Origin of the sequence: Psychrobacter sp. JCM 18903 (assembly GCF_000586475.1) — a bacterium.
Classification (GTDB): Bacteria; Pseudomonadota; Gammaproteobacteria; order Pseudomonadales; family Moraxellaceae; genus Psychrobacter.
In genome coordinates, this window is the sequence record NZ_BAWJ01000010.1 from 1 (window position 1) to 57,671 (window position 57,671).

General features: G+C 42.8%; 43 protein-coding genes, 1 tRNA gene and 10 pseudogenes (1 of these 54 running past the window's edge). 33 read left to right on the forward strand and 21 right to left on the reverse strand.

Annotation, left to right across the window (positions count from 1 at the left end; all coding sequences use genetic code 11):
* Window positions 1-653 precede the first annotated feature (653 nt).
* The 4 genes and pseudogenes from thrS (at window position 654) to rnr (ending at window position 7,120) form a co-directional block, all read left to right on the forward strand.
* Window positions 654-2,584: pseudogene (gene thrS, locus TT12_RS08300) on the forward strand (threonine--tRNA ligase).
* A gap of 23 nt (window positions 2,585-2,607) precedes the next feature.
* Window positions 2,608-3,111 carry a translation initiation factor IF-3 gene (infC, locus tag TT12_RS08305; protein ID WP_045447656.1) on the forward strand — a complete coding sequence of 168 codons (504 nt, stop codon included), beginning with the start codon at window positions 2,608-2,610 and terminating at the stop codon, window positions 3,109-3,111.
* Window positions 3,112-3,440: 329 nt separating this feature from the next.
* The gene (locus TT12_RS08310; RefSeq protein WP_045453830.1) at window positions 3,441-4,685 is read left to right on the forward strand and encodes a toxic anion resistance protein; all 1,245 of its coding nucleotides are present in this window, start codon (window positions 3,441-3,443) and stop codon (window positions 4,683-4,685) included.
* 142 nt (window positions 4,686-4,827) lie between these two features.
* A pseudogene (gene rnr / locus TT12_RS08315) lies at window positions 4,828-7,120 on the forward strand (ribonuclease R).
* 87 nt (window positions 7,121-7,207) lie between these two features.
* Here the strand turns inward: rnr and TT12_RS08320 are convergent.
* The 3 genes from TT12_RS08320 to hisA all read right to left on the reverse strand — a co-directional run bounded on the left by TT12_RS08320 (window position 7,208) and on the right by hisA (window position 10,032).
* Window positions 7,208-7,510, reverse strand: coding sequence for a hypothetical protein (locus TT12_RS08320; RefSeq protein WP_045453832.1), 303 nt, complete (start codon window positions 7,508-7,510; stop codon window positions 7,208-7,210).
* Between the two features lie 83 nt (window positions 7,511-7,593).
* Window positions 7,594-9,231, reverse strand: coding sequence for a mechanosensitive ion channel family protein (locus TT12_RS08325; RefSeq protein ID WP_045453835.1), 1,638 nt, complete (start codon window positions 9,229-9,231; stop codon window positions 7,594-7,596).
* A 63-nt stretch (window positions 9,232-9,294) separates the two neighbouring features.
* On the reverse strand, window positions 9,295-10,032 hold the full coding sequence (gene hisA, locus TT12_RS08330; RefSeq protein WP_045447648.1) for a 1-(5-phosphoribosyl)-5-[(5-phosphoribosylamino)methylideneamino]imidazole-4-carboxamide isomerase: 738 nt from the start codon (window positions 10,030-10,032) through the stop codon (window positions 9,295-9,297).
* A 1,112-nt stretch (window positions 10,033-11,144) separates the two neighbouring features.
* Between hisA and TT12_RS08335 the strand changes: the two are divergent.
* From TT12_RS08335 to TT12_RS19105, 16 genes and pseudogenes are all read left to right on the forward strand, one after another.
* Window positions 11,145-12,490: pseudogene (locus tag TT12_RS08335) on the forward strand (Na(+)-translocating NADH-quinone reductase subunit A); the annotation flags it as partial.
* Between the two features lie 10 nt (window positions 12,491-12,500).
* A pseudogene (locus tag TT12_RS08340) lies at window positions 12,501-13,735 on the forward strand (NADH:ubiquinone reductase (Na(+)-transporting) subunit B).
* A complete protein-coding gene (locus TT12_RS08345; protein ID WP_045453837.1) occupies window positions 13,716-14,621 on the forward strand; it encodes a Na(+)-translocating NADH-quinone reductase subunit C in 906 nt (301 codons plus the stop codon). The pseudogene TT12_RS08340 and the gene TT12_RS08345 overlap by 20 nt, the downstream one beginning before the upstream one ends.
* An 18-nt stretch (window positions 14,622-14,639) precedes the next feature.
* Window positions 14,640-15,292: pseudogene (locus TT12_RS08350) on the forward strand (NADH:ubiquinone reductase (Na(+)-transporting) subunit D).
* The gene (gene nqrE / locus TT12_RS08355; RefSeq protein WP_011281361.1) at window positions 15,292-15,900 is read left to right on the forward strand and encodes an NADH:ubiquinone reductase (Na(+)-transporting) subunit E; all 609 of its coding nucleotides are present in this window, start codon (window positions 15,292-15,294) and stop codon (window positions 15,898-15,900) included. The pseudogene TT12_RS08350 and the gene nqrE overlap by 1 nt, the downstream one beginning before the upstream one ends.
* A gap of 123 nt (window positions 15,901-16,023) precedes the next feature.
* On the forward strand, window positions 16,024-17,259 hold the full coding sequence (gene nqrF, locus TT12_RS08360; protein WP_045447641.1) for an NADH:ubiquinone reductase (Na(+)-transporting) subunit F: 1,236 nt from the start codon (window positions 16,024-16,026) through the stop codon (window positions 17,257-17,259).
* Between the two features lie 175 nt (window positions 17,260-17,434).
* Window positions 17,435-17,701 carry a hypothetical protein gene (locus TT12_RS08365; protein ID WP_201606029.1) on the forward strand — a complete coding sequence of 89 codons (267 nt, stop codon included), beginning with the start codon at window positions 17,435-17,437 and terminating at the stop codon, window positions 17,699-17,701.
* 194 nt (window positions 17,702-17,895) lie between these two features.
* Window positions 17,896-18,695, forward strand: a pseudogene (locus tag TT12_RS08370) (SDR family NAD(P)-dependent oxidoreductase).
* A 142-nt stretch (window positions 18,696-18,837) separates the two neighbouring features.
* Window positions 18,838-19,968, forward strand: coding sequence for an FAD:protein FMN transferase (locus tag TT12_RS08375; protein ID WP_227679016.1), 1,131 nt, complete (start codon window positions 18,838-18,840; stop codon window positions 19,966-19,968).
* Window positions 19,969-20,121: 153 nt separating this feature from the next.
* On the forward strand, window positions 20,122-20,367 hold the full coding sequence (gene nqrM, locus TT12_RS08380; protein ID WP_045453840.1) for a (Na+)-NQR maturation NqrM: 246 nt from the start codon (window positions 20,122-20,124) through the stop codon (window positions 20,365-20,367).
* Between the two features lie 394 nt (window positions 20,368-20,761).
* Complete coding sequence (locus TT12_RS08385) at window positions 20,762-22,057, forward strand: MFS transporter (RefSeq protein ID WP_045453843.1); 1,296 nt, start codon at window positions 20,762-20,764, stop codon at window positions 22,055-22,057.
* 87 nt (window positions 22,058-22,144) lie between these two features.
* On the forward strand, window positions 22,145-22,969 hold the full coding sequence (locus tag TT12_RS08390) for an arylesterase (protein ID WP_045453846.1): 825 nt from the start codon (window positions 22,145-22,147) through the stop codon (window positions 22,967-22,969).
* Window positions 22,970-22,981: 12 nt separating this feature from the next.
* Window positions 22,982-23,701 (forward strand): ABC transporter ATP-binding protein, encoded by a 720-nt coding sequence (locus tag TT12_RS08395; RefSeq protein ID WP_045453849.1) that lies wholly within the window; start codon window positions 22,982-22,984, stop codon window positions 23,699-23,701.
* 19 nt (window positions 23,702-23,720) lie between these two features.
* On the forward strand, window positions 23,721-25,979 hold the full coding sequence (locus TT12_RS08400; protein WP_306304335.1) for an ABC transporter permease: 2,259 nt from the start codon (window positions 23,721-23,723) through the stop codon (window positions 25,977-25,979).
* On the forward strand, window positions 25,976-26,365 hold the full coding sequence (locus tag TT12_RS18865; protein ID WP_306304336.1) for an FtsX-like permease family protein: 390 nt from the start codon (window positions 25,976-25,978) through the stop codon (window positions 26,363-26,365). The genes TT12_RS08400 and TT12_RS18865 overlap by 4 nt, the downstream gene beginning before the upstream one ends.
* An 85-nt stretch (window positions 26,366-26,450) precedes the next feature.
* The gene (locus TT12_RS19105; RefSeq protein ID WP_227679023.1) at window positions 26,451-26,699 is read left to right on the forward strand and encodes a hypothetical protein; all 249 of its coding nucleotides are present in this window, start codon (window positions 26,451-26,453) and stop codon (window positions 26,697-26,699) included.
* Window positions 26,700-26,747: 48 nt separating this feature from the next.
* Here TT12_RS19105 and TT12_RS08410 read toward each other — a convergent pair whose 3' ends face one another.
* Window positions 26,748-27,605 carry a DUF4760 domain-containing protein gene (locus TT12_RS08410; protein ID WP_045453854.1) on the reverse strand — a complete coding sequence of 286 codons (858 nt, stop codon included), beginning with the start codon at window positions 27,603-27,605 and terminating at the stop codon, window positions 26,748-26,750.
* A 490-nt stretch (window positions 27,606-28,095) separates the two neighbouring features.
* Between TT12_RS08410 and TT12_RS08415 the strand changes: the two genes are divergently transcribed.
* Together TT12_RS08415 and TT12_RS15515 are read left to right on the forward strand one after the other, a co-directional pair.
* Window positions 28,096-29,412 carry a valine--pyruvate transaminase gene (locus tag TT12_RS08415; protein ID WP_045453857.1) on the forward strand — a complete coding sequence of 439 codons (1,317 nt, stop codon included), beginning with the start codon at window positions 28,096-28,098 and terminating at the stop codon, window positions 29,410-29,412.
* Between the two features lie 100 nt (window positions 29,413-29,512).
* On the forward strand, window positions 29,513-29,944 hold the full coding sequence (locus TT12_RS15515) for a hypothetical protein (RefSeq protein ID WP_201606030.1): 432 nt from the start codon (window positions 29,513-29,515) through the stop codon (window positions 29,942-29,944).
* A 3-nt stretch (window positions 29,945-29,947) separates the two neighbouring features.
* Here the strand turns inward: TT12_RS15515 and TT12_RS08425 are convergent, their stop codons facing one another.
* From TT12_RS08425 to hisB, 4 genes are all read right to left on the reverse strand, one after another.
* Window positions 29,948-31,081, reverse strand: coding sequence for a hypothetical protein (locus TT12_RS08425; protein ID WP_045453860.1), 1,134 nt, complete (start codon window positions 31,079-31,081; stop codon window positions 29,948-29,950).
* A 98-nt stretch (window positions 31,082-31,179) separates the two neighbouring features.
* Window positions 31,180-31,554, reverse strand: coding sequence for a hypothetical protein (locus tag TT12_RS08430; RefSeq protein ID WP_045453863.1), 375 nt, complete (start codon window positions 31,552-31,554; stop codon window positions 31,180-31,182).
* 183 nt (window positions 31,555-31,737) lie between these two features.
* Entirely contained in the window at window positions 31,738-32,382 is a 645-nt protein-coding gene (gene hisH, locus TT12_RS08435; protein ID WP_201606031.1) for an imidazole glycerol phosphate synthase subunit HisH, read from the reverse strand.
* Window positions 32,382-33,047 carry an imidazoleglycerol-phosphate dehydratase HisB gene (gene hisB, locus TT12_RS08440; protein ID WP_045453866.1) on the reverse strand — a complete coding sequence of 222 codons (666 nt, stop codon included), beginning with the start codon at window positions 33,045-33,047 and terminating at the stop codon, window positions 32,382-32,384. The genes hisH and hisB overlap by 1 nt, the downstream gene beginning before the upstream one ends.
* 400 nt (window positions 33,048-33,447) lie before the next feature.
* On the opposite strand from hisB, the gene TT12_RS08445 reads away from it, so the two are divergent.
* The gene (locus TT12_RS08445; protein WP_045453868.1) at window positions 33,448-33,870 is read left to right on the forward strand and encodes a hypothetical protein; all 423 of its coding nucleotides are present in this window, start codon (window positions 33,448-33,450) and stop codon (window positions 33,868-33,870) included.
* A gap of 122 nt (window positions 33,871-33,992) precedes the next feature.
* A tRNA-Phe gene (locus tag TT12_RS08450) sits at window positions 33,993-34,068 on the forward strand.
* An 87-nt stretch (window positions 34,069-34,155) separates the two neighbouring features.
* Here TT12_RS08450 and TT12_RS08455 read toward each other — a convergent pair.
* Window positions 34,156-34,524 carry a hypothetical protein gene (locus tag TT12_RS08455; RefSeq protein WP_045453870.1) on the reverse strand — a complete coding sequence of 123 codons (369 nt, stop codon included), beginning with the start codon at window positions 34,522-34,524 and terminating at the stop codon, window positions 34,156-34,158.
* A 182-nt stretch (window positions 34,525-34,706) separates the two neighbouring features.
* Here TT12_RS08455 and TT12_RS08460 point away from each other — a divergent pair, with 182 nt between their 5' ends.
* Both TT12_RS08460 and TT12_RS08465 read left to right on the forward strand, forming a co-directional pair.
* The gene (locus TT12_RS08460; RefSeq protein WP_045453872.1) at window positions 34,707-35,207 is read left to right on the forward strand and encodes a DUF4385 domain-containing protein; all 501 of its coding nucleotides are present in this window, start codon (window positions 34,707-34,709) and stop codon (window positions 35,205-35,207) included.
* Between the two features lie 165 nt (window positions 35,208-35,372).
* Complete coding sequence (locus TT12_RS08465) at window positions 35,373-36,074, forward strand: phosphoglycolate phosphatase (RefSeq protein WP_045453874.1); 702 nt, start codon at window positions 35,373-35,375, stop codon at window positions 36,072-36,074.
* A 45-nt stretch (window positions 36,075-36,119) separates the two neighbouring features.
* On the opposite strand, the gene TT12_RS08470 is transcribed toward TT12_RS08465, so the two are convergent.
* Window positions 36,120-37,697, reverse strand: a complete 1,578-nt coding sequence (locus tag TT12_RS08470) for a YifB family Mg chelatase-like AAA ATPase (RefSeq protein WP_045453875.1) — start codon at window positions 37,695-37,697, stop codon at window positions 36,120-36,122.
* Between the two features lie 359 nt (window positions 37,698-38,056).
* On the opposite strand from TT12_RS08470, the gene TT12_RS17120 reads away from it, so the two are divergent.
* The 3 genes and pseudogenes from TT12_RS17120 (at window position 38,057) to hemN (ending at window position 42,518) form a co-directional block, all read left to right on the forward strand.
* Entirely contained in the window at window positions 38,057-38,575 is a 519-nt protein-coding gene (locus TT12_RS17120; RefSeq protein WP_243443513.1) for a penicillin acylase family protein, read from the forward strand.
* On the forward strand, window positions 38,506-40,539 hold the full coding sequence (locus TT12_RS08475; RefSeq protein WP_243443514.1) for a penicillin acylase family protein: 2,034 nt from the start codon (window positions 38,506-38,508) through the stop codon (window positions 40,537-40,539). The genes TT12_RS17120 and TT12_RS08475 overlap by 70 nt, the downstream gene beginning before the upstream one ends.
* Window positions 40,540-40,977: 438 nt before the next feature.
* Window positions 40,978-42,518: pseudogene (hemN, locus tag TT12_RS08480) on the forward strand (oxygen-independent coproporphyrinogen III oxidase).
* A gap of 277 nt (window positions 42,519-42,795) precedes the next feature.
* On the opposite strand, the gene TT12_RS08485 reads toward hemN, so the two are convergent.
* The 6 genes and pseudogenes from TT12_RS08485 to TT12_RS08510 all read right to left on the reverse strand — a co-directional run bounded on the left by TT12_RS08485 (window position 42,796) and on the right by TT12_RS08510 (window position 47,866).
* Window positions 42,796-44,187: an esterase-like activity of phytase family protein gene (locus TT12_RS08485; RefSeq protein ID WP_045453876.1), complete on the reverse strand. Its 1,392-nt coding sequence runs from the start codon at window positions 44,185-44,187 to the stop codon at window positions 42,796-42,798.
* Window positions 44,188-44,351: 164 nt separating this feature from the next.
* Window positions 44,352-45,211 (reverse strand): annotated as a pseudogene (locus tag TT12_RS08490) (SPFH domain-containing protein).
* A gap of 15 nt (window positions 45,212-45,226) precedes the next feature.
* On the reverse strand, window positions 45,227-45,724 hold the full coding sequence (locus tag TT12_RS08495) for an NfeD family protein (RefSeq protein ID WP_201606033.1): 498 nt from the start codon (window positions 45,722-45,724) through the stop codon (window positions 45,227-45,229).
* 185 nt (window positions 45,725-45,909) lie between these two features.
* Window positions 45,910-46,458, reverse strand: coding sequence for a porin family protein (locus TT12_RS08500; RefSeq protein ID WP_045453878.1), 549 nt, complete (start codon window positions 46,456-46,458; stop codon window positions 45,910-45,912).
* Between the two features lie 209 nt (window positions 46,459-46,667).
* Window positions 46,668-47,209 (reverse strand): annotated as a pseudogene (locus tag TT12_RS08505) (porin family protein).
* Window positions 47,210-47,320: 111 nt separating this feature from the next.
* Complete coding sequence (locus tag TT12_RS08510; protein ID WP_045453880.1) at window positions 47,321-47,866, reverse strand: porin family protein; 546 nt, start codon at window positions 47,864-47,866, stop codon at window positions 47,321-47,323.
* 307 nt (window positions 47,867-48,173) lie between these two features.
* Here TT12_RS08510 and TT12_RS08515 point away from each other — a divergent pair.
* Window positions 48,174-49,405 (forward strand): annotated as a pseudogene (locus tag TT12_RS08515) (8-amino-7-oxononanoate synthase).
* A gap of 74 nt (window positions 49,406-49,479) precedes the next feature.
* Window positions 49,480-50,289 carry a methyltransferase domain-containing protein gene (locus TT12_RS08520; RefSeq protein WP_045453882.1) on the forward strand — a complete coding sequence of 270 codons (810 nt, stop codon included), beginning with the start codon at window positions 49,480-49,482 and terminating at the stop codon, window positions 50,287-50,289.
* A 106-nt stretch (window positions 50,290-50,395) separates the two neighbouring features.
* On the opposite strand, the gene dnaK is transcribed toward TT12_RS08520, so the two are convergent.
* Together dnaK and grpE are read right to left on the reverse strand one after the other, a co-directional pair.
* Window positions 50,396-52,339 (reverse strand): molecular chaperone DnaK, encoded by a 1,944-nt coding sequence (gene dnaK, locus TT12_RS08525; RefSeq protein ID WP_045453885.1) that lies wholly within the window; start codon window positions 52,337-52,339, stop codon window positions 50,396-50,398.
* Between the two features lie 192 nt (window positions 52,340-52,531).
* Entirely contained in the window at window positions 52,532-53,131 is a 600-nt protein-coding gene (gene grpE / locus TT12_RS08530; RefSeq protein WP_045453889.1) for a nucleotide exchange factor GrpE, read from the reverse strand.
* A 454-nt stretch (window positions 53,132-53,585) separates the two neighbouring features.
* On the opposite strand from grpE, the gene TT12_RS18380 reads away from it, so the two are divergent.
* Window positions 53,586-54,539, forward strand: a complete 954-nt coding sequence (locus TT12_RS18380; protein WP_279378848.1) for an alpha/beta hydrolase fold domain-containing protein — start codon at window positions 53,586-53,588, stop codon at window positions 54,537-54,539.
* Window positions 54,524-54,988, forward strand: coding sequence for an alpha/beta hydrolase fold domain-containing protein (locus tag TT12_RS18385; protein ID WP_279378849.1), 465 nt, complete (start codon window positions 54,524-54,526; stop codon window positions 54,986-54,988). Before TT12_RS18380 ends, TT12_RS18385 begins: the two co-directional genes overlap by 16 nt.
* A 124-nt stretch (window positions 54,989-55,112) precedes the next feature.
* Here the strand turns inward: TT12_RS18385 and TT12_RS08540 are convergent, their stop codons facing one another.
* From TT12_RS08540 to TT12_RS08550, 3 genes are all read right to left on the reverse strand, one after another.
* On the reverse strand, window positions 55,113-56,384 hold the full coding sequence (locus TT12_RS08540; protein WP_227679018.1) for a metallophosphoesterase: 1,272 nt from the start codon (window positions 56,382-56,384) through the stop codon (window positions 55,113-55,115).
* A gap of 27 nt (window positions 56,385-56,411) precedes the next feature.
* Window positions 56,412-57,446 (reverse strand): metallophosphoesterase, encoded by a 1,035-nt coding sequence (locus TT12_RS08545; protein ID WP_243443515.1) that lies wholly within the window; start codon window positions 57,444-57,446, stop codon window positions 56,412-56,414.
* Window positions 57,447-57,650: 204 nt separating this feature from the next.
* Window positions 57,651-57,671 carry the 3' portion of a thiol-disulfide oxidoreductase DCC family protein gene (locus TT12_RS08550; RefSeq protein ID WP_045453896.1) on the reverse strand. Its footprint extends 423 nt past the window's final position, so only the last 21 of its 444 coding nucleotides appear in the window; its start codon lies off the right edge, out of view; it ends in the stop codon at window positions 57,651-57,653.

A 57,671-nucleotide genomic window follows, 5' to 3' on the forward strand; every position in this document is an offset into this window, starting at 1 on the left:
CTTAGCTTGGTAATCTAAGTAATAAGTTGGTTAACTTACTGCTTAGCTTCCTTTGCTGTGGGGCGTATTATATAGATTCTGACAGGGGTGTCAACCGCTTTATCAGAGGTTTTTAGGTTTATTTGAGAAGACTTTTAATAATGCATAGTTTTCAATGGGTTAGAGGTAGTGGTTGTTTAATTCGCTTAAATAATGACTCAGCTTTAAACAGTATCTATCGATATTCATTAATTGTCATCTATAGCGTTGCCATTAAGAACTTACTTTAAGCTAAAACTTTGAGGCTCTATACTGACTTTTTGGCATATTTATCTGCTTATCAATAATTGTCTTCGCTATGTCCCTAGCTAACTATGATTTACACTTCTTGATATTCGTATAGATAGCATCTATATATAGAAGCCGACCTAATCCCTTACTATCTAGTGTTGATACACAGTTTTTGCTATAATAGCTGACTTTATAATATTACTTAATGGCATTTCTTATTGACCTTGATTGTTCAACGGTTGATTGTTTGAAATTTTGCCTTTAAGTGATATCTATCTCTTATAACATATCATAGCAGTTGGATATAATTGACGCAGTCTTGCGGTTATATGATTGATGGTTGCAATCATCACTGCCAACGGACGCAAAAAGGTGAATAGATTATGGTAGCGATTACTTTACCCGATGGTAGCGTAAAAAACTTCGAAGGTAGTACCACCGTCATGGAAGTGGCACAAAGCATTGGTGCAGGATTGGCTAAAGCGACGGTCGCCGGACGCTAGATGGTCATCTGGTTGATGCGCACGACCCTATCGCTCATGATGCTAAGGTTGAAATCGTGACACCAAAAGATGATGACGGTGTCGATATCATTCGCCATTCTTGTGCTCACCTATTAGGTCATGCGGTTAAGCAGTTATATCCTGATGTAAAAATGGTGATTGGTCCCGTTATCGATGATGGTTTTTATTATGACATTTATAGCGAAACGCCGTTTACACCAGAGCATATGGCAGCCATTGAAAAACGCATGATGGAACTCATCAAGCAAGATTATGACGTTATCAAAAAAATAACGCCACGCGATGAAGTCATCAAAATCTTTGAAGAACGTGGTGAAGACTATAAGCTTAAGCTGATTAATGATATGCCAGGCGAAGAAGCGTTTGGCTTATATCATCATCAAGAATATGTCGATATGTGCCGTGGTCCACACGTGCCGAACACCAGATTTTTGAAAGTATTCAAACTGACCAAAATGTCTGGTGCATATTGGCGCGGTGATGCCAAGAACGAGCAACTGCAACGTATCTATGGTACAGCATGGGCGGATAAAAAAGATTTAAAAGCCTATATTCAGCGTATCGAAGAAGCCGAAAAACGTGACCATCGTAAAATTGGTAAAGCGTTAAATCTGTTCCATATGCAAGAGCAAGCACCGGTATGGTGTTTTGGCATGCGAATGGTTGGACGATATATCAAGTACTTGAGCAGTATATGCGTAAAGTACAGCATGATAATGGCTATGAAGAAATTAAAACGCCACAAATCGTTGATCGTAGCCTGTGGGAGCGTTCGGGACATTGGGGCAACTATGCTACCAATATGTTCACGACTGCCAGCGAAAATCGTGATTATGCGGTAAAACCAATGAACTGCCCGTGCCACGTGCAAGTCTTTAACCAAGGCTTGAAATCTTACCGTGATTTGCCATTACGTATGGCAGAGTTTGGCTCATGCCATCGAAACGAGCCATCAGGTTCACTACATGGTTTGATGCGTGTACGCGGCTTTACCCAAGATGATGCTCATATCTTCTGCACACAGTCGCAAATCCAGCAAGAAGTCGCTGACTTTATTAAGCTAACCCTTGCCGTTTATGAAGACTTTGGTTTTGACAATATCATTATGAAACTCTCGACTCGCCCTGAAAAACGGGTTGGTAGTGATGAGTCTTGGGATTTTGCCGAAAAAGCTTTGGCCGATGCATTAGATAGTTCAGGTCTTGATTGGGCTTATCTACCAGGTGAAGGTGCATTCTATGGTCCGAAGATTGAATTTAGTTTAAAAGATTCTTTAGGTCGCGTCTGGCAGTGCGGTACGATTCAGGTTGACCCAAACATGCCTGAACGCCTTGACGCAGAATTCGTCAATGAGCAAAACGAGCGCGAAGTACCTATTATGTTGCACCGTGCATCTTAGGTTCATTCGAGCGCTTCATCGGTATATTGATTGAAAACTATGCTGGTTGGATGCCCGTTTGCTAGCGCCGCAACAAGTGGTGGTGATGAATATCACTGATAAACAGGCAGATGCTTGTGAAAATGTGGTCAGCGAACTCAAAAAGTCAGGTTTGCGAGCTATTAGTGACTTGCGTAACGAAAAGATTGGATTTAAGATACGAGAGAAAACATTAGAACGCGTTCCCTATATGCTAGTATTAGGGGATAAAGAAGTCGAATCGGGCAGTGTCAATGTCCGTACTCGTGAAGGTGAAAACCTTGGCGTGATGAGTGTTCCAGAATTTATTACATTAGTACAGACCGCTGTCAGCGACAAAGGCCGACAGACCCCAAAAACAGATGAGGAGTAATACCTATTAAACAGTCAAACCGTTTGAACATCAACGAAGATATCACAGCCAAAGAAGTCCGTCTCGTTAAAGAAGACGGCGAACAGATGGGCGTGGTCGATATCGAAACCGCGATGAAAGCGGCACGTGAAGACAGTCTAGATTTGGTCGAATTGGTTCCTGAAGCCAAACCGCCAGTATGCAAAATCATGGATTATAAGCATTTCCTCTATGATCAAAAGCAAAAGGCGAAAGAAGCTAAAAAGAACCAAAAGCAAACTCAGCTAAAAGAGATGAAGCTGCGTCCTAGTACTGAAGAAGCTGATTATCAGGTTAAACTGAAAAAAATCGTCAGCTTTTTGGAAGACCAAGACAAAGTTAAAATCAGTATTCGCTTTCGTGGCCGTGAAATGGCGCACCAAGAGATTGGTCGCAAGCAGCTAGATCGTATTATCGAAGATACTGCTGAGATTGCTAACGTTGAGCAATATCCTAAGATGGAAGGTCGTCAGATGGGTATGCTGCTTGGGCCAACTAAGAAAAAGTAATCTGTTTATTAGATGGCTGTTAGTCAATATAGATATGTATAACCTTAACCATCAATATACTGCGGGATATTGATGGTTTTTTATTGTGTACATAGATACATAGATACATATCTCTTTTAAATATGTTTAGTCAGATATAATTGGCTGACTCTATTTTACAAAACCTACCTTCTCAACCATTTGATTACGAGGTAATCTAAAGGTCTGTTTTATATTTGCTAATCAGCATTTATTAAAAATTTCTAGTAAGTGTATAAAAATAACGTATATCACGACCATCAGAGTCGTTGACAAAAACACTACTTTTATCCAATATTGAAGGAAATTTCATGCAAGAATTGACCCCACCAGAAAATGCAACGACGCCAAGTATTTCTCTAACCGCGCCTGAACCTGTGAGAGAAATACAAAAAAGCGAAGCAGATCAAATGGTCAAATTGGATGACAGCCAAATCCCCGAGCTTGATGCCAAGGTCGATGCCTTTGTTGATCATGTGATTAACAATTCTGTACACAGCGCTGAATTTCAGCAAAATGTGCAATCGATTCACAATCTCGGCACCAAAGAGATTCGTGAATCAGCCCAAGTGTCTAATCGTATGCTTGATTTACCCGCCAAAAGTCTCAATGACAGCTTGTTTGATAATTCCCCTATCGCCAAGTCATTGACTGAGTTGCGCGGCATCGTCGAAGATTTAGATCCCAGTAAAAAAGAGCTGACCAGCTCGCGTAAGTTATTCGGTCTCATCCCATTTGGCAATAAAGTACAGGATTACTTCCGTCAATACGAATCTGCACAGTCGCATATTAATGCGGTTGTTACCAGTCTATATAATGGTAAGGATGAGCTGCTCAAAGACAATGCGATGATTGAGCAAGAAAAAGTCAATATGTGGGAGCTGATGCAATCCATACGCCAATACGTTTATGTCGGCAAAAAGATTGATGAGCAGTTAGAACAAAAGGTTTATGCGATAGAAGCGACCGATCCCGAAAAAGCACGCATTATTAAAGAAGAGATGTTGTTTTATGTGCGTCAAAAAAACACCGACTTTTTAACTCAGTTAGCCGTGAACGTGCAAGGCTATTTAGCGCTCGATACCATTCGCCGCAATAACTTAGAATTGATAAAAGGCGTTGATCGAGCCACCACAACCACCGTATCTGCACTACGGACAGCGGTCGTGGTTGCACAAGCAATGACCAATCAAAAACTGGTACTTGATCAAATTACTGCTTTAAATAAAACCACCAGTAGCTTAATTGAATCGACCTCAGCGATGCTAAAACGTCAGTCAGGTGAAATCCATGAGCAAGCGACCAGTAGCAGCATTGAGCTTGATAAATTGCAAAACGCCTTCAATAACGTCTATGATACGATGGATATGATTAGCAATTATAAAATTGAAGCGCTAGAGAACATGAAACAGACGGTCAATACTTTGACTACTGAAGTCGATAAGGCTCAGAAATACTTGGATAAGTCTAATCAAACAACAGTACTAGAAGTGTCGAAAGAGATAGACAGTAAGAAGATAACCAATAGATCAAGTACAGTCGATATCGACATTTGATTTGTTTTTAATAGTTGTTGCCTATTACAGGTGGCCACTTCCTGCTACCAAATACACTTAAGACAATTGACGCAAGATATTGCAACGTCGTTCGTGTTAAGATAGCCATTATTAATAATTTTAAAAATAGATACGGTAATTTATGAGTTGGAACGATCCAAACGCCTCAAGTGAGGCAAAAAGATATGACAATCCTATCCCTAGTCGCGAACTGATACTCAGTACGATTAATGAGCATGGTGAAGTCACGCATCAACAATTGGCAAAAGCTTTAATATTGATGACCCAGACCAGTTTGACGCTTTAGGCAATCGCCTAAAAGCCATGGCACGCGATGGACAAGTAAACCGCGACGGTCGTCCTTATCGCTATCGCACGGTGACCAAGCAAGATGTCGTCAGAGGTACAGTGTCTGCACATCCTAAAGGCTTTGGCTTTGTATTATTAAGCGATATGCCAGATTTGTTTTTGCATGAAAAGCAAATGCGCTGGGTTTTCAACGGTGATACCGTAGATGCAGTCGGTACATCGACAGACAATCGTGGGCGCATAGAAGGACGTATCGTCGATGTCGTTGAACGTCGCCAAAACAACTTCATTGGTACATTAGCGCGTGATGAAGATGGCTACTGTGTCGAGCTTGGTAGTCCAAATAATCACCAGCCGATTACCGTCACTGAAGAAAATGTACAAGCGATGAATGCCAAGCAAGGATCTCCTGTTAAGGTTGATGTTATTGATTGGCCAAATCAGCATGAATTTGCAACGGGTAAAATCACCGAAGTACTGTCTGATGACAATGATCGCGAACTGATTATCGAAACCACCTTACTCAATTATGACATCCCATCAGATTTTAGCGAAGCAGCACTGAAGCAAGCCAACGATTATCAAGAGCCGACTGAAAAAGATTTAAAAGGTCGTACAGATTTGCGTGATTTGCCGCTGGTGACTATCGACGGTGAAGATGCACGTGATTTTGATGATGCCGTATTTGCCGAAAAACGCTCTGGTGGCAACTATCGTGTCTTAGTGGCGATTGCTGATGTCAGTTATTACGTTACACCAAACTCGCCACTTGATAAAGATGCCTACGAGCGCGGTACGTCCGTATATTTCCCGCATCGCGTGATTCCAATGTTGCCAGAAGTACTCTCTAATGGTCTGTGCTCACTAAATCCTGACCGTGATCGTCTTTGTATGGTCGCTGATATCAAAATATCGCGGGCAGGCAAAGTGACTGGTTATGAGTTCTACCCTGCTGTCATGCACTCACAAGCACGCTTAACCTATAATCAAGTGAATGCTTATCTTGAGAATCCAGAAGATAAGAGCGTACCTACCTCTCTCACGGGTAATAAAGACGTCAAAAAATCTGTCGATACCTTACATCAATTGTATGAGCTACTGCTGAAAAAGCGTGAAGAGCGCCATGCAATGGAGTTTGAGACGGTTGAGACTACATTAAGTTTAATGAGAAAGGTGGTATCGAAGCAATCCTACCGCGTACTCGCGGTGATGCTCAAAAACTCATTGAAGAATGTATGCTGCTGGCCAATACTTGTGCAGCGAACTTTGCACTCAAGCATGAGCTTCCTGTCTTATATCGTAACCATGACAAACCTGATGGCGAAAAATCAATGCGTATTCACGAATACGCAAAGAATTTTGGTTTAAGCTTCCCAGAAGAAAATCCAACGCAAGCCGATTATCAGCGCATTATTGAAGCCACTAAAGACAGACCCGATGCGATTAGTATCCACAGCATGCTGTTGCGCTCAATGATGCAAGCAAACTATGCACCTGACAATATCGGTCACTTTGGGCTAGCTTATGACGAATATAGCCACTTCACCTCGCCGATTCGTCGTTACCCTGATTTGATGCTGCATCGTGCCATCAAAGCAAAAGTGACCAATACCCAGCAGCCAGTGATGGACTTTTCTCTCGAAGCGGCTGGCACGCAAACCTCAGATACTGAGCGCCGTGCCGAAAAAGCCTCGCGCTATGTAGAGTCTTGGCTCAAGTGTCACTATATGAAAGATCATGTTGGTGAAGAGTTCGAAGGTGTGGTCACTACAGTCACAAGCTTCGGTTTGTTTGTTACCTTGACTGACTTATATATCGATGGTTTGGTTCACATCTCTAATGTCGGTGATGACTTCTTTGTTTACGATGAGCAGCAACAACAGCTGATCGGTAAAGACAAAGGGACATTGTTCGGACTGGGCGATCGCGTTAAAGTGAAAGTTGCTGGCGTCAATATGGATCTGCTACAAATTGACTTTGATTTAAAAGCCAAATTGCAATCTAGTGAAATGAATCAAACGAAGAGCGCGCCTTCTAAGAAAAGCACTGAGAAGAAAAGTACTGATAGAAGAAGTCCCGCTAAAAAGACTGGCAGCCGTAGTAAAGGCGCAAGTAAGAAAAGCTAGTGTTAGCAAACACTTTAAATAATAAAAAGGCCAACGTCATCGTTGGCCTTTTTTGTGCGTGGTATTTTATAACGACTATTTAAATCATTATTGCGCATTACTCATCTGGTCTAGACGTTCCTTCTCTGCTTCCTGGGCCTGATCTATTTTCGCGGTAGCATTATCGAGAATGGCTTTAGGCTGTTTGCCAAGTGGCTGGCTCGCGACATCTACTAAGCCACTTTCTACATCATCAGTATTTGGTAACGTTGTATCGGGAGATTGCTCAGATCCTGCATCACTTATGACTACTTCTCTATCTTTCTCACGTTGATTGCCATTAATGAGGTTGAAACCTAGTAACGCAACCATGCCCACTAGGGCGAATATAATCAAGTGTTTCATTTGCATAAAAAATGTCTCGTATTTGAATGATAATCAGATATACATTTCGTTGCATTTTTTATGCCTAGTTTTTGGCAGGTTTTTGCAAATTATTCTTGCGGGCTATTATTATTCAGTAAATCAGTCTCGTCAGAGTTTTCTGCAATTTCCTGTTCAACTTTTTCCATGAGTTTGTCGTCAGGACGAGCGTTAAGCACCTCATCAGCATTGCGACCTTGTAAAATCAATTTGGCACGAGCCTTTGCTTGTTTTTTGTCCTTATCATCAACGCTATTATCTTTATTCTGGTTTTTATCAGTCACTTTGGGCGTGTTCGTTGTAATCGTCATGTCTGACTTAGCACTATCAGTGTTAGCCTGCATATGCTCAAACGCTTTTTCTAAGTTACTATTAAAACGCAAACGATAAATCGGTTCAGGCAAGCTAAAGCCTTCGTTTTCTAACGCATGCTTGGTCTCACGAATGGCAATACTGCGTGCTTTTGAGAAGTCCGTGTCTGATTGATCCACCCAAATTTGAAATTCCAAAATGATATTAGAGTCGCCAACATTGGTAATGACAGCCACTGCTTTTGGTTCATCTAAAACGAATGCTAATGTATGTATCGCATCCAGTCCGACCTTGATAGCCGCTAATGGATCATCATTGGCATCAACACCTAACTCAAAGGTAAATCGACGTTCTGGATTTTTGGTGTAATTTAAAATCGTTGCTTTAAATACTTCAGCATTGGGAATGCGCAACTGGTTGCCATCTAAAGTCATCAGAATAGTCGCACGTGAGGTTAGCCGTACTACGATCCCCTCTTGATTATTAATCCAAATATGATCACGTGCGCGAAATGGTTGGCGAATACTGAGCATGAGCGAGGCAATGTAATTCTCAATAGTGTCTTTGACCGCAAAACCAACAGCAATACCGATAACGCCTGCACCGCCAAGCAAAGTGCCTAAGATGGTTTCGGCGCCTATCAAACTCAGCGCAAGAATCAAACCGAAAATAATAAAAATGACTTTAACGGTTTGTGACAGCAATTCGGCGACAAACGGATTGGGCGTGAGCCGTTGCCACATTTTTTTGCGATTAGACAGCCAACTACCAAACCATGTCACCAATGCAAATAGGACAATGCCGACCAATAGGAGTGGCAAGGCTTTGACTAGATTTTTGGCTTGTGCTTTAAGACCTTGATAAACGGTAGTAACATTGTCTTGAACATCAAGCGTGCGATCAATCCGATCTTCGACGGTGACCACATCTGTCAGACGGTTGGTCAAATTGATGGCTTGTTGCGCTTTTTTCTCGTTCGGCGTCTCTCCGGTTAAGGTGACAACACCTTGTGTAACGCTGACATTGACAGCCTGCAGACCTTCTATTTCAGAAAAAATACCCTGAATACGTTGACGAATGTCATTGTCTTTTTGCGGAGTAGGAGTGGTTTCGATTTGCGCATTATTGGTGCTCTCACCACTGATTATGGGTGGTGGCGCTGGCTCAGGTATGACAACTGGAGATGCTGAAGCTTCCTCTTCTGATGTCGCATCCAGTAAAGGTTTGTCAGCTGCCGGGTTTTCTGCTGTATCTATCCCCAATGCAGTGGTTATACCAGTCACCTCTTCACCAGCCGCATACACTGGAAAGGCAAAAAGGATGCTTAGTAACAACAGCATTTGACCGCACGCTTTTATAAAATCGCGCATCGTTGAGCGGTCAAAGTCAGTGTTCATAAGCATCCTTTGCTTTTTATAGATTTTCGTACTCATCTTTCTTTATTAAATGTTCAATAATCATTAACTGTCTAAATAAACTTGTGCCTCGCCCAAGTTTAACGTGCCTTCATAGATTGCGCGACCAGTAATGATACCTTCAATACAATCGCCATAAGGTTTCAGCAGTTCGATATCTTTCATATTGGTCACGCCGCCTGAAGCAATCACAGGCAAGCCGCCTTCACGTGCCAAATTGACAGTTTGTTCAACGTTGACGCCTTGCATCATGCCATCACGGTTGATATCGGTGTAGACAATCGACGATACGCCGACATCTGCAAAGCGCTTTGCAAGCTCGGTCGCCTTGGTATCGGTCACATTTGCCCAACCATGGGTTGCTACCATACCGTCTTTAGCATCGATACCTACAATGATATGACCCGGAAATTCGCGGCAAGCTTCTGCGACAAACTCCGGATCTTCGACCGCTTTTGTACCAATGATGATATAAGTCAAACCAGCCGTAATATATTGCTCAATGGTGTTCATGTTGCGCACACCGCCGCCCAACTGAATAGGCAGATTCGGGTAAGCTTTAGTAATATCATTCACCACTTGTCTATGAACGGGTACGCCGTCAAATGCCCCATTCAAATCAACCAAATGTAGTCGACGTGCACCTTCCTCTACCCAGCGTGCCGCCATGGCCACTGGATCATTAGAAAAAACCGTATCATCCTCCATACGGCCTTGTTTTAAGCGGACACATTTACCATCTTTTAAATCAATAGCCGGGATAATGACAGGCACAGCACACATATAGCATTCCTTATAAAGCACAACAATAAATATATTTAGAAAAGTAAATTCAAAAATCAGGGTGTATTGAACGTTCAACACCCTCTAAACACGCATAAAAACATCAGTCAAAAGTGATTTAATATATAGACAAATCAAAAGCTATCCATGATAGACCCAAAATCCACTTCGATAGATAGAAATGACAATAAAAAAACGGTCAATCATAACCATAAGTTTAATACATTGAATCACTGGCAACATTAGATAAATTCAATTACTGACTGGCAATTTTAGGTCAATTTAGCGTATAATCCTAGGTAAATTTTTATTTGTTTCTATGTGATAGTAACCATGCGCTGCGCTTTTTATTGAGTCATTTATGGCTTAGTGTTGCATAGCGGTCAGGATGAGTCGAGCAGCAGCTAAGTGCATCTTTTTGATGTTGGCTGACATATTGCTAAGAAGGGTTATATTAGAAATTTCAACTGGTGGCCTCTAAACAGTCTACTCTACAGCACTAAACTCTAATGACGCCTCTTTCTTTTTTATAGTCTCTATCGTATCTCTATCACTAGCTAACTATTTTAGAACAGTCATTACTAGCTGTATAGCCGCTTATTGATGTGAGTGAAATCTACTTAATAATGGCTTCGCTAGTTTGTCTATCAACCAGTTTATCATCTATTTCGATAGATCATCTTTTGGCTGCATTCTTATCTAATCGCGTATCTATTAACAAGATACCAAACCGATAAGGGTGGTCAATTGCGCTGGTGTTACAAGCTTTAATTTTCAATGAAACGTATGATAGAGCTATTGTCTACACAATCATTTTCGCTAAAGGCTTGAACGATTGCGTTTGATTTGATGGTTTTAACATACACCTTGGTAGCCAGTCGCCACTTTGGTCATTCGAATAAGACATTAACGTGTTGTTAAGGAGTCTAAGGTCAGCGTTAATACTCTTACTAGTAGTTATGATCATGCGTCATTTTCAAAGATCCTTTGTCACTATCCTACTATAGGAAAAGAGGCGTGGGGGCTTGATTGAATGACGCAGATGTTCATGCTACCGATATACCAAACAGGACGTCTGGTATCGTTTTAGACTATGGACTAAGTTTTCGCTTATGATTACCATCAAAAAAGGTTTGGATTTGCCCATCACCGGTGAATCATCCCGCGAGATATCTGAGCACCAACCGACACATGTCGCCGTTATTGGCTATGATTATGTGGGCATGAAGCCCACGATGAATGTCAAAGAAGGTGATATCGTAGCAAAGGGTCAGCCCGTTTTTGAAGACAAAAAACGAGTTGGCGTTATCTATACTGCCCCTGCTGCTGGTAAAGTCGTCGCGATTAAACGCGGTGAACGTCGTGTGTTTGAGAGCCTTGTGATTGCGGTCGACCCAAACGGTGAAGAAGTAGACTTCGAGCGCTATGACTCCCAGCAACTTGCTGACCTAGACGCTGAAGTTGTTGAAACCCAACTGCTTGCCTCTGGCGAATGGACCGCGTTTCGCACGCGCCCTTATAGCCGTGCGCCAGAAATCGGTGCCCGTCCTCATGCTATTTTTGTCACCGCTATGGATACCAATCCATTAGCATTTGACCCAATGCTGCTGATTAACGATCAGTTGCAAGCGTTCAATGACGGACTTGCTGTCTTATCGACACTCAGCCCCAAGACCTTTGTTTGCCATCATGGTGATGCCCAGTTGACGCCAGTTGCCAAAATGGCGGCTAATAATGTCACTGAGTATCATAGCTTTGCTGGTAAGCATCCTGCTGGTCTGGCTGGCACGCACATTCACTTTTTGCATCCAATCATGCGCGGCGTGACCGTATGGACGATTGGCTATCAAGACGTGATTGCGATTGGTAAGCTATTCACCAGCGGTCGCTTATATACGCGCCGTATCATTAGTTTGGCGGGTCCTGCGGTCACCAAGCCACGTTTGGTGGCTACTGAGCGCGGTGCTGATATCGCTGCTCTGACCAAAGGACAGCTGGCGGCTGGCGAGAACCGTATTATTTCCGGTTCGGTATTGTCAGGTCGCAAAGTGTTTGGCAATACGGCTTATCTTGGTCGCTTTCATAATCAAATCAGTGTGCTGCCTGAAGGGCGTGAACGTCCAGCGTTCCATTTCCTAAGTGTCGGCACCAACCGCTTCTCTAAGCTGCCTATTTATATTTCTAAGTTTTTTGGTAATAAGAAATATAACTTTACGACCACGAGTAATGGTTCACGCGCGCGATGGTACCTATCGGGGTTTATGAAGAGGTCATGCCGCAAGATTATCTGCCTACACAGTTACTACGTGCATTAATTGTCGAAGACATGATTAGCGCCGTAGATTTGGGCGTGCTCGAATTGGACGAAGAAGATTTAGCATTATGCACCTTCGTATCTCCTGGCAAATATGAATTCGGTGATATTTTGCGTGATAACTTGACGCGCATTGAGCTGGAGGCTAACCACGATGAAATTTTTACACAATATGTTCGATCGTATGGAGCCGTCTTTCACCAAGGGTGGCAAACACGAAAAATACTACGCTATCTTTGAGATGTTTGATACGTTTTTGCGTCAACCAAGCTCAACCACATACTCAGCATCACACGTACGCGACGGTATCGACCTAAAGCGTATTATGATTACCGTATGGTTATGTACTTTCCCAGCCATGTTTTGGGGTATGTACAACATCGGTCATCAAGCACTAACGGCGATTGCAACCCTTGGTTTGCAGCCTGAAGGCTGGCGTACCGTTATCACCAGTATGGCAGGCTATAACCCAGACAGTATCTGGGCAAGCTTCGTATACGGCGCCATGCAATTTTTACCGATTTATATCGTCACCTTTGCGGTCGGTATTCTCTGTGAGATTATCTTTGCCGTGGTACGTGGCCATGAAGTCAACGAAGGTTTCTTTGTGACTCAGTGCTGTTTGCGCTTTGTTTACCACCAGATATTCCTTTATGGCAAGTTGCTTTAGGTATCACCTTTGGTGTCGTAGTCGCAAAAGAAGTGTTCGGTGGTACGGGTAAAAACTTCCTGAACCCTGCCCTATCGGGTCGCGCATTCTTATACTTTGCTTACCCTGCTTATATGTCTGGTGACTCAGTATGGACGGCGGTCGATGGTTTCTCTGGTGCGACGCCACTTGGTCTTGCCGCGTTAGGCGTAGTCCCTCAAGACTTCGTCGACGTCTATGGTAATGCGATTACTTGGGGTGATGCGTTCTTAGGTAATATGCAAGGTAGTATCGGTGAAGTATCAACACTGGCTATCCTAATGGGTGCCGTCGTTCTACTTTGGACGCGTATTGCTTCATGGCGTATTATGGCAGGTTGTGTGGTAGGTCTGATTGCTACTTCTCTTGTCTTTAATATGATTGGTTCTGAAGACAATATGATGATGAACTTGCCGTTCTATTGGCACCTAGTGATCGGCGGCTTTGCCTTTGGTGCCGTGTTTATGGCAACCGATCCTGTATCAGCTGCGCATACCAATAAAGGCCGCTGGGCTTATGGTATCTTGATTGGTTTTATGACGGTATTGATTCGCGTCGTGAACCCAGCTTTCCCAGAAGGCATCATGCTGGCCATTTTATTCGCCAACTTATTTGCTCCATTGTTTGATTACTTTGTGACCCAAGCAAACATCAAACGCCAAACAGCTCGGAGGGTTCGTTATGTCCAAGCCCAAAAGTAATAATGCGAAAACCATCAGTGTGGCATTGACGCTATGCTTGGTGTGTTCCGTCTTAGTTTCAGCAGTAGCGGTTGGTCTAAAACCTGCTCAAATTGAAAACGCACGCTTAGACCGTAACAAAAACATCTTGGTCGCCGCTGGCATGTACGATGCCGAGTCTGATACAGCAGATGATGTTGCTGAACGTTTTAAAGATTTCGATGTCGAAATTATTGACTTAAGTAAAGGCAGCTACGTTGATGATGAAGCGCTAAAAGCCGCTGGCATCCCTGATCGTAATGCTTATGACGCAAGCCAAGCGACTAAGAATAAAGCACTGAGTGAAGATTTAGGCAACAATGACCCTGCTGGTATTGGTCGTAAACCCAAATATGCCAAAGTCTATGTTAAAAAAGATGACGCAGGCAAACCTGAAATGGTTGTTTTGCCGATTCAAGGCTATGGACTATGGGGCACTATCTATGGTTTCTTAACCCTTGAAAGCGATATGAATACCATTAAAGGCATCAGCTTTTATGAGCATAAAGAAACCCCAGGTCTGGGTGCTCGTATCGAAGAGCCAGAGTGGCGTGCGAAGTGGAGCGGTATCCACTCATATGACGAAAATGGTAATGTTGCCACTGGTGTGACCAAAGCGGGTACACCAAAAGAGAACTGGGTCGATGGTATCAGTGGTGCAACCTTGACCGGTCGCGGTGTCAGTAACATGATTCAGTTTTGGTTGGGTGAGCAAGGTTATAAGCCCTATTTAGATACGCTACGTAAAGAGAGTGGTCAAGCAATTGATAATGCGGCAGATACACAAGCTACGCAATCAACGCTGAGCGCTCAACCTGAAACCGAACTGGCAGCCAAACGACCAGTAGCAAACGGCAAGGAGGCATAACATGCTGACACTAAAAGTATTTTAACCTCGCCTATTTTTGATAATAACCCCATTGCCCTACAGATCCTTGGTATCTGTTCGGCGCTGGCTGTCACCACAAGCATGGCCAATGCCATGGTAATGTGTGTGGCGTTGACCTTAGTCACGGCGTTTTCAAGCTTCTTTATCTCGATCATTCGTAAGCAAATCCCTTCAAGCATTCGTATTATCGTACAGATGACCATTATTGCTTCCTTGGTTATCTTGGTGGATCAGGTGCTAAAGCTGTCGCTTATGATGTGAGTAAAGGCTTGTCGGTCTTCGTTGGTTTGATTATCACCAACTGTATCGTGATGGGTCGTGCCGAAGCATTTGCCATGAGCAATCCACCAGTGCCAAGCTTTTTAGATGGTATTGGTAATGGTCTTGGCTATTCTGCGGTTTTGCTGTTTGTCGCGACTATCCGTGAGCTACTTGGCTCAGGTACGTGGTTTGGTATCACCATCCTACAGCCTGTCACTGATGGCGGTTGGTATATTCCAAACGGTCTATTACTGTTGCCACCGTCAGCATTCTTTATTATTGGTTTGTTCATTGCCATTATCCGTATCTGGAAACCTGAGCAGGTTGAAGATGCTGAATTTGTAATGAAGCCGCAGTCTAAAGGCATGGCACATGGAGGCGGTCACTAATGGGACATTATGTTAGTTTATTTATAACCTCAGTCTTTATTGAGAATATGGCGCTGGCCTATTTCTTAGGTATGTGTACTTTCTTGGCCGTATCAAAGAAGGTTTCAACCGCTATCGGTCTGGGTGTTGCCGTGGTCGTCGTGATGGCGATTACCGTACCGCTAAACAACTTACTCTTTCAGTTCATTCTAAAAGATGGTGCGCTGGCATGGGCAGGTTTCCCTGATATCGACTTAAGCTTTTTGGGCTTGCTCAGTTATATCGGCTTGATTGCTGCGACCGTACAGATTCTAGAGATGTTCCTCGATAAGTTCGTCCCTAGTCTGTATAACGCCCTTGGGGTGTTCTTGCCACTCATCACTGTAAACTGTGCCATCTTAGGTGGTGTACTGTTTATGGTGGAGCGTGACTATAATTTCGGCGAATCTGTCGTGTATGGTGTGGGCGCAGGCTTCGGTTGGGCATTGGCGATTACCGCATTGGCCGGTATCCGTGAAAAGTTAAAATACTCAGACATTCCAGCACCGCTGCGTGGTCTTGGTATTACTTTTATCACAGTTGGTCTGATGTCACTTGGCTTTATGTCTTTCGGCGGTATGTCAATTTAGACCGCTAAGCTTAACAGCCTATTTAGCGATTTGACCTATTTAATTCATTTATTCGGTAGGGGTTCAGGAAACACGCAATGACGTCTTTTCGCACCCCTACTCCATAGATTAAGGATACCTACCATGGATTACGCTACGGCGATTGGTGGCGTTGCTATGTTTACCTTGATCATCATGGGCCTCGTTGCCATTATTTTGGCGGCGCGCTCAAGACTGGTCAGTTCAGGCGATGTTACCATCCATATCAATGATAATCCCGATAATGACGTCGTGACCCCAGCAGGCGGTAAATTACTACAAACCCTTGCAAGCGAAGGTATTTTCTTATCTTCAGCCTGTGGTGGCGGTGGTACTTGTGCGCAGTGTCGTTGCCGCGTTATTGAAGGGGGCGGCTCTATCTTGCCCACCGAAGAAGGCTATTTTACTCAGGGCGAAATTCGCAATCACATGCGTTTGGCTTGTCAGGTAGCCGTTAAGCAAGACATGAAAATCGAGATTGACCCTGAGTTTTTTGATGTGCAAAAGTGGGAATGTGAAGTTCTCTCTAATGACAACGTTGCTACCTTTATTAAAGAGCTGGTCCTTAAAATTCCAGATGGCGAAGAAGTAAATTTCCGTGCTGGTGGTTATGTGCAGTTAGAGGCGCCACCGCATGAAGTGCATTATAAAGACTTTATCATTGACGAAGAATACCGCGAAGATTGGGAAAAATTTGGTATTTTCAACTATGTCTCAAAAGTTGATGAGCCAGTTATTCGTGCTTACTCGATGGCCAACTACCCTGAAGAAAAAGGCCTTATTAAGTTCAATATTCGTATCGCTAGTCCACCGCCACGCGGTCCTGACGGTATTCCACCAGGCAAAATGTCATCATGGGTATTTAGCCTAGTACCTGGCGATAAAGTAACGGTTTCGGGTCCTTATGGTGAATTCTTTGCCAAAGAGACTGACGCTGAAATGATTTTCGTTGGTGGTGGTGCTGGTATGGCACCGATGCGCTCGCACATCTTCGATCAGCTTAAACGCTTACATACTAAGCGTAAAATCAGCTTTTGGTATGGTGCACGCTCTATTCGTGAGATGTTCTATGTTGAAGATTATGATCAACTCGCAGAAGAGTTTGATAACTTTGAGTGGCATGTGGCTTTGTCTGATCCATTACCAGAAGACAATTGGGAAGGTCCAACCGGCTTTATCCATAATGTATTACTTGAAAACTATCTGAAAAACCATCCAAACCCAGAAGACTGTGAATACTACATGTGTGGGCCACCGATGATGAATGCAGCGGTCATCGACATGCTACACAGCTTAGGCGTGGAAGATGAAAACATCATGCTTGATGACTTCGGTGGTTAAGTGGGTCATTGAGTAAAAAAAGATATTTGAAACGATAAATGAAAGAGAGTCTCAACCGAGGCTCTTTTTTTGTTTCTAAAACCTTACAAATATAATATCTATTTGTTAATATCTAATCCTGACTAATTTTGATTAATTTCTTTGTAATTTTACTATTTCTGATTTGGATTTTTATATGAAGTTTGATGTTTTTTCAACTATTATTTTTTCGATGATAATCTTATCTGGTTGTGCAAGTGATCCAACGACGTATCAATCTGTACAACAACAAGAACCTACTTGGCAAAAATCAGGAGTTTCACAAAATGACGTGAATAGCGCTCTACAAAAATGTCGTTATGATATTGGTATGGCAAACGTAAGTAGTGAGAAAGAAAACACATTATTGACAGCTTGCTTAGAGTCAAAAGGATATCGTCATACAACTAATAGATTAAATTAAAGTATTAGCTCTATGATTAATTCTGTAATTAATTCACGTTGAGAATAAAGGTGCCAAACACGGTACCTTTTTTATTGCTCTGAATTTAATATATGATGGCACTCAACCCATAGATTCAAAATAGAAATATTTTTAAGCTAAAAAACTATTGGCTAAAGTGTATACAAAACTTCAATTATTTAAGAAGGATTCTTATGAAAACCAACATTAAAGATTTGACCATTTGGATTACTGGTGCTTCTAGTGGTATCGGTGCAGCATTATCTATCGCCTTTGCCAAACGTGGTGCCACCATTATTTTAAGTGGGCGTGATGAGGCAAAATTAGTAGCAGTCAAAAGCCGCTGTAAAAATAGCAAAAACCATTTCATCATCCCTTTTGATATCACCGATGCTAAACAAGCACAAGACGCGTATGAGACAGCTAAAGCTCAAGCTGGAAAAATTGATTGGCTCATTAATAATGCTGGCATCAGTCAACGCTCGCTTATTATGGAAACCACTGAAGAAGTTGAGCGCCAAATTATGGAGATAGATTATTTTGCGCAGACACGTCTTACCAGACTGGTATTGCCAGATATGGTCACACAAGGTAGCGGCAAAATTGTCATGGTATCCAGTGTGGCAGGTTTATTAGGCACGCAATATCGCGGCGCTTATGGAGCAGCCAAAGCCGCACTTCATATGTGGGCAAACAGTCTGCGTGCAGAACTGCATGAACAAGGCATAGAGGTGGCGACGATATTCCCAGGATTTATTCAAACCAGTATTTCTATTAACGCCTTGACTGGTGATGGTAGCGCGCAAGGAACGATGGACGAGGCGACTAATAAAGGATTAACTGCAGCTACCTTTGCCAAACAAGTCATAAAAGCCTGATTAAGGGTGAAGAATATATCATCGTGGCAGGCACTAAAGAAAAACTGGCGACCACAGTCAACCGCCTATCGCCACCAAAACTATATAAGCTCATCCGTGAATCAAAAGTAAAGTAAATCTAGTCGTTTAAGCCACTAGGTCTTAAGTCGATGATTGGCGTTATGGGTGACAAGGGGTGTAAAATGGGCGACGCTAATAGAACGTGCCACTCACCCTTTTGCCATAAAAGCCATTATGATTAATATGAGAAAACCAATAATGCAAAAATTATCCCCACTCTCATTGTCTAGAAAATCGATGAAAACTACCTTATTGCCCGTTATGGCTATCAGTGCTGTATTCAGTCTTAGCGCTTGCCAGCAAACGCCAGATTATGACTATCTCAGCGGTGAGACCATGGGAACGAGCTACCATATCAGTTATCAGCTACCTGCGAATACAGATGAAGCGGCCATCCAAGCGTCGATTGATAAGCGCTTGCAGCAAATCAATGACAGTATGTCTACCTATCAAGCAGACTCTACTATCTCTCAGTTCAACCATTTAGGTAAAGACATCCCTCTCACTATCGATGCAGATTTTGCTCACGTACTTGATGTGTCACGAATCGTCTATCAGCAATCTGGTGGCGCCTTTGATCCTACCGTCATGCCATTGGTAGATACTTGGGGCTTTGGTAGCACCATGACCGTTGAGCGCTTGCAAAGTCCACCGACAGCACTTGAGATTGCTCAAGCAAAAGCCTTGGTCGATTTTGAAAGCATTGTACAAAAAGAGCAGAGCATTTATAAAACCAAAGACGGCGTCGGGCTTGATTTCTCAGCAGTTGCTAAAGGTTATGGCGTCGATGTAATCGCCGATGTGCTCAGAGATGACTATCAAATTCGCAACTACATGGTAGAGATAGGGGGTGAAATTGCAACCTCTGGGGTCAATAACCAACAGCAGCCGTGGCAAATTGCGATTGATGCACCTATTGAGGACAGTACGGTCAGCGAGCGTCAGACAATATCAGCGATTCGTCAACCCATCAATACCGATAATCAGATGTATTTGGCAACTTCTGGCAACTATCGTAATTCCGTCATATTCGACGGTCAGCGCTACAGTCATACGATTGATCCAACCACTGGCAAGCCTATCGCGGGCGGTGCACCATCGGTAACCGTTGCAGCAGACTCAGTCGCCTTGGCAGATGCGTGGGCAACTGCCCTCACTGCGATGCCTTATAAAAAAGCCCTTGCGACAGCCAAAGCACAAGATATAGCTGCCTTGTTTGTTGTTTTAGCTGATGATGCAAAGGCGACGGATTCTGATAAGAATACTGACCAGTGGCAAGTGGTACAAACACCAGCAATGCAAGCATTACGTGCTGACAAACAGCCTTAGAACCTAGTCGCAATAGAGCTTAGTCGCAATACTGTAAACGGCTCGATAACCATCAACGAGCCATACAAAAATTTGCTATACTGATCTTGCTATACTATTAAGGTATTACCCTAGTAAATAGCCACACTATTTTTAAAAATCGAGGTTTCCTCTATGCTTAGTCAATTGCTTCCCATGCTTGCCATTACCTTTACCGTATTCGTCCTGTTCTTTATCTTTATGGGTATCGGTTATATGGTCAAAAAGAAGCCGCTTAGAGGATCTTGTGGCGGCGTTGCTAAACTAATGGGTGATGAAAATTGCTCGTTTTGTGGAAATGATCCCAATAAGTGTGATTCAATCGTGGCAGAACAGCAAGAAAATGCCCTTAAAGCCGCTCAGCTAGGCAGACCTGTATAGCTAAATTCTTATAAATACCGCGTCTGTTACCATACGCTGGTAGTATTTACCTAACATCTGTTCTTATAATAGCGTCTAGTCCTTTGCAAGGGACTGGCGCTATTTTTAGTTGTGCCAGCCGCGACGTATCTAGTTAGCATCGCTTCAAGACATTTTGGATATCAATACGGCACGTGCAAGGCCTGTTAATAATAGTAGACTAAATAAATCTAATACCGTATCCAGTTGATAGGCGATTGAAGATAAGCGCGCTTTCAAAATGGTTACTCATATATCTTGTATTCTGCAAGTAATCTCTAGTTCTAATTTACGATTCTAATTAATGATTTTAGTCACCGTCTAGGTGCGTTTTCTTTGGTGTTATTTACAAGCGACGATGCTTCGGCGCTGTTTAATGACGTGTCCTTTTTCTTATTATAATAGTCGTGCTGCTATGTCTACCTCTACTGATGTGCCATTACAGTCTCATTCAGATACGCCGTCACCGTTTGAGCTGCCCTCCTCACGCTTCACTTTTTGGCTCATCTTATGTGCCATGATTTTGCTCGCCACCAATATGCGTGCGCCTATTGTTGCTCTCGGCTCTATTGCCCTTGTCGTACAAGATGCCCTCAATATCTCTGAGACGCAGATTGGTTGGCTAGGAGCAGTGCCCATGCTGACTTTTGCGGTGGGCGCACTGATCGCGCCAGCCATTGGTAAGCGTTTTGGGCTTGAGAATACACTCATTGCGATGATTGCATTATTAACGATTGGTATGATGATTCGTACCGTTATTCCCACTTGGTCTGGGTTTTTGATTGGTACGTTATTGTTGACCCTGGCTATCGGTTTTGCGAATACCTTAGCTGCCCCTGTTATTAAACAGCGTACGCCCAAGCATATTCCACTCATAACAGGGCTATTTAGTCTAACGATGACGGTAACGGCAGGCATCGTCGCTGGAGTTGTACTACCATTATCTGAGCAAGTGGGCTGGCAATGGGCACTGGGTGGGTGGTCGCTATTGGGCATTTTTGCGATCGTTATTTGGATATTTTTGCGGTTGCGTCTGGGTTCGTCTAGTCATCAAGCAATTGTGCCACCTACCTCTGGAGCGTCTGACATCTCCATGTGGCGTACGCCTTTTGCTTGGCAAATTGCGGTATTTATGGGGCTGCAATCATTATTATTTTACACCGTTGCCAGTTTCTTACCTTCTATTTGGGTCAGCAAAGGGCTATCTGCAGTGCAAGCAGGACAAATGGCTTCAGTGTTTCAGTTTATGGCACCTGTCTCTATTTTGAGCCTGACGTGGCTGATCAATCGCGGCCGCCCTATTCAGGCGCTGGCGGTGTTTGCAGCGGTGCTGAATGTTATTGGTATTTTAGGAATCAATTATTTATCTACCGACCTCGCGTGGTTGTGGTCAGGTCTGATGGGCATTGGCTGCTCCGCTATTTTTACCTTGAGTATGATGCTGTTCTCCTTACGTACTTATACGACCAACCAATCTAGTGAGCTGTCTGGTATGGCGCAAGTCGTCGGTTATTTGATTGCCTTTTTTGGTCCCTTAGGGACAGGTTGGCTACATGAAGCGACTGGCAGCTGGGATTTACCCCTATTCATTATGCTCATTTTGATGGTTATCAACGTCGTCATTGCTTGGGTAGTGAGTCGTCCAGTGATGGTCGATGGCAAAAAGCTTTAATATCAAAAACTACAGTAACCTTAGGATAATATTGGTGTCTGTCTTATTTTGCTACACTGGTTTGATTGCTTATAGGACAGAATAATCATGATGAATTTATCCATTCGTTTCGCTCGACACTTACCAACATTGGCTATTTTAACAGCCGTAATGGCGCTCGGTGGTTGCCAAAAACCATCTGAACCTAGCACCGATAATGGCATGCAAAACAGTACTCAAACTGCCGAACCTCAAACGACAAAATCTGAGCAACCGGCAACATCCACTGCACAGCAAGTGCCATTAACGATCTTGGCATTGGGCGACTCCCTGACAGAAGGTCTTGGGGTGGATAAAGATGACAACTATCCTGCTCAGTTAGAAGATCGTCTGCAAGCAATGGGTTACGACAATGCCAAAGTTATCAATTCAGGATTGAGCGGTGAAACCAGCACGGGATTGGTCAATCGCTTAGACTGGGTGTTGCAAACTAAGCCTGATGTGACGATTTTGACTATCGGTGCTAACGATGCCATACGCGGTATCGATGTGGCGACAGTTGAAGCCAATATTCGTACCGCGGTCAAACGTCTAAAGGATAATGGCAGTATCGTCATTTTGGGCGGCATGCAAATCTATGACAACCTTGGCTCTGAGTATGTGAAGTCATTTGCAGCGATATATCCTCGCGTCGCCAAAGACATGAACGTGACGCTGATTCCTTTCTTCTTGGATGGTGTGGGCGGTGATCCTGCGCTCAATCAAGCCGATGCCATTCATCCGACTAAAGAAGGCTACGCAATTATCGTTAATGACAATATCTTGCCTATCCTAGCGCCTAAACTAGAAGCGCTAAAAATAGCCGATGCAGACAACGCAACTGAAAATGCTCAAGATGAAACGACAAAAAATACGATAAATGAGACTACTTAACGAGACACTGTAATGACATCATCACCTTCGATTGCCGCTTCAACGCCACAAGCAGATTATAAAAAAGAAGTCCTACTCACCGCCTCACAATTAAACAAGACCGTGCAAGTCGGCGAGCAAACCCTATCAATCATTAAAGATGTAGATATCTATGTCAATGCTGGCGAGTTTGTGGTCATTATGGGCAAATCAGGCTCAGGTAAATCTACCTTACTAGGATTACTGGCGGCGCTAGATTATCCAGACAGCGGTACGGTGTCGCTAGCAGGTCAAATGCTCAGTAGTCTTGACGAAGATGCTTTGGCGGTGATTCGTCAACGTGATATGGGCTTTGTCTTTCAGTCGTTTCACCTACTGCCAACCTTGACAGTAGCCGAGAACATCGCCTTTCCACTTGATATTGCCAGACGTCCAAACCCAGCACGAGTAGACGAGCTTATTGACGCCGTTGATTTGGGTCATCGACGTCATAGCTTGCCCAATCAGTTGTCAGGTGGTGAACAACAGCGCACAGCGGTGGCACGAGCGCTAGTATCGCATCCAAAGATTGTGTTTGCGGATGAGCCAACAGGCAACCTCGATGAGCAAAATGCCGATCAAGTCATGCAGTTGCTATTGGACTTACGCCAACAGGTTGGTTCAGCACTGGTCGTTGTGACTCATGACCCTGCACTTGCCAAAATGGCAGATCGTGTCATCACCATGCATGATGGGCGGATTGTACCTACATGAATAACTGGATTGTATCTTAATGAATAGTAAGCCCACAGACAATAAACCACCAGCTGATACAAAAAAGACTGATACCAGTATGCGTCAAGAGTCCAGCTATCCTAGCGGTATCCTAAACCAATTATTTACCCGTACCCTAGGTTTTCAAACACTAGGCTCACAGGCACTCAGCCGTAGTTGGTGGCAGCGCTGGGTATATCCGGTATTGTTTCTGCTGACATTAACCCTATCGCTTGCAACTTACCTAACCCTCGATTCTGTGCAGCAGTCTGTCGATCGCTATATCAATGACAATCAGCGCGCGCTCGTTGGTGGCGATTTGATTTTAAACAGTAAACAAGACTGGCCAAGTGAAGTATTGACGCAGGTAGAAACCATCCCCGATACGCAGACGGTGTATGACTATCAGTTTAGCGCCATGCTGGTCAATGATGAGCGAACCTTGCTTGCTAGCATTAAAGCGGTCTCACCGTCGTATCCCTTATACGGTACAGCGGAGCTTGCCTCAGGACAGCCGCTGTGGGAGCAGCTAACCTCTGACAGCGTGATCGTCGCGCCAGAAGTGCTCAGTAGTCTACAGGCCAATGTCGGTGACCGCATTACCATTGGTGATGCGCAGTTCACAATAAGTGATGTATTGACAAAAGAACCTGATCGCCCGCTGACCACCTTTGGGTTTGGTGGGCGTGTCTTAATGCATCAAGACTCACTCCCGTCAACCAACCTATTGGGGCAACGCAGCCGAATAAACTATCGTATTGAGATGGCAGGCGATCCCGAACTGATAACGACGCAGCGTGATGCGCTCACAGAGATACTGACCAACTATCCTGATATCGAGCTCTCTGACGCAGAGTCCGCAGACACTTCGGTCTCGCGTATCTCTGATAATGTACTGATGTTTTTAAAGTTACTGGTCATCGCAGTGTTGCTACTTTCTGCGGTCGCCATGTACGGCGTCATTAGTGCGTTTGTCACCAAGCAGCAGTCACCTAATGCCATTCGCTTGGCATTAGGTGAACCGCTTGGCTCACTCAAGCGCAGCTACTATCAACTGCTTATCGTCACCACTGCCATTGCTTGTGTCGCCGCGATTATACTGAGTCTAGGTTTGCTTAAAATTGGTCAGCCGTATCTGGTGGCTATCTTGCCTGCCGATGTTGGTCTCGCCATCAATCCAATCAGTGCGGTCAAAACCATTGTGATTGCTTTAGTCCTGACGTTGCTGATTGCGCAGCGTGGTTTAAGCGCGCTTAACACCACCAAACCCGCTACCCTACTCAATCAAGGGGCGAGCACCCAGACACAAAACCTGCCTTGGTATCGGCGCGTGCCATTACTATGGTATGGCTTGGTGCTGGCAGGGTTGTATGCCTTCTTTGCTTATGAAGTGGGCTCACTGTCGTTAGGCGCACAGCTATTGGGCGGCTTGATCGGTTTTGTAGCGATATTTTGGCTGCTGGCGCGTGGGTGGCTCTGGCTACTTGCCAAGTTAGCGAGCAATACCAAGGTCAGTTGGATGCAGCGCATTGCTATTCATAACCTTGCGCGTAAAGGTAACCAATCAGCGCTATTCTTTGTCACCTTATCGCTGTCGGTCGCGGTTCTGACGCTTATCACCACCCTCAATCACAGTATCAATGCGCAGTTTATCAATGCTTATCCTGAAGATGCGCCTAATCTGTTTTTACTGGATGTGCAGAGCGATCAACATGACGATATTGATGCGATCATTGAAGCACCCGTCACTTATTATCCCGTCATTCGTGCCCGTGTGGAGACGGCAAATGACGTACCGGCAAAAGATATTGAGCCTGAGGATGGGTTTGATGACCCTACGCGTGTGTTTAATTTGAGCTACGCAGATACGGTCATGGAGACCGAATATATCACTGAGTCGCTCACAGACGACGCGCTATATACCCCTATCGATGCGACAGATGAGCAAGTCAAACCCTTATCTATCTTAGATACTGCCGCCAGTATGCTCAATGTCGGTATGGGCGATAAGGTGCGCTTTAACATTCAAGGTATCGAAATCATCGGGCAAATCACCAGTATTCGCACGCGCTATGAGCGTGGCCCAAGTCCGTATTTTTATTTCCTGTTTGAGCCGTCGGTGCTGTCCGCAGCTCCGCAAATTCAATTTGCTACTGCCCACGTATCAGAGAATGACATTCCAGAACTACAAGGCAAACTGGTACGCGAGTTCCCTGCTGTCACCACGATTGACGCACTGCCATTGCCAAGCAAATCCAAGAGCTGGTTGTACAAATGAGCCGCTTGGTCTATGTGTTTACCTTGCTTGCTCTGCTCACTGGGGTCATGGTGCTGATCAGCTCGCTACTGTCCACCTCACAAGATCGCATGAAAGACAGCGCGTCATTTAGACTACTAGGCATGCAAAAGCGTGACCTATATATGCTCAATATCTTAGAGCTGGGTGTGCTTGGTATTAGCGCGGCGATATTTGCCGTCGTCATCGCTAGCGTTGGCGCATGGGCGGCTATCACTCAATGGTTTAATCTACAGTTTAGTATGCCGTGGGCAAATCTAGCTATGGGTGGTGCAGCATTAGTTGTCTTGCTATTCGCTATTGCCATTATTTATGTGAAACTGGTGATTGGGCGCGGGATTATGGCGAGAGTTAGGGCGATGGTTTAGAAGGTACGCTATGAACTCAAATGACATGATAGTTAGTGATTTTTTGATAAGAATTATTTAACTTTTACCTCTTAGTGAGATCAGCATTGACCAAGCTCATTTTTTGATTTTCAGCCTTGACAGGTTATCAACAATCAAGGAAAACAACGACTTAAAAGGGTTAGCGCCTATTATTAATCAGGCGCTTGAACTCGAAGATATATTGTCTATATTAGTTATTGAAAAGTATCAGCAGGAACTAACACAACTTGAACAGTTATTGGTCAGTCATTTAGATATCGTAGATGATTGTGAAGGCTTGCATGAGTTGTCGAAAATGATAACTTCGATATGAGCTAAAGGGAGTTTCCTAAACTTTGTTTAACTGCTTATAGTCCACTAACTATTCATAATTGTCGTCAATTATTTCTATATTTAGTGAGTGCATTTTAATTGGCTCATTATCCCACTTTCTTGCCAGATACTCTATTTCCTGATAAATAGTCTTCTTACCGCTGATTGCACGAATTCTAAGAATTAATGGGTGAGCATATTGCCAAACTTTCATAAAACTAGAGTAGTGTAAATTTTTAAAAATCTCTTCTTCGAAAGCTTTTACACGTATTCCTAAGGCAACTTGTTCGTAATAGTTTAGTACATAATGAATATCATCTTTTAACTTTTCGTCTTCTAGTATTCTCTTATATCTTTTCTTTTTCTCTTCTTCGACATCTATTTTTCTTTTTTTTTCATTCTTTAGAAAACTTTTGTTTATTTTTATATGCTTAAATATTATAAAATCTTCTTTATGTCTAATTTCTTTAGATATTTCTTCGTCGGATTTATTTTTGTATTCATGATTGTCTAGCTGGCTATAATATTGGGGCAGATCATTTCCCTTAACAAAAATTAAGTTCTTAGTATTTTGCAATCTTTTATTTTCATTGAGTTCTGTCACAAGTTGTATTGTTAATTGTTTTCTACTAGAAGATTTACTACTTTGTATAGACTGATAAGTTAGATATAAACCTATTGTAGCTACAGCCACTAAAACATAGCTAGGGAAGGATCCAAGAACTACTCTATACACACTATCTTGGAAGCTTCGTACCGTCACTTCATCTGAAGCTGATACTACAACATCTGAGTAATTTATCTGATAGTGCCACCACAACCAAATAGCCCCTAGTGTAAACAATACAATAGGGGCTATTATAGGTAATTTGAGTTTTCTTCTTAATTTAACCATCCCATCCTTCATGAGTAACCTTCTTGAACATATCAAATTTTACCATTTGAATTCTCCTAACTAAGTAGAATTGTAAGCTTAATTTCACTTCCGTACTAAGTTGATTTACAGATAAAAAATACACTACGTATATACATAGTACAAAAATTTTATGTACTACAATGTAGAGTTAGTATTAATTTACGTAAATATAAAACGAACATTAGTTTATTTTTCCGCTCTGGCTTATCAATATTCTTAAAGAATATTGATAAGCCAGAGCTTAATTATACACAAATTTATCTTTCTTGTCAATAGATAAATTTCAGAATACACGACAAATTAGAGATAAACAAGACTTTTATAGGATAATTATATCAATAATATGTATAAACTAAACTCTTTTCAATCCACATCTGCCCCTGAACATCTCTCCCCGACCCCCTATCTTTTGCTATACTAGCCCAACTTTTATCAATCAAATTCCTTCTTATCAAACCCTCCCAAACAGCATGGTAGCCTTATGAAATTCTCAAAGTTCGGTCAAAAATTTACCCAGCCAACTGGCATCTCACAATTAATGGACGATCTAGGCGATGCGCTAAAAAGCGATCAGCCAGTCAACATGCTGGGTGGTGGTAACCCTGCCAAAATTGATGCCGTTAATGAGCTATTTTTGGAGACGTATAAAGCACTTGGTAATGACAATGATGCAGGAGAAGCCAATAGCAGCGCGATTATTAGCATGGCGAATTACTCTAATCCACAAGGTGATGCCGCCTTTATCGATGCGTTGGTTGGTTTCTTTAACCGTCATTATGATTGGAATCTAACCTCAGAAAACATTGCCCTGACCAATGGCTCACAGAACGCATTTTTCTATCTTTTTAATCTGTTTGGCGGTGCGTTCAAAGATGAGAAGAACGAATCTGTCGACAAGTCCATTCTACTGCCATTGACCCCTGAGTATATCGGCTATAGCGACGTGCATGTCGAAGGTCAGCATTTCGCAGCCGTATTGCCACATATCGATGAAGTGACTCATGATGGTGAAGAAGGCTTCTTTAAATATCGTGTCGATTTTGACGCATTAGAGAACTTGCCAGCACTAAAAGAAGGCCGTATCGGCGCGATTTGCTGCTCACGCCCGACCAACCCGACTGGCAACGTGCTAACTGATGACGAAATGGCGCATTTGACCGAGATTGCCAAACGTTATGACATACCGCTTATCATCGATAATGCCTACGGTATGCCCTTCCCTAATATCATCTATTCAGACGCGCATTTGACGTGGGATAACAATACGATTCTGTGCTTTAGCCTGTCTAAAATTGGCCTGCCTGGTATGCGTACGGGTATTATCGTTGCCGATGCGAAAGTTATCGAAGCGGTCAGCGCGATGAATGCGGTAGTCAATCTAGCACCAACACGCTTTGGCGCAGCGATTGCTACGCCGTTGGTAAAAAATGACCGTATCAAGCAGTTAGCCGATAATGAGATTAAACCGTTTTATCAAAAGCAGGCAACCCTCGCTGTGAAGCTGTTAAAAGAAGCATTGGGCGATTATTCATTGATGATTCATAAGCCTGAAGGGGCTATATTCTTATGGTTATGGTTTAAAGACTTGCCGATTACCACCGTTGAGCTGTACGAGATTTTAAAAGAAAAAGGCACGCTCATTGTACCAAGTCAGTATTTCTTCCCTGGTGTCGATGTCAGCGATTATCAGCATGCACATGAGTGTATTCGTATGAGTATCGCCGCTGATGAGCAGACGCTGACTGATGGTATTGCAGCGATTGGTGAAGTGGTGCGTGAGTTGTATGATGGTCGGTAGGTTTTGCAAGTGAGCTGAGAATTATAGTTAGATCTAGTGTAAAAGTATTCGAAAGTCTCTACGCCAGTTACAGCCATCACATTATTTTAGGAATAATTAAATGAGACTTATGTTAGCTATAGTCTTACTTCTAATGTCTGGTTGTAGCGCTGTACATTCCGATGACGCCAACTATAAAGTTTTGATTCATGGCAATGAGGAATGCAACTATGACTATGGTGTAGAAGATTTTTGCGACGAATATAATCAAATATCCTATAAAAATACTGACAAGACTGTCAATTTTGATAAAGATAAAGTTTTAGTAGTTCCGAAAGATAACTTTGGTTATTTAGTTGTTATAAACCCAGAAACTCAAATAGCTTATCCTTTTGGATACTTAGTTAATTATAAAAAACTAATTTTTTCTAAAAATTCTAACGAATTCTGTATAGAGGGAGATATCTCCGCTTATCGTGATGAGGATAGTGGATACTTCTGTTTTGAGTTTACTGAAAACAACTTTGAGCGTATTTACGATGCTACTCGCTAGTATCTAGCCTAACAATTGTAAATCTACCTTTATTCTAATATATTGAAAAGTATCATTAAGATCATTAAAGTTGCCGTTTTCTTTCCAGAAGGCGGCGCTATGAGTAACCGCTAAATATAAATAGCCGTCTCTTGCCCAAAATATGTCTTTTGGCTCCTCCATAGGCATCCAATGCATAAAGCCTGCACCCATGATCGGGATGATGTCTGTTCCCTTAATTCTATACAGCTCTAGATCGGTGTATTGCTCATATGGGTTGGTATAGGCTGAGATGATATATTTTTTATTGGGCGAGATATGAGGATAATCTATAAACGTCTGCGTCGTCTCACCCGAATTTTTATCAATCATCTTATAGTCACCGCTTTCCCAGTAACCTCCACTGACCAAATACTGATTTAACGGGGCAATCTGACCTACGTACTCAAAAATCTGATACCCATCATTATCTACATTCTTATCAGTGAACGTTACTACCTTGCCAGCAGTTGGAATGGATATCACCCCATTTCTCTTTTTAATACTTTCATCTTTTGATAAAAAATCAACGGCAAGTGAACGTTTCTTCTCAAACAAAGCCTTATCAATTAGCTCTATTTTTAGGTAATCGTTAAGTGCTTTGCCATTTTCAAAAGTCTCGTAGTCTTCGCCAATGGATAGATATGCTAGTATGTTTAAATCTTTGGACGTTAGCGAGGCAGGTATAGTAGAACCCGTTTGCTCTTTTCTCACAAAGACCTTTTCCCATTTAACAACGTCTGTCTCTACAATGCCATCATTGTCCTCGTCATACTCTCTACGAATTCTGTCTTGCACCGCATACCAGTCCTTTCTATCTTCAATGACTTCTAATTTCTCACCAAATGCATAGCTTTTCACCTTTCGAGCAGCGCCGCTTGGTAACTGACGTGCGATTGCCCCATCTTTTGCCGTCACGTAGACTTGCTTCAATACAGTCGTATCATCGTAGTCAATCTCGATACCATCACGATTGTACTGTGCCAAAAGTGCTGCCGATATGGGTTTGTTTAGGTCAATGATGACATTTTGACTTGCCACTGCTGAATGATAGCTAAACGTCGTTAGGGATAGAATGATAGAAGAAAAAATGTAAGTAGATATTTTAAATGAAGACATAATATGGTCTGCTATATATTTTATATTATAAATTTTACACCATAAAATCCTACTTAAGTTTACTTTTTTGATATCTGAAATAAAATTACTTCAGAATATTAGCGCTGCTTTAACAGTTTAGTAGACGGATTGAATGAACTGAATATCTTCGTCCACTTATTCAATGCATAGAGCACGTAAGGCAGCAGGCACGTATTGATCAAATCACGGAGGCTTGCGACCAGCTGTTCGTGGCTTAAGCCAGCCATGCCTGATGCTTCGATCGTATTTCGATTATCTAAATACTCGCCCAATAAAGCAATGCCCGTCACGACGACTAAAGCCATGAATGATCTGATGCTTTGCTTTTTAATGATAGGACGCAGCACAAGCAGACACAAAAGATAGATGCCGACGCCGACATAGATATGTAAGGCATCTTTGGCAAGTCCAGATACTTCAATAACATTGATTTTAAAAGCGGTAAAATCCACTGAGATATTCCAAATATAAGCAAGTAGAAAACGACTGAGAGTATCACTAAACCATGATGGCTAAACTATAATAACTAAAGAGTGGCAGCTACAAAGTGATGGCTGAGCATAAAAAAGGCAGATTATACAATTGATAATCTACCTTCTGCTAAATTAAATATTCACTTCACGGTTATCAACTACTTACACATCCCACTCAACGAAATTTTTCAACAACTGCAAGCCAGCAGTATGACTTTTTTCTGGGTGAAACTGGGTGGCAAATAAATTATCTTGGATGACACTGGCACAAAACGGTTGACCATAGTCACATATCGCTGCCACTTGTGAGCTATTAGTAGGCTCGCAATAATAGCTATGCACAAAGTAAAAATGCGCGTTGTTTTGAATACCATGCCACAATGGATGGTCAAAATCCATACCGCTAATGGTGTTCCAGCCCATGTGTGGCACTTTGATGGTAGCGCCCTGCTGATCCTTCCACGTAGGGTCAAATGCTTCTACATTACCGTTTAAGATACCCAGACAGTCTGTACCACCATTTTCAGCGGACTGCTCAAACAATGCCTGCATGCCCACACAAATAGCCATAACAGGCTTATTAAACACCGCATGGCGTATGACGTCATCAATCCCTGCTTCATGCATGCCAGCGATACAGTCACGCATCGCACCGACACCGGGGAAGACAATCTTGTCTGCCGCAGCGACAACCTTAGGATCATTGGTGATAGAGACTTCTGCCCCTACCACTGACAAGGCTTTACTGGCGGAATGCAAATTACCCATGCCATAATCTAGTAGGGCAATTTTGGTCACTTTAGCCATTAAAACGCCTCTTTAGTCGATGGCAGAGTATTGAGTGCACGCTCATCATATTCGCACGCCATACGTAGCGCACGAGCAAACGCTTTAAAGGTAGACTCGATTTGGTGATGGCTGTTTTTGCCTTTTAGATTGTCTAAATGCACCGTCATCCAAGAATGGTTCACAAAACCATAAAAGAATTCACTAAACAGGTCAACATCGAAATTACCGACGTGCGAGCGGGTAAAGGGAATGTCCATGTGTAAACCCGGACGTCCTGATAGATCGACGACAGCGCGGGTCAATGCTTCATCAAGCGGCGCATAAAAATGCCCATAACGACGAATGCCTTTTTTGTCACCCAATGCTTTATTAAATGCTTGTCCAAGCGTAATACCAGTATCCTCAACGCTATGATGGTCATCGATAAAGGTATCACCGTTGCATTTAATTTCTAAGTCAAACAAACCGTGACGCTTGATTTGGTCAATCATATGATCCAAAAACGGTACGCCAGTATCTACAACCCCTTGACCCGTACCATCAAGATTGACGGTACAAGTCACTTGGGTCTCAGCAGTAATGCGCTCAACGGTCGCAATACGTTCAGGGCGACCATGTAGATTTAGGTTTTTTGGTGCATTTTGCTCAGGTGTATCAGCAGTCGTCATTGCATTGGCTGTCATGGCTACTCTCTATCAGTTTTTATCAGTGAAAAGCGGTCAATAAATAAGGCGAAACATGTCTAAATATTTTACTAGTGTCTGGGTCAGCGCTAGCAAAAAATGTATTAGAAAATGATATATACAAAAGATATCAAGGTATTAGGGTTTGTACGTACTAAATATCATCTAGCCTCATCATAGCAAACCCTAACATTTACTGCCACGACCAAGCGGTAAACCACGCACAAAATTACCTCATTCTGCTAAAATAGTGTGTTCAGTATTATTAATCATGATTTGCACTGACTTTTAGATATCATATTCTACAGCCTACTTTCTATGACTTTTACCGTGTTATAACTTTGTGCTGTGTCATACTGCTACTTTATACGATAGAAACCCTCTGTTTATAGGAACTGCCATGCCTTTAGAAGCGATCGCCATTAATAGCTTGGATGTACCACTTATCAAAAAACCTGCTCGCGACAATGAGCTATCAGAGCGCTTGCAGGCATTATACGATAGCGATGACGCGCAGCCTGATGGTATCGAGGTATTAAATATCGTTGAGCAAGGTTTTAAGCGTGGTCAGTATCTATACGTCGGTATGTTTAATGATAAACCTATCGCCGCTGTTGGCTGTTTTGATGATGGGCAAACCGATGCCAAGCGTTTGCAATATTTAACGGTGCATCAGCAAAATCGCGGTCGCGCGATCGATGCTAAGTTTATCAAACTGGTCTATGATGCCGAGGTCAAAAAAGGTGTGCGTGAGTTTGTCCCTGCCGATGCAGATATTCATCGTATTATGAGCGAGTATGATTTACTGCGTGTTAAAGATTAAATCGAAAGCAGAAATAGTTAATTTTGCCAATATTTGATTATTTATCGTCTTTTATCTTCTATTATGCAAAAACTACTTGACAGCAACGCCTATATTTAGTTTAATAGCGCCTCAACGAAGACGGCTCGATAGCTCAGTCGGTAGAGCAACGGATTGAAAATCCGTGTGTCGGCAGTTCGAACCTGCCTCGAGCCACCATTCGTTTAAGAATTCTAAAAAGCCCCGAACAGCAATGTTCGGGGCTTTTTTTATGCCTGTATTCCGTTCTGAAATAAGTCTAAAAGCTTATGACAAACGTCTTCTTAATAACACCTCGCAACGTTCACGCGAGTCTAAATCATAAACCGTCGCGCGGTAATCGATACCATGACGCCCTTCAAAAAATATCACTCTATCGCCCACTGCTAAAAAACAAGACGTGCGCGCATCATAAATGAAACCATCAATCACAAACGCCAAATCACGATCTATCTCACGTACCGTATAAGTTTCTCCTTGCGGAATCAACTGCTCAAACCATGCGCTATGGGCAGCATTGATGCTTAATACGCTGATGAGTACCATCACCGATATCATAAATATACTTTTTAAAGACATCGTAACAGTCGAGCCAGCTAGACTGATTCTATTAAGGATGTTTTTATTAACTGTCATAACTTTAACCTACTCAGACCTGCTCAATGATTGATTCTATTCGCCATGCTTCTCATGCTAAACGCTTACTGTCACGGTTGCATAACATTTTTGTGCTGTTTTTTAGACAGCGGCGCTCAGTATACTCGATAGTATTGATAATGATAAATATGACAGATGACGAATACCAATAGGGAAAAGCGATGAGAGCGTTCGATTACGATTTGGATTATAAAAACCTAGATTTGCGCGCGCAGCCCGAGCTGTATCGGGTCGGTCGCGGCGAGCAAGGCGTATTATTGGTAGAGCCGTATAAGTCTGAAATCCTGCCACACTGGCGCTTTGCTACCCCTAATATTGCGCTTGAGAGCAGCGAGACAATTTATCAGATGTTTTTAGATTATCTGGCGGCCGATGACTTTGTCGGTGCAGATATGGCGCGCAAATTTATTCAAATGGGCTATACCCGCGCCCGTCGTTATGCCAATCACAAAGGCGGCAAAAAATATAAAGGGCCAGTGCCCGATGATAAAAAAGGTCAAAGCGGCGCACATGGTCGTGAAGAATTGCCACGACAAATCGAAGACCCAGTCAAAGCAGAGTCGGCGCGCATATTTAAACAAAAATGGGACGAGTGTCGTGAGAACGAAGATTATTTAAGAATGAAAAAGGAACATCGCGAACGTTATAAAGAGGTTGAATAAGCATAAAACATATCAATAAAATATTACCCTCAGCTTGAAAAGATAGAAATATCTATAATGACAGACTGTTAAATAATTGAATTCATGATTTGCTGTGCTAAGGTAATGAGGGCTTGGAGCTAATACTCCAAAAAAGTATAAAATTGATAGCGTGGGCAAATAATAATGACTGTAGATATTAAGCAACTTTTGATTTTTGATTTTGATGGCACGCTCATTGATAGCGTGCCAGATTTGGCTGATGCGACTAATGCGATGTTAACCACTCTGGGCAAAAAGACGTACCCTATCGAGACCATACGAAACTGGATAGGCAACGGCTCAAGATTGCTGGTAGAGCGCGCACTAGTAGGTAAGGTAGACGTGTTAGAAGGCGAGTTGACGGTCGAGGAAGCCAATCACGCAGAGCACCTATTTTTTGAGGCTTACAAAAATCTCAGTGGTAGCAAAACCGTTGCTTACCCAGATGTCGATAGCGGACTAAAAAAGCTAAAAGCAGCAGGATTTACGCTGGCGTTAGTGACCAATAAACCCATTCGTTTTGTACCGAAAATATTGCAATCCTTTGGCTGGCAGGACTTATTCAGTGAAGTATTAGGTGGTGATAGTCTCTCAACTAAAAAGCCTGATCCAGCACCGCTACTGCATGTCTGTAAAGCGTTGAACGTCACTCCAGAACAAGCTGTGATGATTGGCGATTCTAGAAACGATATCTTAGCCGGACAAAATGCCAATATGGATACTTTCGGGCTGTCTTATGGCTACAACTACGGACAAGATATCCGTGAGCTAAACCCTACCGAAGCCTTTGATGATTTTGCGGCATTAGTAGAATATATTTTCAAAAATTATAAGATAGACAGCTAAAATTTGAACATTAGAATGATTCGTTTAAGCCATTCTTTGAAATCATTATTTGCTCCGATAACTGAGCGCCTCAGACACATGAGCGCTTGTAATATCGATACTGTCAGCCAAATCAGCAATGGTACGCGCCACTCGCAATACTCGATGATAACCACGCGCGGATAGGTTTAGACGCTGCTGAGCGAGCTGTAATAGTTGCTGTTCGCCCTCTCCTAGTTGGATATATTTATCAATCTCGCTAGGGCTAAGCTCATTATTGACCTTTTGTTGCCGCTGCATCTGATTTTTATGTGCAGCAATAACTCGAACGCGCACTTGTTCGGAGGTTTCGCCAGCTTGAGCATTTTGCAAGTCGGCAATTGGCAGCGCAGGTACAGTGATATGCAAATCAATGCGATCAAGCAGTGGACCTGATAGTTTATCTTGATAGCGTTTAATCTGTTCAGGTCGACAGCGACAACGCCCTGAGGTATCGCCATCATAGCCGCATGGGCATGGATTCATGGCAGCGACCAATTGGAAATTTGCTGGAAAAGTCATCTGCGAATTGGCACGGCTGATAGTGATTTGCTTGGCTTCTAACGGCTGACGCAATACCTCAAGCACACTCCGATCAAACTCTGGCAATTCGTCAAGGAATAATACGCCTTTATTGGCAAGGGTAATTTCACCCGGTTTTGGTCGTGAGCCACCACCCACCAAAGCCACGGCTGATATAGTGTGATGAACCTGCCTAAACGGTCTTGTCCCATAATCGTAATCGCTGTCTGCCACTGAATAAGTACTGGCAACTTCTAATGCATCTTCATCACTCAAATCCGGCAATATGGTCGGTAGCCTTGACGCCATTAACGTCTTGCCTGAGCCGGGAGGCCCTGTGAACAACAGCGAATGACCACCAGCGGCGGCAATCTCTAGCGCGCGCCGTGCATGATGCTGTCCTTTGACATCAGCCAAGTCCACTTGATAGCCAACATGCTGCTGTGCTGGACTCGGTTGTACAACGTCCAAAGAGTCATAGGCTGCGCTTGGATTCGCTAACGACTGTAAGTGGTCACAAACTGTCTTTAAGCTTTGCGCGGCTAGTATCGTCACGCCATCCACACGGCTAGCCTCAGCACCATTATCAATCGGTACGATAAGCTGCGGTGTTTGTGGTTTTGGCTGCGGTTCGCTCAGCTCTTGTTCAGTGATATTTGCCAGCTGCAATACTTTGGACGCCAGCGCCTCAGCTTTGATCGCTCGTGCCACCGCTAAGCTGCCTGTCACTTGCCGTAAATTCCCATTGAGCGCTAACTCACCGATAAACTCAAACCCTGATAATACTTCTGGATCCAATTGATCACTGGCTGCCAAGATTCCGATGGCAATCGGTAAATCAAGACGCGCGCCATCTTTAGGCAAATCAGCGGGGGCTAAATTGATCGTGAGACGACGATTAGGAAATTGAAAGCCAGAGTTCAGAATCGCAGAGCGTACACGGTCTTTGCTTTCACGTACCGCCGCCTCAGGCAAACCGACAATGGTCAATGCTGGCAACCCTTGTGACAGATGCACCTCAATAATGACCTTGGGCGCATGCAGTCCGACGACTGAACGGGTATAGACTTGGGCAAACGACATCAGCATTTTCCTAATATAGGGAATAATTGATAATAGAGTATTATTTATCAGTGCGCAAATGTCGTGTTTTCTTGTCTCATTTTATTTACTAGCATAGTTGTCAACAGTTGTTATATGATAAACGGATGCTCTTTCGCTCAGTCTTATTCGGCTATGCTGCTCCAAAGATTATCACGCCTGTTAACCACGTTATTAACGTATTGGATAATTTTAATCGTGCTACAAAGCACTAAAGATTAGCAAGAGTATTGGCAATAAAAGGATTTTATTGATCATATAAAGTTTGCTGGCGGCTTTTTGCTGCAGATTTATATAACACCTACTTTATATAATACCTACTACCATGGATGGATAAACTTATGAGCATAAAGATGCATAATCGGCGTGTGCCCACACTCACGCTACTGACAGTAGCAGTCTCTTTAGGACTATTCGGCTGCTCAGACAGCGACAATAGTTTCAATGACGATGATGTCATATCCCCTTCCACTAATTATGAAGCCGATATTCAGCGCACTGAGTTCGGTATACCGCACATCACCGCAAAGGATTACAAAGGTCTGGGTTATGGCGTCGGTTATGCATTCGCAGAAGATAACTTCTGCTCACTAGCGCGTGAAGTTGTAGTCGCTAGCGGTCAGAGTATGCTGTATCTAGGCGCTGACGGTAATTTGGCTAGCGATGCTTTTTATACGTGGTACAACACTGACAAGCGAAAAGCTGAATTTTTAGCAGCTCAAGACCCTGAAGTCATTGATGCTGTGACAGGTTATGCAGCAGCTATAGCCGTTATCTACGTGACACAGGCGTGGCTAATATCGATCCTGCTTGTGCCAATGCTGAATGGGTACGCGAGATTACTCTCGATGATTTATTGACGGTCTACGGTAAAGCCAATCTACGTGGTGGCTTATCTAATTTCGTCGGTCCCATTGTAGCAGCGGCACCGCCCTCTGTTGCTGGCATTCAGGGTAGCTCAAGAATGCGTAGTGTTCCAGTCGCAAATCCTGTCGTAGAGTCAGCACCTGCATTCAATATGGATACGATTAATGCGATGAGTGGCGGTAGTAATGCCTATGCCTTTGGTAAGGAGGTGACTGGTACTAATAGCGGGGTCATGTATGGCAATCCGCATGAGCCATGGGATGGCGTCCAACGCTTCTATCAATTTCACTTAACGATGCCAGGTGAGCTGGATGTGATGGGTGCGGCTCAACAAGGTCAGCCTTTCCCTAACATCGGTTTTAATAAAGACGTGGCTTGGAGCCATACCGTATCCACTGCCAAACGTTTTACGCTTTATCAGCTTAGCTTAGTTGATGGAGATCCTCTCAAATACAATTATACTAATAGCGCTGGTGTGACTGAGCAGCGCGATATCGAAACCGTTCCTGTCACTATTCAGCTACCAAATAATCAGACGCAGGTTCACAATATTTATGTCTCACAATATGGACCGATGTTAGCTGTCAATTTACTCAATGGTCAATTACCAGCATGGGGCGCTAATAATCTAGCTTATACTATCCGTGATGCCGCCTCTGAAAACCCAAGAGCACTCAATCAGTGGCGTAGTATGAATAAGGCTACGAGCGTTGAGGACTTAGTCGATAGAATGCAAAGCGTCCTTGGTCTTGGGTTTGTTAATACTATTGCTACCGACCGTAATGGTAAGGCACTCTATGCTGACATCTCAACCGTACCGAATGTGACCAAAGCTAAGCTTGAAGCTTGTAGTAGTGCTGCATCTGGCCCCTTCCTTGGTGCTTTAATTGCCTCTGATTTGCCAGCACTGAATGGTAGTACCGCTGCCTGTGAATGGGGAGTTGATACAGACTCACCGCAAGCAGGTATCTTTGGGCGCTCAAACTTACCTTTCTTGATCCGCGATGATTATGTTGCTAACTCGAATGATAGCTATTGGTTAAGCAATTTAGAGCAACCACTGACTGGATTTTCACCGCTCCTACGTCGTCGTTTAGCCCCCTTCTTAGGTGCTACTCCAGCAGCGGGTGTTCCCTTACTTATGCGCTCACGTATGGGACTGGTTCAAATACAAGATCGATTCAGTAATAAAGATAACTTGGGCGGTACTAACTTCAATTTAAACAATATGCAAAAGGTCGTCTATGGTAACCGCAGTTATGTCGCTGAGTTGGTACTCGACGACGTATTAGCAGATTGTCGAGCGAATGCTAGCATGCCTTTGACAGGTGGCTCTACTATTGATGCAACTAATGCTTGTAATATCTTGAGTAATTGGGATCGTCGTAATAATTTAGAGAGCAAAGGCGCTCATGTCTTTAGAGAGTTTTGGCGTAATGTGGACTTCAATGAAACGACGGATACGATATTCAGTGTTAAGTTCGATGCAAAAGACCCAGTCAATACGCCTCGTGGTTTAATTATTAGTGCGGATACACGTACTGCTTTAGGAGATTCCATTAAGTTCTTCCAAGATAAAAACATCGCTCTTGATGCGTCTTTATCTGATTTGCAGTATATCGTTGATGCTAGTAAAAACGATGAGCGTATTGCTATGCATGGTGGCTTTGGTCGTGAAGGTGTATTCAATGTTGCAGAAACGAGAGGCACAAGCGCTAATGATGGCGCAAACTACCTCATTAATTTTGGTCCGACATATATGCAAAGCGTTACCTTTGATAGCGCTGGCCCTGTAGCAGAAGCCTTATTAGGTTACTCGCAAGCTTCTGATACTACTCGACCGTTCCATCGTGACCAGAGTCGTCGCTACTCAGCTAAAGAATGGATTCGCTTACCCTTCAATGCTAATGACGTTAGCAAGCAAGCCATTGGCAATAAAATCCAGCTAAAAGAATAAGTTTGACGTAACTTGAATTAGTGATAACTTAAATTAATGAGTACTTAAATTAGTGATAAAAAGACCTCAGATATATGCTGAGGTCTTTTTTACTTTATGGAAGCAGCCTGTTTGAATATCGTCGATGCATCATGATGCTAGTACTTAGCCAACTAACCGCAAGAGGGGTATGAGTATAATTGCCAAAACCAAATGGACTTATCATAGACAGTTTGTATATAAGAAAACTCGCCGACCACCCCACTGCAAACAAGGATTTGTTATACTAGTGCTTATTGATGGCTATAAATTTAGCAGCATATAGCGCTGTGAAAGTTATTACTGATAACAGACTTATTATGGTTATTAACCATCTATCAAACACCTACTGGCTTTCAGATATTTGGTCGTTAGAGATGTAAGAACAGTAATACTCAAGGTCAAAACGAGGAGTACCGCATGACAGAACATTCAGAATCAAATACTCAGCAACCTTATAATCGTGCAGGAGAGCAACCGACCACGACACGCCCTGTTATGCAATCAGAAAGTCCTTATGCCAGTACGCGTGGCAGTATGATGAGTAAGCAGCTACCTGCCTTTGATGAAGCGATTATTAATAAATACAATCGTTCAGGACCACGTTATACCTCCTATCCGACCGCTTTAGAGTTCTCACCCATCTCTGATGGTCTTGAGGCAAAGATCCTTCAAAACCGTGAAGCTCGTGCACCACTGTCTTTATATTTTCATATTCCTTTTTGTCGTCACCTCTGCTATTACTGCGCTTGCAATAAAATTATCACCAAGAAAAATAGCGACTCAGGCGATTATTTGCAGTACTTAATCGCTGAGATTAAGCACAAACGCCGCCTGCTATCTGTCCCAGAAGGTAGCAGCAAACCCCTCGTTAAACAGCTGCATTTGGGTGGGGGTACGCCAACATTTTTGCGTGATGAAGAAATGGTTCAACTGTGGGAGTTTTTACAAACTCAGTTTGAATTCTTACCTGAAGACAAAGGCGATTACTCTATTGAAATTGACCCACGTGAGCTGAGTGGCGAGACGTTAAAAGTATTGCGTAACCTTGGCTTTAACCGTGTCAGTTAGGTGTACAAGACCTCGATGAAACGGTACAAATCGCCGTCAACCGTGTACATTCAGCAGAGCTCATTGAAAATGTGTTAAATGAGGCGCGTGATCTAGGTTTTCACTCTATCAATATCGACCTAATTTATGGTTTGCCGCATCAAACACCCGCAACCTTGGATAAAACGGTGCGCCGTATCATCGAGATGTCGCCGGATCGCTTGTCTGTATTCAATTACGCACACTTGCCAGAACGTTTTAAGGCCCAGCGCCAGATTAAAGAAGCCGATTTGCCAGACCCAGCAGCCAAGCTGACGATGCTTGGCAATACCATCAATACGCTGACCGAAGCTGGCTATCAATATATCGGTATTGATCACTTCGCCAAGCCTGATGATGAATTAGCCGTGGCGCAGCGTGAGGGCAAACTGCATCGTAACTTTCAAGGTTATACCATCATGGGCGATTGTGATTTATTGGGCTTCGGCGTCTCCTCTATCAGTCAAATTGCCAATGCCAATACCCGCTATATTTTGCAAAATGATACAGATTTATCAGTTTATCAAGCAAATATCGATGCTGCACAAAATAACTCGGCTGTCATGCCTGCGATAAAAGTCATCAAAACATCTATCAAAGATCGCTTGCGTGAATATGTGATTATGAATCTACTCTGTCACGACTATATCGATTTTAAAGACGTCAATCAAAAATTTGGTATCGATGCCATCACTTACTTTATCAATGAGATTCAACAGCTTGGCGCCATGCAAGAAGACAAGCTCATCGATATGGACGCGGCTGGTATTCGCGTGCTACCAAAAGGTCGATTATTAGGTCGTAACGTCGCCATGGTATTTGATGAATATCTTGAGAAAAAACATAAGAACCGTTTCTCAAAAGTTATTTGATTGAGTGATTCCACAAATTAAAAGCAGTCATAAAAAAGACCTCACTTGAGGTCTTTTTTATGGTGTTTAATAAAGCTGATGATTGAAGAAAAATACCTCTAGGCGTGTCCTCATTTCAAAAATGGTGATAAAAATGAGATAAATTGCCGTCAAACGAGAAAAATAGCGCAGATAATATCGGGATATTAACCAGCTATTTAACGATGTTTGGCAAAACTTAGCCATTTTTAGCCCGTTTAGATATGATCAATTGAATTGAGGACATGCCCTAGCCTACTTAGTAGCCATCACCACATTCAGAAGGCATCACCATATATAGCCTATTTGCATCTTCTATTGTTTTTTCACTGTCTAAATATTTTTGCTCAATTGTGCTTTTAGCATTGGCAATCATTGAATCCGTCATCGCAAAGTCATCGTCATTTAGTAAAACCAATGAGCCGTCTTGACGCAACCACAAACCTTCTAACTTATCATGTGGATACTCTACAGTCGCGAGAACGTCGACTGCCAAGGTTTTCTTGACTGGTTTGATTGCTAATTCCTTCAGCAATTGCCAAATTTTTTCATCGGATGCAATAAGCTGCTCCAGCGTTTGTTCATTAATCGTTAAACCTAATACATGATCTTGCTTGATATTATCTGTATTTAAAATATTCTCAATATCAGTCGCCTGCGAGAGATCAATTTTATAAATGAGCTTTTGCGCAGACTTGTCTTGTAGCGGAAACTTGCGATCATGTTCAATCAAATAAAACTCGTGATTGTTAATCGCAACGATACCCGAAGTCACATGGTGAGCATGATCGAGACGATACAAATACTGTGCTATTTGACCAGAGTATAGATGGATAGTGACGATGCGCGTCAAACTGGCGACACGACCTGACTGATCAGGGTTGTCCATAGAAGACTCCATAATACCCACCAGTGTGCTCTGATCTGGAGTAATCGTTAATGCTTCCATACCGCGATTTGCACGACGTTTGGTGAATTCTGCGGGTAGTAAAATCGGCTGACCATTAGCCATCACATTATTACGCTGATCGCTCGCAAAGGCATTGATACGCTCAATCTCCACCCCCTGCGCATTATAATGAACCAAATGAGGACCATACTCATCACTGATCCAAAAACTGCCATCTGTGAGCGCAGCAAGACCTTCAGGATCTAAACCATTGATATCGTTTTTGATAGGATTGGTCACTGCATCAAAAGGTAGATTGGGATTCATGGTCATCGGCTGGCCGTCGACATCGTAAGGGACTTCATTAGTTCCGCCGAGTGCTTGTGGATTCGGTAGCCCAGAGATAGGATTGCCATTTGCGTCTTTTAGTAGTATCTCTTTGATCTTAATAATTTGCCCGGTTGCTTGTAGCTCAAACAATCCGATGCGCGGTGTATAGTCAGGTACTAAAAACTGTTTACCTTTGCCTGCACTACCTTCGAAATCCGCATTGGGACCGCGATCAGTGAGCACATAAAGTTGATTGGCATTGGTTGGATGAGCCGCTGCATCTGAGCCAAAACCACCCCCTCTAATCTCAAGCTTCCTCTCAGGAGACGCAGCATTGATATGCGTATCATCGAGCACGGTATATGGTAGTGCCGTGCCTTGGATAAAGTTTTTTATTTTAATAATTTCTGTATTAATACTTTGTATCGTCATTTTTTATCCCTGATATATATTTTATTCTTGTTAAACGAACCATATGAGTTATTTATTAGATGTAGCATTCAGCACAATTGACAGTCGAAAAAATAGCCAGCGCCTAATAAGCTCACTGACCATTTTAAGAGTTAATGCTATAGCACATGGCTATACATGACTGATTAAACCTTAAGCTTGTCACCCACCATACCTTTGATGGTACTTAAAATATCAGCAGGTAATACCACCATTTTTGCATTGTCAGACTCTGCCAGCTCACGAATCGCCTTAATATATTGCTCACCAAGTAAGTAGACAATAGGCATTTCTTCCTCGCCCATTGCATTAGTAATCAAGCGAATAGACTCTTCAGAACCTCTCGCCAATACACTTGTGCTTCGGCATCACGACGTGACGCCTCTAGACGTCCATCTGCCTCTAAGATAGCCGCTTGCTTTTGACCATCAGCACGAGTCACTGTCGCACGGCGCAGACGCTCTGCCGCCGCCTGCTCTTCCATTGATGCTTGCATCGTTTGCGATGGATTAATATCTTGAATTTCTACTGTCTTTAGGGTGATACCCCAGTCCGCAATATCTTCTGATATCGCATGCTTTAGCTTCATTTTGATTTCATCACGGCTAGACAATGCACTATCAAGATCCATCTCACCGATAATTGAACGTAGTGACGTCTGCACCAAATTACGAATACCATATTCATAATCTTCAATACCATAAACGGCCTTATCTGGGCGCACGATATTAATATAAGCCACGGCGTTGGCAATAATAACAACGTTGTCTCGCGTAATGACCTCTTGTGAGGGAATATCAAGAACAATGTCTTTGGTCGTCACTTTATAAGCGACATCATCAACGAAAGGGATAATAAGGTTGAGACCCGGCTCTAGTGTTTGGCTATATTTGCCCAATCGCTGCACCACCCACTTATAACCTTGTGGCACGATTCGAACGCCTTTAAAAACCGTAAAGACAACCAGTGCAACCAAAACCACCATGACAATGCTGAAGCTTTCCATAATTCATCCTTATTATTATAATTGCATGTCTTTATTAATCGCTGCCTGCGATTTCATACTGCTCACAATCAGCTCATTACCGACAATATCGGTCACCACCACTCGATCGCCGACCGACACTGGCTCCCCCGTAGTGCGACACATCCACTCCGCTGCCCCAACAATAGGAACACTGAATCTGACGGTGCCCGCTCTATCTGGCTGTGGCTGGACGATAATCATGCCAGTTTCACCAACGATAACACTACCACCCAAGCCTGCTTTGGTGCGATCTACTGATAAGGGTTTAATAAACTTGAACCATGCCAGCAAGAATATGGCAGAAAGCACCAACCAAATAATAATTTGCACAGAGACAGAAATAGGCAATAGCCACGAAAGCGCGGCAACGATGATGGCAGCGGCACCAAACCAAAGGCTGGCGAATGTCGGCACAAACATCTCAATGATCAGCAATATAAAACCTAAGACTAACCAGTGCCAAGGTTCAATCATCCACAGCATCTCCATCATCACTACATTCCCTATCTTTATCATTCTAACTTTTAATGTAGCACATTTTTGGTGTTAATAATTTCTTAAAAATCATCAATATATGATGTGTATACTTCGAAAAATATGAGAAACATATATTAAAAAATTAGAGCATAAAAAAACGACCGCCAAAGCGATCGTTTCTTTTTTCTTTAATCAACTTATTAAAACTTAATGTGAGCACCTAAAGTCAATAGAGTAATATCTTCAGCGACATAATCATATTCAGCTTCAACGCTCATGCTAGGGTTAAAGTTATAACCCAAACCAATACCACCAGCAACACCACTATCGCTATCGCTTTCACTAATAGTGTTTCCAAGTACGTCACTTAAAGACGCATCAATCTCAGCTTTAGCAAAACCTAACTTGCCTTTGGCATATAAACCAGTATTAGGGAATTGATAACGGTAAGTACCGTAAGCACCATAAGTTTTAAGGTCATATTCACCTTTAAGAAGTCTGGTACCTGTATCAACATCAGTGTCACTAGAGCCTACATATTCAACTTCAGCACCAAAGTTAGGATCAAAGTTATAACCAGCATAAATACCATAAGCAGTAGGATCATCTAGATCATCAGCATCTACCATGAACTTACCAGCTTTTACGCCAACATACGGCTGACCTGCATAGTTAACTGCCGCTTGCGCGCTGACACTCAATAAAGAGCCAACTGATAGGGCGATCAAAGCTTTTTGTAAAGTATTCATATATCTTCCTGTTAAATAAAACTAAAAATACCATCTGAATGAAAATAACAGAGCATATAAGTTAGCTGAACTATTGTCGAATTCGAGATATTAACAGAACCTTATTACGAATGCACTCTTTTTTAATGACGCTTACAGTGCTTTTTATCGTACAAAAAAACGCACCTCGAAGGGTGCGTTTTTTAGTTGTCATACTGCTAATCAAAAACTTAGAATTTTAGCTGAGCACCAACAGTCATTAGATCTGCGTCGCTACCTAACATATCATATTCAGCTTCGACACTGAAGTTTGGGTTAACCGAATAACCAAGGCCTACACCACCTGCAAGGCTGGTATCGTCGTTAGAAATGGTTTTTCTATTAGAGTCTTCAACGATATAGTTACCTTCGATTTCAGTCTTAGCAACACCTAGCTTACCTTTGGCATATAGCGCAGTATTTGGGAATTGATAACGATAAGTACCATACGCGCCATAGCTCTTGGCATCGATATCACCGTTGTAATAATCGGCATCGCCTGAACCTACATATTCTGCTTCGATACCAAAGTTAGGATCAAAGTTGTAACCACCATAGACACCATAAGCAGTTGGCTTATCAGCACCGTTTACATCTAGTCAAACTGACCGACTTTTACACCAACGTATGGCTGACCAGTGTAACCGTTGCCATAAGATACGGCGGCTTGTGCACCCATGCTTAATAAAGAACCAGCTGCTAATGCAAGTAACGTTTTTTGTAAAGTTTTCATAGTATTCCCCTAGGGTTATATTTTTAATTATTTGTCTGTAAAGTATCTGGATGAGAAAAGATTATTATTGCCATCTTCTCTCACTCGTTTAGCTGATAAATCGTTTTGGCTTTAGAACTTCAACTGAGCGCCAACAGTAAGTAGCTTGGCATCGACATCACTGTCCATCATTGAGTATTCAGCTTCGACACCAAAGTTAGGGTTCACTGAGTAACCAAGACCTACACCACCAGCAAGACCTGTGTCGCTGCTAGATCTCGAAACTTTGACTGGGCCAACGGTGTAATCACCTTCTACTTCAGTTTTAGCAACCCCTAGCTTACCTTTGGCGTATAAACCAGTGTTTGGGAACTGGTAGCGTGCCGTACCATATGCGCCATAAGTTTTGGCATCAAGATCACCATTTATGTAATCAGCATCATCTGAACCTACATACTCTGCTTCGACACCGAAGTTTTGATCGAAGTTATAACCACCGTAGACACCATAAGCAGTTGGATCATCTGCATTGTCGATATCTAGATCAAACTGACCGACTTTGACGCCGACATACGGCTGACCAGTGTAACCGTTGCTATAAGAAGTAGCGGCCTGTGCGCCAACAGTTAACAAAGAACCAGCTGCTAGTGCAAGTAGCGTTTTTTGTAGAGTTTTCATTATTAGCTCCTTAAAATCAATTTGGACAAACAAGTTATCTATTTATATTGGCTTTTATAGCCCTATCGCCTTGTTTGCTAACGATGGGTATATAGTAACAAACTATTTCAAGTCGTCTGTCAGTGTTTGATGGTATGAGAGTTAAGATTTGCAAGTATTTATCAGTGCTTGGGTTACAAAGGCAAAGATATGAAATCTTTTGTTACAACCACTGAGTTTATGCAATAATCCCTACTCATTTCATCGCCTTTCTAGCAGAAATAAGCATAAAACAATAAGAGATACCGAATATTTTAAGGTAAAAATAATGACTGGACGTATAACTAGCCGCCTACAAGAAGCGCTTACAGCACTCAAAGCCACCCAACAATATCGTCAATTACCCAATCTCCAACATCATGGGCGATACGTTATTAGCGAAGGTCAAACCTTACTCAATATCGCCAGTAACGATTATCTGGCTTAGGCGGCGACACCGAATTACAAAACGAATTTCTCAGTCAACTAACACCGCTATCAGTCGCACAAATACCTAAAATGAGTGCGACGTCCTCACGCTTGCTCACTGGAAATGATGTACAGCTACAAGCGCTAGAGTCTGAGTTGCAGGAATGGTATCAAACCGCTGTTGGCAAACGTGATATCTCTGCCTCAAAATCGGTATTGGTATTGAATAGCGGCTATCATGCCAATCTTGGTATATTGCCAGCCCTCACAGCTTTGCCAGTCAAAACACTGATCTTAGCTGACAAGCTGGTACATGCCAGCATTATCGATGGGTTGCGTTTGAGCCAAAGCAAACTTGTCAGCTATCGTCGTTATCGTCACAATGATTATGAACATTTGGCGACGTTTATTGAGCAAGCAGCGCCAGACATTGAGCGCATCATTATTGTCACTGAGAGCATCTTTAGTATGGATGGTGATCGTGCGGATTTATGTCAACTGGTACACTTAAAAGCTAGCGATGCTCGTATCGAACTGTATGTCGATGAGGCTCATGCCATCGGTGTATTAGGTGATACAGGCTTGGGACTAGCGGAAGAAACGCAGACATTGGCTGATATTAACTATTTGGTCGGTACTTTCGGTAAAGCGTTTGCCTCGGTGGGTGCTTATATCATGTGCGATGATGTCGTCAAGCAATGGCTAATTAACCGCATGCGTCCACTAATTTTTAGTACTGCATTACCCCCTATCAATCATGCATGGACGCGATTTATTTTAGCAAAAATGCCAATGCTAAATAATCAACGTGCGCATTTAGCGCGGTTGTCTACCAAGCTTAGTCAAGCCATCGACCCAAGATACCGTGTGTCCCAGAACACCCAGTATCCACACTATGACTCACCGATTGTGCCTTACATCTTGGGCGACAATACCAGCACGCTTGCCAAAGCACAACAATTGCAAGCAGCAGGTTTTTACGCCCTGCCTATCAGGCCACCCACTGTGCCTACAAACACCGCTCGTATCCGTTTGGTGATGAATGCCAAGCTGACAGATGAAGACTGCGAACAATTGATACAACAATTATAAATCTGTTGTTATACATCAGCGACGTCAGTCCTGCTATCGATTGATAATTGGCTCACTTGGATATAATAAACCGTATGAAAACACTCGCCACGCCTGATAACTTTAGCACCAGAAAACAAACCATCGCTCGTCATTTTGCCAATGCCAGCGACTATGACCAGCATGCCAATATTCAGCAGCAAGTCTGTCAATATTTAATAGACAAACTCACCCACACTGAACACGACAGTGTACTTGAAGTCGGTGCAGGAACCGGTCAAATGACCCGCCTACTCGCAGCACACATTCAAAGTCAATATTGGCTAATCAATGAATTATGCGCTGAACAAGTGGCTACTTTACAATCCATATTGCCCAATGCTGACATAGCAATTGGCGATGCTGAAACGATGAACTTTGAGGATGAGCATAGCTTGATAATCAGTGCCAATGCAGTGCAGTGGTTTGATGATCCCTTAAACTTTGTTGCGCAATCAGCACGCCGTTTGCAAGCTGGAGGTCAACTGCTGTTTAACACTTTTACGCCAAATAACTTTTTGCAAATAAAGACTCTAACGGATCAGGGTCTCCACTATCCAGATATCATTGAGTGGCGATTGGCACTGATTAGTGCGGGTTTTGAGAAAATTGAACTGTCCACTCAGCGTTTCGAGTTACCGTTTGCCAGTCCTTACGCTATCCTAAAACATATGAAGTTGACGGGCGTATCGACCAATCAGACGCAAGTAAAAGCCAACAGTACCCAGCCCTTTATGTGGACCAAAGCACGCTTGCAACAGTTTGAGTCTGATTATTGGCAACATTTTTCGGCGCAAGATGACGACGGTCAGCCTATCGTTCATTTGACTTATGAAGTACTGATAGTGAGTGCCTTTAAATCATGAAGACAAGATATAGACTGGTAGGATATTTCTTATAAATAACAGCTATAAAAAACGCACCCCGAAGGATGCGTTTTTGTTTTAACTGCGTTTAGTTACTAAATCACAATTATTTTTTGTCTTCGTCTACTTCAGTAAACTCAGCATCAACGACGTCATCATCAGCTTGGTTGCTATCTGCTGCATTGTCCGCGCCTTGTTGGAACTGGCTTGGATCCATGCCCTCGCTACCTGCGCCTGCATCAGCATAAATCTTCTGACTAACTGGCAAGAAGGCATTGTCTAATGCTTCAAGCTTGGCTTTGATGTCATCATGATCATCTTCTTTCATCACCGCTTCAAGCTCAGTGATAGCAGCTTCTACTGTTGATTTTTCTTCAGCAGTTACCTTATCTTCAGCATCTTTCAACGCTTTTTGTACGGCATGAATACGACCATCTGCTTCGTTACGAACTTGCGCTAAGTTAGCGAATTTTTCGTCTTCTGCAGCATTGGCTTCTGCATCACGAACCATTTGCTCAATTTCTTCATCCGTCAAGCCAGAATCTGCTTTGATCTGGATGCTTTGCGCTTTACCCGTACCTTTGTCAGTTGCTGAGATATTCATGATACCGTCAGCATTGATGTCAAAAGTAACTTCAATTTGCGGTAGACCACGTGGTGCTGGTGGAATATCCGTCAAATCAAAACGACCAAGTTGTTTATTTTGGTTAGCGATTTTACGCTCACCTTGATAAACCTGGATGGTCACAGCTGGTTGGTTGTCTTCAGCCGTTGAGAATACCTGTGATTTCTTAGTAGGAATCATGGTGTTTTTCTCAATAACTGGTGTCATGACACCACCCATCGTTTCGATACCAAGCGTTAGTGGCGTCACATCAAGTAGCAATACGTCTGTTTTTTCACCAGACAATACCGCGCCTTGAATTGCAGCCCCTGCCGCTACTGCTTCATCAGGGTTCACATCTTTACGTGGCTCCTGACCGAAGAACTCTTGTACTTTTTGCTGTACCAGTGGCATACGAGTCTGACCACCAACTAAGATAACATCATCGATGTCACCAATTTTTATGCCAGCATCTTCAAGCGCAATCTTACAAGGACCCATGGTACGTTGTACCAACTCTTCAGTTAAGCTCTCAAGTTTTGAGCGACTGATAGTGACCACCAAATGCTTAGGACCATTGCTGTCTGCAGTAATATAAGGCAAGTTCACTTCAGTACTTTGCGCACTTGATAACTCAATTTTCGCTTTTTCTGCCGCTTCTTTTAGACGCTGCATCGCCAATGAGTCACCTTTCAAATTGACATCTTGGTCTTTTTTGAACTCATCAACCAAATAATCAATCAATGCTGAGTCAAAGTCTTCACCACCAAGGAATGTATCACCATTGGTTGCTAAAACTTCAAACTGCTGCTCGCCATCAACGTCAGCGATTTCGATGATTGATACGTCAAAAGTACCACCACCCAAGTCATAAACAGCAACCGTGCTATCGCCTTGCTTTTTGTCCATACCGTACGCAAGAGCCGCAGCTGTTGGTTCGTTGATGATACGTTTTACATCAAGACCCGCAATTTTACCCGCGTCTTTTGTTGCTTGACGTTGTGAGTCATTAAAATAAGCTGGTACGGTTACAACCGCTTCAGTAACGGTTTCACCAAGATAGTCTTCTGCTGTTTTTTTCATTTTTTTCAAGATTTCAGCAGAAACCTGTGGTGGTGCTAATTTTTTACCGTTAATTTCTACCCATGCATCACCGTTATCTGCTTTGGCGATTTTGTAAGGTACCATGCCGATGTCTTTTTGCACGACTTTGTCATCAAAACGACGACCAATCAAACGCTTAATCGCAAACAACGTGTTGTTTGGATTGGTGACCGCTTGACGTTTGGCTGACTGACCCACCAAAATTTCATCGTTTTTATAAGCAACGATAGATGGTGTTGTACGAGTACCTTCAGCATTTTCGATAACTTTGACTTTGTCACCTTCCATCACTGCGACACACGAGTTAGTCGTACCTAAATCAATACCAATTACTTTACCCATAATTATTTGCTCCTAATTTGTTTTAAGTATTTATCTATTCAGACCGTGGTTGATCTCTTGTTGCTATATATATCGGTTTACTTATGGATTTTTTCAAGTCAATCATCATGCAAAATTTGTCTTTCGTGTGACTTTTTGTGAAAACCCTTAATAATAGTAGGGTTTAGCACATTAAAAATCCAATTTTTAGTACTACTGCCCAACACGTACCATGGCTGGGCGTAATAAACGACCGTTCAAGCTATAACCTTTTTGTAATACAGTACCGACAGTATCAGCCTCGGCTTCTTCATCGATACCCACCGCTTCATGAAGATCCGCGTTGAATTTCTCACCTTGTGGGTCAACCATTTCAACGCCGTTCTTATTTAATACGTCCAATAACGCTTTGTGCGTCAGTCTCACCCCTTCTGTAACAGGGTCATCGGCATGGGCGCTTTCGATGGCGCGTTCTAAATTATCGACCACTTCTAATAGCTCTTTGGCAAATTTCTGCAAGGCAAAACGCTTACTCTTATCCGCCTCTTGCTCCATGCGTTTTTGTGCATTGTAAGCTTCGGCATTGGCACGGGCGGTGACTTCTTTAGCTTGCTTCACTTCACCTTCTAGTTCAGCGATGCGCGCTTTAAAGGTGTCGAGATCGATTTCATTTTCGATGGTCAGCTCTTCACCTGAGTTATGCTTTGGATCAAACTCTTTCATGGTTTCTTCTAAAATACTGTCACTGTGTTCAATATTGTCATGCGCCACATTTTGCTCAGGCGATTCGTGGTTGGTATTTTGCTCGCTCATGATAGCTCCTTAGAATTTTAATAATGACAATTTATATAAGACGCAACAAGTTCACTATTTGCTAGGGATACTGTGCTCTTATTAAATAATTAACCCGTCTTACACATTGTTGTTATGAGTACCTTCTACTAGCTGTTTGATAAAGGTGATGAAGGTAAATTTCAAGCCTAAGCCAAGGGAATTTTTCTAATTTACAACAAATATTGCCTAAATCTAGATTAAAGTGCTCAAAACAGAATTTCATAGGTGGCAAATGGCTATCCATGTTGGTTAACACAAGCTACAAGAAAGCAGTACTTATTCCAAAAAACTTACCGTTGGTACATAAGCCATTACCAAACAATACTCAACTTTATTTTTGATTACTCTATTATTGCTACAAATAGTATGGCTCATGTCAAAGTGAACGCTCATATATGACAACGCATACTGACAATCATCAACGAGAAGTGTTATGTCTAAATCAACCGTGTTATCAATCAATGCACTATTAAATAAAGCGCTGATAACGATAAAGCTCGCATCAACAGATCGTATAGATAAGGGTATAAAAGAAGAAAATGGCACTCAAGAGAATCGTTTGACCGTCAAACAAAAGGTGCTTAGCTATAACCCGTTGACGACTTGCCAGCCGCATACCTTGCACTATGCCATGAAAGGAGTCGGCTATCTGCCAACGCCACTATTAGAGAGCTTGGTTGGTTATTTGAAAGGACCTACCTCAAAACAATATCTGCACGCCGATGCTCACCTGCGTTTGATTCTCGCGGTGAATAGTAAGCTTAAAACGCCTCTTGAGCTGACACCAATGCATGAGCTGCGCGAAAGGTTCGCTACTGACGCCGTGGCGATGCAAGCGCCGCAGGTATGGCAGCAAGCAAGTGACAATATCATCGGCAACATGAAGCGATTTACGAAAAAAAATCAGAAGCTTGTGCATTGGGAAGACAAAGTGATTGCCAACGCTGATGATGGCGATATGACCATTCGCTGTTATCAATCAGACGTGAGCTCTCATGGCTTAGGGTTCAAAAAAGCGGATACTCATAATTCTGATGAAACAGTGTTGTTATATTTTCATGGGGGTGGATTTTGTATTGGTGATGTCAATACCCATCATGAATTTTGCCACGCGGTTTGTGAGCAGACGGGCTGGCCGATAGTCAGTGTTGATTATCGCTTAGCACCTGAGCATCCTGCACCAGCCGCATTAAAAGACTGTATTACTGCCTACGCTTGGCTGGCTGAGCATTGCCATACCTTAGGCGCTTTACCCTCGCGAATCGTACTAGCAGGCGATAGTGCTGGCGGCGGATTGTCCACTTTGATTGCCCAACAACTCACTGCGCCCTCGAAAGTCGCATGGTCAGATCTGGCATTGCAGGTCAAAAAATGTTCGATTTATTAGAGCCCTTACCAAAGCCGCTTGCACAAATGCCTTTATATCCTGTGACGGATATCGAAACGGATTATCCAAGTTGGGAGTTATATGGTGAGGGATTATTATTGGATCATGCCGATGTGGCTGTATTTGATGCTGCTTGTTTAGATAACAGCCCCTTGCCACGCCAGCATATACTTAACTGTCCGATGCTTGGTGATAATAGTAAAGTATGCCCGACTTACATTGTCGCCGCAGAATTAGACGTATTACGTGATGAAGCATTTGCTTATGCAAAGCAATTAAAGGTGCATGGTGTAGCAGTCGAGACTCATACCATTCTTGGTACGCCGCATGGTTTTATTCATTTTATGAGTATTCATCAAGGTATCGGACAAAAAACAGGCGATATTATTAAAGGGTTTACGAGTTTTGTGCGTGACGTTATCAATACTCAGTCACAATTAGCGGCATAATTATCAACACAGTTGTATAAGAAAGTGCTGGTTCATTTATAAAATAGAATGGTGCTGCCATTATTTAAACGTTACTTTTTTAAGCATTGTTTTCTTAAATATTGTTTTCTTAAATATTACTTTCTTAAACGTTATCTTCAACCTGACCATTCACAGTGATTAGCCAAATCTCTGAGCGCGAACCCAAGCGAAATGGAATGCCCCAAAAGCCGTAACCAGATGACACCACAAAGTGTCCTTTGCCAATGGCTTCATAGCCATAACCCAAGCGATTGATGGCACTAACAATGAAGTTGGCGGGGAATACCTGACCGTTATGGGTATGACCTGAGAGCTGTAAATCAATCGGCATTTGACTGTGCTCAGCAATATCACTTGGTCTATGATCTAGGAGTATTACAGGCTGTGTAGTATCAACTTGGGCTAGTAGATCGGTTGTGGCTACCCGCTGTCTTTTATGGTTATCAAAACGCCCAACCAGCCAGATTGGTTGACCTTCATGCTCGATGCCGATTACTTCATCATTTAACAACTGCACGCCAGCAGCACGCAACGCTTGGACAATCGGCTGCTCATGCCCGTATAAATCATGATTACCTAAAGTAGCATAGACCCCATATGGCAGGCTTTCGCATAACTCCGCCAAGTTTTTCGCCATATTATAATCAGTAAATGCTTGCGTATTGTCATCCATAATATCGCCTGGCATCAGTAATATGTCGGCTGTATTTTTTACCATAAGATGATGCAGCCTATCTATTGCACCGCTACCAAACAGTCTCCCGATATGCAAATCACTTGCGACCGCAATACGTAATGGCTTAGCCAAAGGTTTATCAATATCAATAGATAACTCACGTACCACAGGCACATAAGCACTGTATAGGGCATAGAAAAACAACCCGATAAATATTGCCAACGCCAATATTCGCAACCCAAAATCGACGGTAGCCGGTGTAGCGAGCGCATCACCAGTTAGCGATGTAATTAGCCAATAGCCACCATAAAATAGACTCGTAACTAAAGCCGTCAATAGCATGAAATGCATAACTAACATCCAACCACTGATCCAGCGATAGCTATTGGCAAATGCTCTATTGACACTGAGTAGCAGCAAACCGTTGGTAATAACGAATACGATGACCCATACCGAAGTTTGCAAACCTGCTGTCTGCCAAGGCTGTAACCACCATTGCACGCTTAGAGCTGCACCGACACTAAACAGCTGCAATAGCACAAAAATGGTGATAAAAAATGCGTAGCGCAGGAAAAATCCTTGAGTATGATGGCAGCCATGCAGTATGTTTTTAGCTGACAATACAAGCAAAATAGCTATCAGCCAGCCTAACAGCAAATAAAAGCCTCTACCATTTAGATATAGTAGAGGCTTTATCATTAGGGTAACACTGTTTATTTAAATGGCTCATACACCAGACTGCAACGTAATTATCCAAATCTCAGAACGCGTTCCCAGTCTAAATGGTACGGGACCAATGCCATAACCAGAGGTCACCAAAAACTGCGTATCGGCTATTTTTTTACTACCATAGTTTAGTGGTGTCAACCAATCCATCAATAGCGTTAACGGAAATATCTGCCCGCCATGGGTATGTCCAGACAGATGCAAATCGACTGGCAGGGCGCTGACCTCATCCATCGCGCTAGGACGATGTTCCAAAAATATCACTGGTTTATCTGTGTCTACTTGCGTCAATAATTCCTCGGCTGACAGTCTAGTACGATCGATATCATCTGAGCGCCCCACCAGCCATACTGAATCATCTAATAGCACACTCTCATTATCAAGCGCTTTGATGCCAGCCTCTTCCACCGCCTGTGTGATCTGTTGGTCATAACCGAAATAATCGTGATTGCCTAAAGTCGCATAGACGCCAAGCGGCGCCTTTAGCTTTGATAGCTGCTCATGCATATTGGTATTATCGTAAGCAATGGTATTGTCATTCATAATGTCACCAGCGATAACCACGACATCGGGATGTTGCGCATCGATAAGGCGCACCATTTTCTTTATCTGCCGATTGCCAAACCATCTGCCCAGATGCGTATCAGAGACAAGCGTTATCTTCATTGGCTTAGCCAGCGGCTTAGCTGTAGTGACCGTCAATCGATGTACTTCGGGCGAGTAGGCATTAAATACGGCTAAGCTAACAATGGCTATATAAATCGTGACAGATAGAGCGCGCAAGAGTATTGGACGAGATTTTTGTTTAAAGAGCCGATAGACAAGGAGCGCAACTACAGCAGTTATCAAACCCGCATAAAACATAAAACCTTGCAAAATACTGATGACTAAATAGACATAAAAGCGTTCGTACCAAAACTCAGTCAAACCATAAATGAGAGCACTATTATTAATAATAAAGACAACAGCTATCAGTGCAGCTTTTGCAGCAGTCGTTTTTGGCTTTACAAACCAGCAGAGAAGCACGCTGGTCATAACAGCTAGCAACTGAGTGAAAACAATAAAGAACCACATAATCAAGTCTGCTTAGATAAAGATAACGCTATCTTACGTGAAAAATTTGATGCTCTGGATATAGCCTCATTTTTTCCACGAAAACTTCATATGCTTTACGCCCAAGGTGCTGTTGCCACAAAACTAAATGGTTGCCACAAAACGTACTTTAACTTTTATCTGGTGCTATTTACAAACGCCGTTTTC

Coding starts and splice junctions, on each gene's coding strand:
- TT12_RS08310 (WP_045453830.1), top strand. CDS start 3,441: ATGCAAGAATTGACCCCACCAGAAAATGCAACGACGCCAAGTATTTCT.
- TT12_RS08320 (WP_045453832.1), bottom strand. CDS start 7,510: ATGCAAATGAAACACTTGATTATATTCGCCCTAGTGGGCATGGTTGCG.
- TT12_RS08325 (WP_045453835.1), bottom strand. CDS start 9,231: ATGAACACTGACTTTGACCGCTCAACGATGCGCGATTTTATAAAAGCG.
- hisA (WP_045447648.1), bottom strand. CDS start 10,032: ATGTGTGCTGTGCCTGTCATTATCCCGGCTATTGATTTAAAAGATGGT.
- TT12_RS08345 (WP_045453837.1), top strand. CDS start 13,716: ATGTCCAAGCCCAAAAGTAATAATGCGAAAACCATCAGTGTGGCATTG.
- nqrE (WP_011281361.1), top strand. CDS start 15,292: ATGGGACATTATGTTAGTTTATTTATAACCTCAGTCTTTATTGAGAAT.
- nqrF (WP_045447641.1), top strand. CDS start 16,024: ATGGATTACGCTACGGCGATTGGTGGCGTTGCTATGTTTACCTTGATC.
- TT12_RS08365 (WP_201606029.1), top strand. CDS start 17,435: ATGAAGTTTGATGTTTTTTCAACTATTATTTTTTCGATGATAATCTTA.
- TT12_RS08375 (WP_227679016.1), top strand. CDS start 18,838: ATGCAAAAATTATCCCCACTCTCATTGTCTAGAAAATCGATGAAAACT.
- nqrM (WP_045453840.1), top strand. CDS start 20,122: ATGCTTAGTCAATTGCTTCCCATGCTTGCCATTACCTTTACCGTATTC.
- TT12_RS08385 (WP_045453843.1), top strand. CDS start 20,762: ATGACGTGTCCTTTTTCTTATTATAATAGTCGTGCTGCTATGTCTACC.
- TT12_RS08390 (WP_045453846.1), top strand. CDS start 22,145: ATGATGAATTTATCCATTCGTTTCGCTCGACACTTACCAACATTGGCT.
- TT12_RS08395 (WP_045453849.1), top strand. CDS start 22,982: ATGACATCATCACCTTCGATTGCCGCTTCAACGCCACAAGCAGATTAT.
- TT12_RS08400 (WP_306304335.1), top strand. CDS start 23,721: ATGAATAGTAAGCCCACAGACAATAAACCACCAGCTGATACAAAAAAG.
- TT12_RS18865 (WP_306304336.1), top strand. CDS start 25,976: ATGAGCCGCTTGGTCTATGTGTTTACCTTGCTTGCTCTGCTCACTGGG.
- TT12_RS08410 (WP_045453854.1), bottom strand. CDS start 27,605: ATGAAGGATGGGATGGTTAAATTAAGAAGAAAACTCAAATTACCTATA.
- TT12_RS08415 (WP_045453857.1), top strand. CDS start 28,096: ATGAAATTCTCAAAGTTCGGTCAAAAATTTACCCAGCCAACTGGCATC.
- TT12_RS15515 (WP_201606030.1), top strand. CDS start 29,513: ATGAGACTTATGTTAGCTATAGTCTTACTTCTAATGTCTGGTTGTAGC.
- TT12_RS08425 (WP_045453860.1), bottom strand. CDS start 31,081: ATGTCTTCATTTAAAATATCTACTTACATTTTTTCTTCTATCATTCTA.
- hisH (WP_201606031.1), bottom strand. CDS start 32,382: ATGGCTAAAGTGACCAAAATTGCCCTACTAGATTATGGCATGGGTAAT.
- hisB (WP_045453866.1), bottom strand. CDS start 33,047: ATGACAGCCAATGCAATGACGACTGCTGATACACCTGAGCAAAATGCA.
- TT12_RS08445 (WP_045453868.1), top strand. CDS start 33,448: ATGCCTTTAGAAGCGATCGCCATTAATAGCTTGGATGTACCACTTATC.
- TT12_RS08455 (WP_045453870.1), bottom strand. CDS start 34,524: ATGACAGTTAATAAAAACATCCTTAATAGAATCAGTCTAGCTGGCTCG.
- TT12_RS08460 (WP_045453872.1), top strand. CDS start 34,707: ATGAGAGCGTTCGATTACGATTTGGATTATAAAAACCTAGATTTGCGC.
- TT12_RS08465 (WP_045453874.1), top strand. CDS start 35,373: ATGACTGTAGATATTAAGCAACTTTTGATTTTTGATTTTGATGGCACG.
- TT12_RS08470 (WP_045453875.1), bottom strand. CDS start 37,697: ATGTCGTTTGCCCAAGTCTATACCCGTTCAGTCGTCGGACTGCATGCG.
- TT12_RS17120 (WP_243443513.1), top strand. CDS start 38,057: ATGAGCATAAAGATGCATAATCGGCGTGTGCCCACACTCACGCTACTG.
- TT12_RS08485 (WP_045453876.1), bottom strand. CDS start 44,187: ATGACGATACAAAGTATTAATACAGAAATTATTAAAATAAAAAACTTT.
- TT12_RS08495 (WP_201606033.1), bottom strand. CDS start 45,724: ATGATGGAGATGCTGTGGATGATTGAACCTTGGCACTGGTTAGTCTTA.
- TT12_RS08500 (WP_045453878.1), bottom strand. CDS start 46,458: ATGAATACTTTACAAAAAGCTTTGATCGCCCTATCAGTTGGCTCTTTA.
- TT12_RS08510 (WP_045453880.1), bottom strand. CDS start 47,866: ATGAAAACTCTACAAAAAACGCTACTTGCACTAGCAGCTGGTTCTTTG.
- TT12_RS08520 (WP_045453882.1), top strand. CDS start 49,480: ATGAAAACACTCGCCACGCCTGATAACTTTAGCACCAGAAAACAAACC.
- dnaK (WP_045453885.1), bottom strand. CDS start 52,339: ATGGGTAAAGTAATTGGTATTGATTTAGGTACGACTAACTCGTGTGTC.
- grpE (WP_045453889.1), bottom strand. CDS start 53,131: ATGAGCGAGCAAAATACCAACCACGAATCGCCTGAGCAAAATGTGGCG.
- TT12_RS18380 (WP_279378848.1), top strand. CDS start 53,586: ATGTCTAAATCAACCGTGTTATCAATCAATGCACTATTAAATAAAGCG.
- TT12_RS18385 (WP_279378849.1), top strand. CDS start 54,524: ATGTTCGATTTATTAGAGCCCTTACCAAAGCCGCTTGCACAAATGCCT.
- TT12_RS08540 (WP_227679018.1), bottom strand. CDS start 56,384: ATGATAAAGCCTCTACTATATCTAAATGGTAGAGGCTTTTATTTGCTG.
- TT12_RS08545 (WP_243443515.1), bottom strand. CDS start 57,446: ATGACCAGCGTGCTTCTCTGCTGGTTTGTAAAGCCAAAAACGACTGCT.